Source organism: Zoogloea sp. 1C4 (assembly GCF_009469605.1).
Lineage (GTDB): Bacteria > Pseudomonadota > Gammaproteobacteria > Burkholderiales > Rhodocyclaceae > Zoogloea > Zoogloea oryzae.
The window spans coordinates 228,400-286,070 of sequence record NZ_SSXU01000001.1; the positions used below are offsets into that span (position 1 = coordinate 228,400).

41 protein-coding genes and 2 tRNA genes (1 of these 43 running past the window's edge) are annotated in these 57,671 nt (G+C 68.8%); 27 read left to right on the top strand and 16 right to left on the bottom strand.

The window, feature by feature from the left end; translation table 11 throughout:
• The 9 genes from GH681_RS00970 to GH681_RS01010 form a co-directional block, all read left to right on the top strand.
• Window positions 1-181, top strand: the end of a protein-coding gene (locus tag GH681_RS00970) for a hypothetical protein (protein ID WP_153159589.1). Its footprint begins 1,064 nt before the window's first position; the window shows 181 of its 1,245 coding nt (coding positions 1,065-1,245); its start codon lies beyond the left edge, outside the window; the stop codon is at window positions 179-181.
• 13 nt (window positions 182-194) lie between these two features.
• Window positions 195-3,044 carry a hypothetical protein gene (locus tag GH681_RS00975; RefSeq protein ID WP_153159590.1) on the top strand — a complete coding sequence of 950 codons (2,850 nt, stop codon included), beginning with the start codon at window positions 195-197 and terminating at the stop codon, window positions 3,042-3,044.
• Window positions 3,045-3,138: 94 nt separating this feature from the next.
• Window positions 3,139-4,677, top strand: coding sequence for a hypothetical protein (locus tag GH681_RS00980; RefSeq protein WP_153159591.1), 1,539 nt, complete (start codon window positions 3,139-3,141; stop codon window positions 4,675-4,677).
• The gene (locus GH681_RS00985) at window positions 4,674-6,584 is read left to right on the top strand and encodes an ATP-binding protein (protein WP_153159592.1); all 1,911 of its coding nucleotides are present in this window, start codon (window positions 4,674-4,676) and stop codon (window positions 6,582-6,584) included. Before GH681_RS00980 ends, GH681_RS00985 begins: the two co-directional genes overlap by 4 nt.
• On the top strand, window positions 6,581-7,474 hold the full coding sequence (locus tag GH681_RS00990; protein ID WP_153159593.1) for a hypothetical protein: 894 nt from the start codon (window positions 6,581-6,583) through the stop codon (window positions 7,472-7,474). The genes GH681_RS00985 and GH681_RS00990 overlap by 4 nt, the downstream gene beginning before the upstream one ends.
• A 75-nt stretch (window positions 7,475-7,549) precedes the next feature.
• Window positions 7,550-12,460 (top strand): polymorphic toxin type 4 domain-containing protein, encoded by a 4,911-nt coding sequence (locus tag GH681_RS00995; protein ID WP_153159594.1) that lies wholly within the window; start codon window positions 7,550-7,552, stop codon window positions 12,458-12,460.
• 23 nt (window positions 12,461-12,483) lie between these two features.
• Complete coding sequence (locus GH681_RS23500; RefSeq protein WP_228111728.1) at window positions 12,484-13,623, top strand: DUF4157 domain-containing protein; 1,140 nt, start codon at window positions 12,484-12,486, stop codon at window positions 13,621-13,623.
• A 3-nt stretch (window positions 13,624-13,626) separates the two neighbouring features.
• Window positions 13,627-19,284, top strand: coding sequence for a DUF4157 domain-containing protein (locus GH681_RS01005; RefSeq protein ID WP_153159595.1), 5,658 nt, complete (start codon window positions 13,627-13,629; stop codon window positions 19,282-19,284).
• A gap of 17 nt (window positions 19,285-19,301) precedes the next feature.
• A complete protein-coding gene (locus GH681_RS01010; protein ID WP_153159596.1) occupies window positions 19,302-20,456 on the top strand; it encodes a hypothetical protein in 1,155 nt (384 codons plus the stop codon).
• A gap of 76 nt (window positions 20,457-20,532) precedes the next feature.
• On the opposite strand, the gene GH681_RS01015 is transcribed toward GH681_RS01010, so the two are convergent.
• Window positions 20,533-20,609: transfer RNA gene (locus GH681_RS01015), tRNA-Pro, on the bottom strand.
• A 167-nt stretch (window positions 20,610-20,776) separates the two neighbouring features.
• A complete protein-coding gene (locus tag GH681_RS01020) occupies window positions 20,777-20,956 on the bottom strand; it encodes a hypothetical protein (RefSeq protein WP_153159597.1) in 180 nt (59 codons plus the stop codon).
• A 250-nt stretch (window positions 20,957-21,206) separates the two neighbouring features.
• On the opposite strand from GH681_RS01020, the gene GH681_RS01025 reads away from it, so the two are divergent.
• Window positions 21,207-24,065, top strand: a complete 2,859-nt coding sequence (locus GH681_RS01025) for a transporter substrate-binding domain-containing protein (protein ID WP_153159598.1) — start codon at window positions 21,207-21,209, stop codon at window positions 24,063-24,065.
• Between the two features lie 9 nt (window positions 24,066-24,074).
• On the opposite strand, the gene GH681_RS01030 is transcribed toward GH681_RS01025, so the two are convergent.
• The 4 genes from GH681_RS01030 to GH681_RS01045 all read right to left on the bottom strand — a co-directional run bounded on the left by GH681_RS01030 (window position 24,075) and on the right by GH681_RS01045 (window position 28,398).
• Window positions 24,075-24,650, bottom strand: a complete 576-nt coding sequence (locus GH681_RS01030; protein WP_153159599.1) for an NTP transferase domain-containing protein — start codon at window positions 24,648-24,650, stop codon at window positions 24,075-24,077.
• Window positions 24,651-24,653: 3 nt separating this feature from the next.
• Window positions 24,654-25,652, bottom strand: coding sequence for an XdhC family protein (locus tag GH681_RS01035; RefSeq protein WP_153159600.1), 999 nt, complete (start codon window positions 25,650-25,652; stop codon window positions 24,654-24,656).
• A gap of 72 nt (window positions 25,653-25,724) precedes the next feature.
• Window positions 25,725-27,929: a xanthine dehydrogenase family protein molybdopterin-binding subunit gene (locus GH681_RS01040; RefSeq protein ID WP_153159601.1), complete on the bottom strand. Its 2,205-nt coding sequence runs from the start codon at window positions 27,927-27,929 to the stop codon at window positions 25,725-25,727.
• Between the two features lie 10 nt (window positions 27,930-27,939).
• Entirely contained in the window at window positions 27,940-28,398 is a 459-nt protein-coding gene (locus GH681_RS01045; protein ID WP_153159602.1) for a (2Fe-2S)-binding protein, read from the bottom strand.
• Window positions 28,399-28,740: 342 nt separating this feature from the next.
• Here GH681_RS01045 and GH681_RS01050 point away from each other — a divergent pair, with 342 nt between their 5' ends.
• Window positions 28,741-29,661: an AraC family transcriptional regulator gene (locus tag GH681_RS01050; RefSeq protein WP_153159603.1), complete on the top strand. Its 921-nt coding sequence runs from the start codon at window positions 28,741-28,743 to the stop codon at window positions 29,659-29,661.
• 141 nt (window positions 29,662-29,802) lie between these two features.
• Here GH681_RS01050 and GH681_RS01055 read toward each other — a convergent pair.
• The 4 genes from GH681_RS01055 to GH681_RS01070 all read right to left on the bottom strand — a co-directional run bounded on the left by GH681_RS01055 (window position 29,803) and on the right by GH681_RS01070 (window position 33,087).
• Window positions 29,803-29,879: transfer RNA gene (locus GH681_RS01055), tRNA-Pro, on the bottom strand.
• A 91-nt stretch (window positions 29,880-29,970) separates the two neighbouring features.
• The gene (gene ispB, locus GH681_RS01060) at window positions 29,971-30,939 is read right to left on the bottom strand and encodes an octaprenyl diphosphate synthase (protein ID WP_153159604.1); all 969 of its coding nucleotides are present in this window, start codon (window positions 30,937-30,939) and stop codon (window positions 29,971-29,973) included.
• Between the two features lie 77 nt (window positions 30,940-31,016).
• Window positions 31,017-31,772: a glycerophosphodiester phosphodiesterase gene (gene ugpQ, locus GH681_RS01065; RefSeq protein WP_153159605.1), complete on the bottom strand. Its 756-nt coding sequence runs from the start codon at window positions 31,770-31,772 to the stop codon at window positions 31,017-31,019.
• 10 nt (window positions 31,773-31,782) lie between these two features.
• Complete coding sequence (locus GH681_RS01070; protein WP_153159606.1) at window positions 31,783-33,087, bottom strand: extracellular solute-binding protein; 1,305 nt, start codon at window positions 33,085-33,087, stop codon at window positions 31,783-31,785.
• 145 nt (window positions 33,088-33,232) lie between these two features.
• Between GH681_RS01070 and GH681_RS23280 the strand changes: the two genes are divergently transcribed.
• Entirely contained in the window at window positions 33,233-33,700 is a 468-nt protein-coding gene (locus tag GH681_RS23280; protein WP_194271096.1) for a hypothetical protein, read from the top strand.
• On the opposite strand, the gene GH681_RS01080 is transcribed toward GH681_RS23280, so the two are convergent.
• From GH681_RS01080 to GH681_RS01090, 3 genes are read right to left on the bottom strand one after another with little or no spacing between them, the layout of a single operon-like run.
• Entirely contained in the window at window positions 33,688-35,490 is a 1,803-nt protein-coding gene (locus GH681_RS01080; protein ID WP_153159607.1) for a bifunctional diguanylate cyclase/phosphodiesterase, read from the bottom strand. The two genes, GH681_RS23280 and GH681_RS01080, sit on opposite strands and share 13 nt — an antisense overlap.
• 5 nt (window positions 35,491-35,495) lie before the next feature.
• Window positions 35,496-37,025 (bottom strand): HD-GYP domain-containing protein, encoded by a 1,530-nt coding sequence (locus tag GH681_RS01085; RefSeq protein WP_228111729.1) that lies wholly within the window; start codon window positions 37,023-37,025, stop codon window positions 35,496-35,498.
• A gap of 48 nt (window positions 37,026-37,073) precedes the next feature.
• Window positions 37,074-38,111 (bottom strand): aldo/keto reductase, encoded by a 1,038-nt coding sequence (locus GH681_RS01090; RefSeq protein WP_153159609.1) that lies wholly within the window; start codon window positions 38,109-38,111, stop codon window positions 37,074-37,076.
• 190 nt (window positions 38,112-38,301) lie between these two features.
• Between GH681_RS01090 and rlmM the strand changes: the two genes are divergently transcribed.
• Both rlmM and GH681_RS01100 read left to right on the top strand, forming a co-directional pair.
• Window positions 38,302-39,399, top strand: coding sequence for a 23S rRNA (cytidine(2498)-2'-O)-methyltransferase RlmM (gene rlmM / locus GH681_RS01095; protein ID WP_153159610.1), 1,098 nt, complete (start codon window positions 38,302-38,304; stop codon window positions 39,397-39,399).
• An 80-nt stretch (window positions 39,400-39,479) separates the two neighbouring features.
• Window positions 39,480-40,988: a DEAD/DEAH box helicase gene (locus GH681_RS01100; protein ID WP_153159611.1), complete on the top strand. Its 1,509-nt coding sequence runs from the start codon at window positions 39,480-39,482 to the stop codon at window positions 40,986-40,988.
• 102 nt (window positions 40,989-41,090) lie between these two features.
• Here GH681_RS01100 and GH681_RS01105 read toward each other — a convergent pair whose 3' ends face one another.
• Window positions 41,091-42,398 carry a magnesium and cobalt transport protein CorA gene (locus GH681_RS01105; protein WP_153159612.1) on the bottom strand — a complete coding sequence of 436 codons (1,308 nt, stop codon included), beginning with the start codon at window positions 42,396-42,398 and terminating at the stop codon, window positions 41,091-41,093.
• 136 nt (window positions 42,399-42,534) lie between these two features.
• Between GH681_RS01105 and GH681_RS01110 the strand changes: the two genes are divergently transcribed.
• The 5 genes from GH681_RS01110 (at window position 42,535) to GH681_RS01130 (ending at window position 46,199) form a co-directional block, all read left to right on the top strand.
• Window positions 42,535-43,371, top strand: coding sequence for a UDP-2,3-diacylglucosamine diphosphatase (locus tag GH681_RS01110; protein WP_153159613.1), 837 nt, complete (start codon window positions 42,535-42,537; stop codon window positions 43,369-43,371).
• On the top strand, window positions 43,368-44,570 hold the full coding sequence (locus tag GH681_RS01115) for a glycosyltransferase (RefSeq protein ID WP_153159614.1): 1,203 nt from the start codon (window positions 43,368-43,370) through the stop codon (window positions 44,568-44,570). Before GH681_RS01110 ends, GH681_RS01115 begins: the two co-directional genes overlap by 4 nt.
• Window positions 44,571-44,619: 49 nt before the next feature.
• Entirely contained in the window at window positions 44,620-44,877 is a 258-nt protein-coding gene (locus tag GH681_RS01120; protein WP_153159615.1) for a hypothetical protein, read from the top strand.
• A 52-nt stretch (window positions 44,878-44,929) separates the two neighbouring features.
• The gene (locus tag GH681_RS01125; protein ID WP_153159616.1) at window positions 44,930-45,088 is read left to right on the top strand and encodes a hypothetical protein; all 159 of its coding nucleotides are present in this window, start codon (window positions 44,930-44,932) and stop codon (window positions 45,086-45,088) included.
• Window positions 45,089-45,431: 343 nt separating this feature from the next.
• Entirely contained in the window at window positions 45,432-46,199 is a 768-nt protein-coding gene (locus GH681_RS01130) for a hypothetical protein (protein WP_153159617.1), read from the top strand.
• A gap of 19 nt (window positions 46,200-46,218) precedes the next feature.
• On the opposite strand, the gene GH681_RS01135 is transcribed toward GH681_RS01130, so the two are convergent.
• Together GH681_RS01135 and GH681_RS01140 are read right to left on the bottom strand one after the other, a co-directional pair.
• Window positions 46,219-47,286 carry an ATP-binding protein gene (locus tag GH681_RS01135; RefSeq protein ID WP_153159618.1) on the bottom strand — a complete coding sequence of 356 codons (1,068 nt, stop codon included), beginning with the start codon at window positions 47,284-47,286 and terminating at the stop codon, window positions 46,219-46,221.
• Entirely contained in the window at window positions 47,286-48,020 is a 735-nt protein-coding gene (locus GH681_RS01140; RefSeq protein WP_153159619.1) for a response regulator, read from the bottom strand. Before GH681_RS01140 ends, GH681_RS01135 begins: the two co-directional genes overlap by 1 nt.
• A 138-nt stretch (window positions 48,021-48,158) precedes the next feature.
• Between GH681_RS01140 and GH681_RS01145 the strand changes: the two genes are divergently transcribed.
• The 8 genes from GH681_RS01145 to GH681_RS01180 all read left to right on the top strand — a co-directional run bounded on the left by GH681_RS01145 (window position 48,159) and on the right by GH681_RS01180 (window position 57,640).
• Entirely contained in the window at window positions 48,159-49,310 is a 1,152-nt protein-coding gene (locus tag GH681_RS01145) for an efflux RND transporter periplasmic adaptor subunit (protein ID WP_153159620.1), read from the top strand.
• Between the two features lie 13 nt (window positions 49,311-49,323).
• The gene (locus GH681_RS01150) at window positions 49,324-52,449 is read left to right on the top strand and encodes a multidrug efflux RND transporter permease subunit (RefSeq protein ID WP_153159621.1); all 3,126 of its coding nucleotides are present in this window, start codon (window positions 49,324-49,326) and stop codon (window positions 52,447-52,449) included.
• Window positions 52,450-52,452: 3 nt separating this feature from the next.
• Window positions 52,453-53,889 carry an efflux transporter outer membrane subunit gene (locus GH681_RS01155; RefSeq protein ID WP_153159622.1) on the top strand — a complete coding sequence of 479 codons (1,437 nt, stop codon included), beginning with the start codon at window positions 52,453-52,455 and terminating at the stop codon, window positions 53,887-53,889.
• A 475-nt stretch (window positions 53,890-54,364) separates the two neighbouring features.
• Window positions 54,365-55,762 carry an integrase family protein gene (locus tag GH681_RS01160; RefSeq protein WP_153159623.1) on the top strand — a complete coding sequence of 466 codons (1,398 nt, stop codon included), beginning with the start codon at window positions 54,365-54,367 and terminating at the stop codon, window positions 55,760-55,762.
• A gap of 31 nt (window positions 55,763-55,793) precedes the next feature.
• Complete coding sequence (locus tag GH681_RS01165) at window positions 55,794-56,072, top strand: type II toxin-antitoxin system RelE/ParE family toxin (RefSeq protein WP_153159624.1); 279 nt, start codon at window positions 55,794-55,796, stop codon at window positions 56,070-56,072.
• A gap of 16 nt (window positions 56,073-56,088) precedes the next feature.
• Window positions 56,089-56,367, top strand: a complete 279-nt coding sequence (locus GH681_RS01170; RefSeq protein WP_228111730.1) for a HigA family addiction module antitoxin — start codon at window positions 56,089-56,091, stop codon at window positions 56,365-56,367.
• A 104-nt stretch (window positions 56,368-56,471) separates the two neighbouring features.
• On the top strand, window positions 56,472-57,188 hold the full coding sequence (locus tag GH681_RS01175; protein ID WP_153159626.1) for a hypothetical protein: 717 nt from the start codon (window positions 56,472-56,474) through the stop codon (window positions 57,186-57,188).
• Between the two features lie 221 nt (window positions 57,189-57,409).
• A complete protein-coding gene (locus GH681_RS01180) occupies window positions 57,410-57,640 on the top strand; it encodes a hypothetical protein (protein ID WP_153159627.1) in 231 nt (76 codons plus the stop codon).
• The last annotated feature ends 31 nt before the right edge of the window (window positions 57,641-57,671 follow it).

Below are 57,671 nucleotides of genomic sequence, written 5' to 3' on the forward strand. Positions count from 1 at the left end.
CACCGTCGATGGCGGCGAGTGGGCCGCCGGCACGATCTATCAGGTCTGCCTGGCGGGCACCGGCCCGAACGCCCTCCTCGACATCGATGGCAAACCCCTGGCGGGCGCCGTTGGCGAAGTGGTGCCCCCGGGCACCGGGCGCGACGCCAGCCTGTTTGCCACCCACCCCACCACCGCCTGAGCCGGAGGCCGAGATGAGCACGAAAAAGTGGAAGAACATGGACGCCGGCCTCTTGACGATGATCGCCAAGGTCGCCCGTAACGAGGCCCTCAGCGCCGCCGACGAAGCCTCCATCGCCGATTTCCTCAAGGGCTACGCCGGCACGAGCAGCGACAACGGCTTTGCCACCGGCCCCACCGGCGATGTACGGGGCAACAACACCCTGCGCCGCACCAACTGGTTCAACGGCCGCTACCTCACCGCCGAAGCCCTGTCGCGGCAGGACGTCTACTTTGACGCCCGCGCCCGCCTCAACGCCCAGGCCATGATGCCCGGCATCGCCTGGGGCCTGGGCCTGAGCGCCGACGGCCTCAACCAGACCGGCATCGATTCCGAATCCCGCGTCGGCGGCGTCTCGCCGACGGCCGAGATCGTGCTCGCCCCGGGCCTCGCCTTCGACGCCATCGGACGCCCCATCGTCGTCTCGCAGCCCTTCTTCGTCTTCACCATCGAGCAGCTTCTGGGGGCCTACCGCAAGACGCCCCAGAAGGTGATCGGCGGCGGCAACGACTTCACCCCCTGCGTCTGCCTCGCGCCCGACCCTGCCGGCCCCACTGGCGGCAGCGCCGGCCTGCCCTCCGGCCCCTACCTGCTGATCATCCAGGCCAGCGAGAGCGAATCCGGCGGCGCCAAGGTGATGGGCGAAATCTGCGGCGGCGCGGCCGCAGCCAACTGCAAGGCCGACACCTGGCGCTGTGGTTTCGGCCTGTCGCTGGTGCGCTTCCCGGTGGATACGCCTTTCCGGCAGGATCTGCAGTCCGCCTGGGATCTGCGCGGCACCCTTTCGGCCTACTACTTCGACGTCTTCGAGCACCCGCTCTGGAAGCGCTGGGACCCGCGCTTCGGCACCGACGCCACCTTCAACGCCGATACCGGCGTGGGCCGCCACGACACCAGCGCCGTGCCCCTGGCAATGGTCTACCTGGGTGAGGATGGCAGCATCCTGTTCCTCGACCAGTGGATCCCCCGCCGCACCATCAGCAACAGCCAGGCCGACAACTGGCACCGCACCCGCTTCGGCGCCCCGCCCCGGGCCGCCGCCTGGGCGCGCATCCACCAGTTCCAGTGCATGCTGGCCGAAAGCATCGCCCAGCGCCCGGTGGACCCGGACGGCAACAACCTCTTTACCCGCGGCTTCCGCCACATCCCGCCGATCGGCTTCCTGCCGATCCAGCCACGGGCTGCCGACGGCGAGTTCGACACCGGCTTCGACACCATCGACAAGATGCTCGCGGCCGCCCAGGGCAGCCGCTGGCTGGTCTCGCCGCTGGTCAAGAGCGCCATCAAGCAGGGCGAGAGCTACTTCCGCACCACCCGGGTGATCCCCTACGCGGTCGTCGCCCTCCACGATGACGACATCCTCGAAGACCTCAACAACGTCTTCGACAAGGACCCGATCCAGCTCTCCCGCCGCCTTGACGACACCACAGGCGGCACCACCGTACCCGGCGGCGGCACGGGTGGAGGCACCGGCGGCACCGGCGCCAACACCCACTACAGCACCCACCAGGCGACCCTGTTCCAAGGAGGCCTCAAGCAGCAGACCGAAGCCGTGGCGCTGCCCGGCTACTTCCGCATCCTCGGCAACCTCTTCGAGATGATGGGACTCGACGATCTGGTCAATCGCCGCACCGAGATCGTCAAGCTGGTCGTGCCCCTCCAGGGCCTCACCCGCCAGCACCCGCTGGTCGGCCGGCTGCCGGAAGACGCGCTCAATCAGGCAGAGCGCTGGGGCGTCAATCCCCTCCTCACCGCGGGCAACGCCCTCGGTCAGCTCGGCACCATCAACGAGAGCGCCGAGGCCATGGCCGGGCTCATCTCGCGCATCGGCCTCGACATGCTGCCCCGGCACTTCGTGGTGTACGTCAAGCAACGGCTGGTGCTCCTCGACGCCCTGTTCTACCTGCTCGAAGTGCTGCAGTTCCTGATCACCTTCCTGCAGGAAGTCCGGGGCTTCACCCGAAGCGGCCAGCAGAAGGCCCTCACCACCGAAGAGCTGCGCGCCCAGTATCTGCGCCAGCCCGCCGAGAAGCGCGCCATCGTCGAAGCCCTGATGGCCCAGCCCGACGTGCAGGCCAATCTGGTCCAGGCCGCCGACATGAGCAGCTCGGGCCTTGCCGTCACCACCCGCAACCAAGCCTTCCTGGCCCAGGTGCAGACGACCGAGGCGGCCCTCGAGAACACCGTCGCCGACCCCGCCGAACGCAAGCGCATCGCCGTCGGTCAGGTGGCTGACACCTACGCCGCCGAATACCCGGATTACCAGCTCGTCCAGGTGCTCGCCGCCGTGCAGCCCACCCAGACGCTCGCGGTGGTCAACAAGCTCTCGGTAAAGCGCACCACCGAGGTCACCCGCACCCTCGCCGACGATCTGGTGCAGGACGGCCCCGCCCACTTTGCCGACACCGGTGCCCGGCCCATCTACGCCGACCTGCGCGCCGGCCTCGAAAGCCGCAAGGTGGCCGACTACGTGCGCGGCAGCGACACCCAGCTCACCGTCAAGGAAGTGCTCGCCAAGACCCCGGAAGAAGCCCAGCAGCTCCTCGGCGCCGAGAGCTACGAGAAGTTCCGCAGTGCCTTCCAGGCCGACCGGGCCGCCGCGGTGGCCGGGGCCGAAGCCCTCGCCAAGGGCGTGCCCGCCGATCTGGCGGTCAAGGTGGAAGCCGAGATCCAGGCCGGCAAGCCCGCCGAGGCGGTGATCGAAAAGCTCCAGACCGAAACCGCCGCTTCCAGCGCCAACCGCCCGGTGCTCGACCAGACCGCCAACCTCCTGCGCATCACCGGCGGCCAGGCCAGCTTCCTCAAACTGGTGAAGCGCACCTGATGGCACGGCCAATGTGCGCACTAACCCGGCCGCCCGAAGGGGGCGCGCATCCTCCCCCGGGGAGGTGGTCGCGCAGTGACCGGAGGCTTGTTTGATGACCGACGACCTCGACATCGGCCTGCTGTCCACCCGCATCCGCAGCGGTGATGCGGAGCACGCCCAGGCGCTCGCCGGGCAGGTGCGCCAGCTCGCCGACCGGCAACTCGCCCGCGCCCTCGACGGGGCCGGCGAGCGGGCCCTGGCTCGTGCCCGGCTGCCTGCCGGGGCCGTCGTCGCCGTTCACAAGCTCGACCTGCAGCTCAAGGTGTCGGCCGACGTGCCCGCCAGCGAACTCGCCGCCGGCTGGGCCGCCGCCTTCGAGGCCGGCCTCGCCCGACTCCTCGCCACCATCCCCCCCGGCGACACCGATGACGACGCCCCCGCCGCGTGGTTCGCCGACGCCTGGGCCGCCGAACACCGCCACCTGGAACGCCGCGCCGCCGGCCAGCCCGACGCCTGGTGGGCGCTTGATCTGGCCGGTGACGACGACAACCCCGACCCCCTCGCGCCAGCCGCCATCCTGTTCCGCTGGCTTGCCCGCAACCCGGCCCGGGCGCTGCCCGCCATGGCCGCCCTGGCCCGCAGCGATGCCCCCGTGGCCAGCCTGCTCTCGGCCGACGAAGCCACGGGCCTCGTCCGCGCCCTCCTCGGTCACTTCGCCCGCCCCGACACGCCCCAGGCAACTCGCACTGGCCCCGGCGCCGACTCACCCGCCACGCCGCCGACGCCCACGCCGGAAGCCGGCACCCTGCCGCATCTCCAGGCCCGGCTAGACCGCCTCGCCAGCCACCACCTGCGCCTTTCCATTACCGGCAACCCGGCCCAGCGCGCCCCGTGGCTGCTCGCCCTGCTGCTCACCGAACACCCATCCGCCAGCCGCCAGCCCGCGGCCGTGCTGCTGCAGACGATCACCCGCGCCGCCGCGCAGCCCGCCACGCCACCCACGGGCGATCCCGGCGCGCTGGCGCCAGCCGCCCCGCAGCCAGCCCCCGCATCCTCACAATCCGGCAGCCCGGCAGACGAGCCCGCCCCCCTCACCCACCCGGTCTGCGCCGCCGGCCTGCTGCTGCTCATGCGCCCGCTGGTGCGCCTGGGCCTGCTGCCTGCGGCCGAGAACCTCGGCCCGGCCCTGGGCGATCTGGCCCTCACCGCCCTGCGCCGGGTGCTGGCGCCGCTGCCCCCGGGCGAGCGGGCCGTGGCCCAGGAACGCGAGCGCGTACTCCTCGCGGTGTTCGCCCCGGAATGCGACTGGCGCGAGCGCATCGCGCTGATCCCCGTGGGCGATCCCGCCGCCGCCGAGCGCCTCCTGGACGCCCTCATCGACGCCATTCCCGCCGACATCACCCCGGCGCCCGGTGGCCTGCGTCAGGTGTTCGGCACAACGCCCGCCGCCTTCCCCACCGCCGCCGACAGCCGCCTCGCCAGCCTGCTGCTACGCCCCGGCCAGCTGCGCGTCAGCCCCTGGGAGGCCGAACTCGCCTGGCCGCTGGCCGGCATCGACCTGGCCCTGCGCCGCGCCGGCTGGGATCAGGACCCGGGCTGGCTGCCCTGGCTCGGCCGCACGATCCGCTTCCGCTTCGGAGACCCCGCATGACCGGCCCCCGCAGCCCCGACCTCACCGACCTCTGGCTGGCCCTCGCCGCCGGCCGCATGTTGCTGCGCCGGCCTGACGACGCCGGCCTCATCCGGATCGCCTCGGCGCATCTCGCCACCGACACGCCCCAGCAGCTGGCCGACAGCATCGCCAGCGGCAACGACATCCTCTTCGCCACCCTCGAGGCCGCGCCCGACGCCACGCCCCTGGCCCGCATCGCCACCGGCTGCCAGCTCTCCGGCTTCGATCTGGATCTGCTCGCCTTCGCCGTGCTGTCCTGCTTCGACGAAGACGCCGCCACCACCATCGCCAGCCTCGCCGGCGGCCAGCGCCGGCTTACGGTGGGCCTCGCCCTCAAGCTGCTCTTCGGCGACAACGTGGACCCCGCCGAGGTACGCCACGCCCTGCGCGCCTCGCCCCTCTGGACCAGCGGGCTGATCCGCCCGGACGAAACCCCGCGCCCGCTGCTCGAGCGCCGCCTCGACCCCACCGAGACCCTCCTCGCCGGCCTCGATGGCCTGCCCCCCGCCGAAGCCGGCGCCGGCTGGCAGGTGCGCCTGCTCACCGCGCCCCCCCGCCCTGCCGCCAGCATCGACCGGGCCGCCCTGCAGATCACCGAGACCCCGGGCGTGTGCCTGCATCTCACCGGCCAGCCCGACCGGGCCGAGGAAGCCCTCGCCGTGGCGGCCATGCCCCAGGCCGCGCTGGTGCTCGACGCCCCCGACGAAGCCGCCCCGCCGCCCTGGGCCGAGGCCCACCTGCTGCGCCTCGCCACCGGCGCCCGGGTTGCCCTGCGCACCGACGCCGGCCAGCTCACCGCCCCCGTGCGCGTGCCGCCGGTGCCGGTGATCGCCCCGGCCAGCTTCTGCCTGCGCGGTCCCGGCGCCCACCTGCGGCGCGTGGACGTAGGCGGCAGCGACCCCCTCGAACTCTCCGAATGCTGGCAGCGCGCCCTCGGCTGCAGCCGCGCCGACGCCGACGAGCTCGCCGGTCGCAACTGGATCGACGACGAAGCCCCGGCCCTCGTCGCCGCCGCACTGCCGCCGGGCGCCAGCGTGCCCGACGCCCTCGCCGAACTCGCCCGGATGACGCCGCCCCGGGCCCTGCGCCTCGCCACCCGCTCGACGCCCGCCGTGCCCTGGCACCGGGTCGTGCTGCCGCCCCAGACCCGCGACCGCCTCGAAGACCTGATCCGCCGGGTGCGCCGCCGGGTGGGCGTGCAGCTGCGCTGGCAGATGGCCCGTGGCGAGCGCGGCCGCTCGGTGATCGGCCTGCTGTACGGAGAATCCGGCACCGGCAAGACCCTCGCCGCCGAAGCCATCGCCACGCGGCTGCACCTGCCCATGCTGTCGGTGGATCTGTCGCTGGTGGTCTCCAAATACATCGGCGAGACCGAGAAGAACCTCTCCGAGCTGTTCGCCGCCGCCGAGGGCTACGCCGCGCTGCTGTTCTTCGACGAGGCCGACGCCCTCTTCGGCCGCCGCACCAACGTGCAGGACGCCCACGACCGCTACGCCAACATCGAGGTCAACTACCTCCTGCAGCGGCTGGAATCCTTCGAGGGCTGCGCCATCCTCGCCACCAACCTGATGCAGGGCGTGGACGACGCCTTCCTGCGCCGCTTCGACCAGGTGGTGCATTTTCCCCGCCCCGGCGTGGCCGAGCGCATGGCCATCTGGCGCGGGCAGCTTCCCCTGGCGCACCTAGCGCCCGAGATTTCGATCGAGCAGCTGGCCGAGCGTTTCGAGCTCACCGGCGGCGAGATTCGCAATGCTGCCCTGTCGGCAGCCTTCATGGCCGCCGACGGCGGCACGGTGGTCACGGACGGCATGATCGATGCCGCCGTGGCCGAAGAGTTCAGCAAACTGGGCCGGCCGTTCCCGCGCCGGCAGGGAGCCTTTTCATGACCGACATCGCCACCACCCTGAGCCAGGCCAGGGCCAAGCTCTCCACCTGGCAGGCCGAAGCCGCCACCGCCGCCGCCAGCGGCGCCTCCCAGGCCCAGTCCGCGGACGCCGCCTGGGACGCGGTAGCCGCCATCGAGGCCGCCACCGCCCAGGCCGAGGGCCTGCGCGGGCAGATCCTCGCCCGCGACGACACCCTCGCCGCCGCCCTCGCGGCCCGGTCGGCCACCCTCGCCGAAGCCGAATTGGCCCGCAGCGACGGTGCCACGCCGCCCCTGGCCGATGCCACCGCCACAGCCCTGCGCGCCGCGGTGGCCACCGCAGCCGGCGTCACCCCGGCGACCAAGCTCGACGGGGCCGACTACAAGACCGCCGTAAGCACGGTGGACACCGCCATCGCCGCGCTGGACGACACCGCCATCAGTGATCTGGCCGCCGCCCTCGTCACCCTCGAAGCCAAGCTGCAGGCTTACGAAGACAAGGAAGCCCTGGCCGAAGCCGCCCTCGCGGCCGCCGAATCGTCCTCGGCGATCATCGCCGACGATCTCTCCAAGGCCCTCATCCAGCGCGAAGCCGCAGCTAGGCTGGCCGCCGCCGGCAACAAACCCGGCGCAATCCTCGCGTATGTGGATTACCAGGCTGCCCGGGCCCGGCTCACCGCCGCAGCCGCTGGCGCCGCCGCCACCAAGCTGCAGACCGACTGGAACACCGCCCGTGACGCCCAGCTCTCGGCCGCCGCCGATCTCCTCGCCGCCCAGGTGGCGGTGATCCAGGGCCAGCTCGCCCTGGCCCGCAAGCGCGCCGAGATGACCGCCAAGCTCGCCACCCGGGATGCCGTGGTCACCGCCGCCGTGGATGCCGTGCTCAACCCGCCGCCCGCCCCGGGCCCCTGACGCCCGCCGCGGCACCGCCACCACCGTCCGGCGCCACCACGCCGGACGCCGTCGCGCCCGCGCCGACGCATCGCCATGAGCCGCGCCCTCGCACCCGCGCCCCCAGCCCGCCCGGCCTCCGCCCGGCAGGAAAAGCACGCCACGCCGCCCAACCCGGCCACGCCCGCTGCGGTCGACCGGGCGCCAGCTGCGGCGCCTGCCCGCGCACCTGCCGCCGCCCAGCCCCCACCACCCACCACCTCGCCCGCCTACTTCCAGCGCCGCCTGGGTGCCGGCGCGCCCCTGCCCCGGCGCAGCGAGCTCGAAAGCCTCGTCGGCGCGGATCTAGGCCATCTTGACGTGGCGCTGGGCGTCCCCGCGCCTGGCGGACGACCGGACGCGCTGGCCGCCACCCGCGGGTCGCGCCTCGAGTTTGCCGACACCCGCCCCTCCAGGCGCCTGCTCGCCCACGAGACCATCCACGCCCTGCAGGCCCGGCGTGGCGCCAGCGGCGCAGTGGACGGGCGCGCCCAGCTCGAAGCCGAAGCCCACGGCCTCGCCGCCCGCGCCCAACTCGGGCAACCCATCCGTCCCCTCGGCCGCGCTCCCCAGACTTGGCTCTACGACGCCCCGCCGCCCGACGCCACGGCCCTGCGCGCAGCGCTCCACCCCGAGGGCGACAACGGCGTCTCCACCACCCGGGTGCTGGCCATCCTGCGGGCCAACGCCGCTCCCGCCGACATGGCCCAGCTGCGCGCCAGCTACGGCCCCGACTTCTTCCGCGATCTCGACCGCTGCTTCGGCGACACCAGCTGGGGCGAAGCGCGCGGCTACCTGGGCAACCAGCTCACCCTGGCCGAGAACCTGCAAACCCGCACCGGCATCCTCGTGCGCGACCAGGCAGGCATCCTCGACACCCTGCGGCGCTGGCCCGACGACGACGTGCTGCGCATGATCGAAGAGGCCAACGGAACCCCAGCCGCCGCCGCGCCCGCCCCCCTCTCCACCCCGGCCAGCCCGCCCGCGCCCCGCCCGGCCTCCGCCACCTGGGCCGACGTACAGCGGGCCTTGAACGATGCCCTCGCCGCGGAAGACGCCTTTCGGGCCACCCAGCTGCTGCTCGACAAGGCCGAGCGCGCCCGGGCCACGCGCCCGGCGCCGCCCCCGGGCACCGCCGCAGCCCGTCCGGACGCCGTCTCCGCGCAGCGGGTGGCGGTGGCCTATTCGCGCATCGCCGCCGCCGAATCGGCCGACCGTCCCGGCGACGCCTTCCTCGCCATCGCCGACCTCAACGGCCCCCAGCGGGCCGCCCTCGCGCCCCGGCTGGCCGGCGGCAGCTGGCCCAACATGGGCGCCGACATGGCCCAGCTGCGTGCCATCGCCGCCGACAGCGACGACGCCCGCGCCCTGGAACGCGCCATGCGCGAAGCCGGCAACCGCACGAGCGATGTCTCGCCGGCCATGCTCGAGAACGCCGCCACCCGCGCCAGCGAACTCATCAACCGCGCCCGCGAACGCCTCGCCGCCCTGCCCCCTGCGTCCAGCGAGGAGCGCACCCGGCGTGAAGCCGAGCTGGCCGCCCTGCAGGCCCGCTTCCACGAGCGCACGCTGGTGCAGGCGATGTACTTCGCATCCCACGAAACCGGCGCCGCCACCCTCGAAGCCCTCGGCGTTCCGCCGGAACGCTCGGCCGAGTTCCTCATCAATCAGGTCAGCACCTTCGACGAACTCATCACCTTCATCCGTCGCGTGCCGGTGCGGGCCCGGCTCGAGCTCACCCACTCGCCCTGGTACCAGGCCAAGCTCACCCAGATCCTCGGCATCAACCCCAGCCCCGCCCGCGAGGCGCTACTGCTGGCGGCGCTCTACGAGGGGCATCCCGACCTGGCCGGCAGCGCGTTCCTGATCAGCCAGCAGGCCCTCCTCGACGCCAACGACATCGAAAGCGCGTGGCGGGCCGGCAACCAGAGCCGCGTCTGGATCGCCCTGTCGCGGATGGCCGAGCCACGCCGCGCGGCCCTGGCCCAGCTCGTCGAACATCCGCCGGCACCGCCCGCCGACGCCCATCCCCGCCCGCCAACGCCGCCGCTGGTCGAGCTGCTGCGCAGCCTGGAGCGGGGCACCATGCGCGAGCGCCTCGACGCCTCGCGCCTGCGGCGCGGGCTGGCCGGCGAAGCCGAAGCCCTGATGCGCGGCGACGCGGTGGAGCTGGTGGTGCGCGGCGGACGGATCACCCAGCGCATCGAAGACCCGCGCGCCTTCATCGAGCTGGTGATGCGCACACCGGCCGCCCAGGCCGAGCTGCGCCGGGGCATGGTGATCCGCCGCCAGCTGCAGGCCAACCCCAACCAGTCCGTCAGCGAAACCGAACGCGCGCTGGCCGAACGCTACGATGCCGCAGTGGTCGCCGCCGAGCAGATCGGCGAGCGCGACCACGACCTGCGCCTCGCCTTCGAGACCGTGGCCTTTGGCGAACCGGACCTCAGCGGCGCCACGGGGCAGGACCCGGCGGTCGAAGCCGACTTCATGCACTACCGGCTGGAAGAACGGCTCGCGGCCATTCGCACCACCGGCTCCCGGGCGACCACCGACACCCTCAGCTGGGCCGGACCCAACGTGGACGAGAACGCCGCGCGCTTCCGGGTGTATTTCGACCAGGTGCGCCTGCGCGGCATCGGCCGGGCCGAGCTGGCCCAGCTGGCCGATCTGTACTACCGCACGATGGCCGCGCTGGACGCCTTCGCCCCGGCCAATCGCGCCTTCGCCTCGACCGCCGCGCAGCTGGTGGCCGCCGTCGCCGCAACGGTGGTGGTGTCGGCGGCGAGCGGCGGCAGCATGGGGCCGGCGGCGGTCGTCGCGCTGGCCGCCTTCGCCGGTGGCGCAACGGCCGGCCTCACCGGCGCGGTGATCCGTGGCCGCTCCACCGACGCCGAGATCCTCACCGATGTGTCCACCGGCGCGGTGGAAGGCGCCGTCTCGGTGGTCGGCTCGGCCCTCGCCGCGCGGGCCGTGCATGGCGCCACCGCCGGCCACGCGGCGGGCGAAGCGGCGCGGCTGGCGGGTGGCACCGCCGTCCGCCGGGCCACCGGCGGGGCCGGCGCAGCGATCGCCGAGAGCATCATCGACGGGGCCATCGGCGGCGCGGCGGGCGAGCTCTTCCAGACCGCAGTGGACGAAGCCACCTGGGACCGGGGCGTGGCCGCCGCCATCGCCGCGCTGATGGCCGCACTCACCCGCGGTGCCGCTTTCGGTGCAGTGGGCGGCCTGGTCGGCGGGGCGCTCTTCCAGGGCGCCAGCGCCGCCTGGCAACGGATCACCCGCCTCCACGGCCAGGATGCGGTGCGGGAGGTGATCGGCGCCTTCGACTCCATCGCGCTGGGGCATGCCCACACGATGGAGGGCTGGTCCGAGGCGCAGCTGGAGGGGCTCTTCCACGCCCGGCGGCTGGCCCTGGCCGGCGAGGACGAATCCGCCGCTGCGCTGCTCCGCCAGTTCGACGTGGTGCCCGAGGGCCGCGCGGGCGACCTGATCGCCGCCTTCCGAGCCCGGCGCGAACTGGTGGTACGCACCGCCGCCGAGATGGGCGTGCCGGTGGACGATCCGGGCATCGCCCAGCGGCTCGGGCTCGACAACGTGATGGTGGGTGGCGGGCTGGCCCCGGGCACCGCCGAGGTCCGCTACGCGATGGGGCTCGACGGCGTGCAGCGGCTCGAGCTGTGGGTCGGGCCGGGCACCCGCCTGGGCGACGTGAGCATCCACCAGGAAACCGTGCAGGCCCTGCGCCGCTGGGGCGACGAGACCGGCAACCTGCGCGGCATGCTGGAGCGGGTGCGAGCGTGGGCACGGGGTGGCACCCTGTCCAACGAGGAAGAGGTGATCCTCGAACTCCAGAAGCACGCCCGGATGATCGAGGCCCGCGAGCACGCCATGTCGGGCCTGGCGCCGGGCAGCGACACCGCCAACCGGCTGCGGCAGGAGATCGCCAACCTGCAGACCGCCGCCGACGCCATCCAGGCGCGGCTCACCGGCTGGGGCGTGCCCGAGGGTGTGATCGCCGGCGAGGGTGGCCGCGGCGGCAGGGTCGAGCCGGAGGTGAGCTTCCGGGGGTCCACCCGCGTGTCGTCCGAGCCGCCTTTCGATTACCGGGTGCAGCGCTTCAACGACATCTCCGAGCTGCCCCGCAACCTGGACGGCACCATCGCCCCGCTGCCCGAGGGCGTTGTGTACACCTTCCCGGACGGTACCCGGGTGTGGCGCGAGAACGGCTTCACCCGCCACGACACGGTGGTCCGCCGGGGCGTTGGCCGGCGCGAAACCGAGCTGGAATTCCTCAGCGCCGGCGAGCACGGCCGGCCGGAAGTGGCCGGCATGGAGCGCGCCCACACCCTCGGCCAGGGCACCGGCTTCGAGAGCCCCTTCGGCATCCTGATGGCGCCGGCCGAGGTGAACCAGATCATCCAGAACAACGGGATCGAGGAGCTGTTGCGCGGTTTCCGGGATGCCGCCCGCGGGGGCGAACGCTTCCACCTGTCCACCCTCACCCAGGCCCACTGGGGCACTTCGCGGCTCGCCGAGGTGCGCTACCGCGTATCGGTGTCGCGGGGCGGCGGCTCGCCCGAGTTCCTCTTCGAATACCGCATCACGGTGGGCCGCAACGCCCCCTTTGCGGTGGAGCACGGGCTCGCCAACATCACCGAGAGCCCCGACCTGTCGAACTACTTCGACCTGGTGGACGTGCCTGCACGGCTGCGCACCCGCTTTGCCATGCGGGCCGGGGGCGGCACGGCGCCCATCGTGCACGCCGAAAACTGGGCCAGCGTCGAACCGCTCATCGACACGCCGGTGGCGACCGCCGTGCTCCCGCCGGGCTACACCCGCGTCAGAAGCAGCGACGGCGGCTGGATCATCCGTCGGCGCGACCCCAACGACCTGCGCTTCCAGCGCCTCACCGTTCGCCCCGGCCCGGGCGGCGAGCCGGTGATCGCCGTCTGGCGGCCCTTTGAATGACCTACCGTGGCGGAGACTTGACCATGGAAAACCCCACAAAACGGCAAAAAATGCCGCTCATCACCCGAGACAAACCCGCCGAGCATCGGGCCGACCGGGTTGCCCGGGGCGAGCGCCCCGCCCCCGCGAGCCGCGCCGCCCGCGATCCCGCCCCCGCCAGCCTGGGCCTCGGCCCGGGCCAGCCGCTGCCGCGGGCCGAACGCCGCTACTTCGAGAACCGCCTGGGGGCGAGGCTCGCCGACGTGCGCGTACATCCCGATGCCTCCGCCGCCGTCGAGCTGGGCGCCAACGCCTTTGCCGCCGGCCGTGACATCGGCTTCGCCCCCGGCCGCTGGCAGCCCGGCACCCACGAGGGCCGTCGCCTGCTGGGCCACGAGCTGGGCCATGTGCTGGAACAAGGCGCGCGCCGCCAGCCGGCCATCCAGCTTGAGGAAGCCGCCAAGCCCGAAGACGGCGACAAGGCCGCCGAGGTGCTCACCGAAGGCGTCAAGACGGTCGTCGAACAGGCGAAGGAGAACGAAGGCGTCAAGCAGACCTTGCTCGACCCGGCCAAGCGTTACGCCCTCGGTCAGTGGAACCAGCTTGGCACCGGCGAGAAGGTCGGCGTGGCCGGCTTCGGTGCCGGCACCTATGGCCTCGCCCTGGGCGCCGGGCTGGCCGACCCTGCGGGGCGCAAGCTGCTGTCGGATGTGAACCTCGTCGCCCCGCTGGGGTTGATCCCCTATTCGACCCTCACCGACTTCCGTTACATCCTGCCGGCTACGCCGGGCGGGCCCACGCAGCTCAAGGCCTCGTTCTCGGGCGACGACCTGCTGGGCCTCGCCCACCAGAAGCTCTCGTGGATGCCGCCGATGACCCTCAGCCTCGACCTGGGCTGGAGCCTCGACCCGTCCGGCGGCGTCAGCCTCAGCTCGGCCAAGGCCACCTGGGGCGTGATGCCGGGGGTGTCGCTGCAGGCTGGCAGCGGCGTCGGGCTCGACTGGAAGCCCACCGTCACCGGCCTCGACGGCCAGACCTCGACGGTCATGAAATCCCTGCCGGCCCCCGCCAGCGCGGGTGCCACGCCCGCCGGCGTCGGGGTGTTCGTGACCATCGACCTGCTCAAGGCGCCCTTCGTGCCCGCCCCGATCCGCGCTGCGCTGGGTGGAGACGTGAAGAAGTAGGCCATGCCGGCAACCCACGCCGCGGTTGAGCCGAAGCACGGTAAAGACGCCAATTCGCGGGTGGGCGCGGCCCATGCGCCCGAAGAAGCAGCGGCAGACCACCTCGCCGAAACCCTGGTGGGCACATCGGCGCCGGTAAAACTCGACTGCCCCGCCTGCGCAGCCGGCCCGAAGCCTTGCCCCGCCTGCGCGGCAGCGGCAAACCAGATCCGCCGCAGCGCCACCGGCCCCGGCCCGACGGCAGCGCCGGGCTCGGTGGGCAAGGCCCTCGCCCAGCCCGGCGTGCCGCTGCCGGCCGGCCTGCGCGACCGCTTCGAACGCCGGCTGGGCACCGATCTCGCGCCGGTGCGGCTGCACACCGGCCAACCCGCCGCAACCGCCGCCCGGGACATCCAGGCCCGCGCCTTTGCCGCCGGCCCGTCCATCGTCCTCGGCGCCAGGGCCCCGGCGCCCGACACCCCGGCGGGCGAACGCCTCCTCGCCCACGAGGTGAGCCACATCGTGCTGGGCCACGGCGGTGTACGCCGCAATCCGGACGACGCCACCAGCGGCCCGGTGTGCGAGCCCCGCGTGGGCACCTTCGTCCTCGACCCGGCCCTGGCCAACGTCGAGGCGCCGTCGAACATGAGCATCTCGGTGAAGGTCGAGGGCCCCAACCTCACCGGCGCGCCGACGGTGCACCACGTGACGCTCGACCGGCACGTGCTGTCCACCCAGCGGCTGCAGGTGTTCCTCACGCCCGCAAGCGCCGTGTTCGAAACCTGGGTGGAGGCCCAGTCCCAGCCACCGATGACCTCAGCCGGGCCGGTGGCGCCGCGGGTCATCGACCCGCTGGCCCCGGCCTTCACGGCCAGCGGGCCGATCCAGGTGATCGAGCAACGCGGCGAGCACGTGCTGACCGCCACCGCCAACACCGAGACGGCCGCCGCCGGCACGGTGGTGCTGATCAACACCAGTGGCGGCACGGTGCTGCTCGACGCGGGCATGCAGTGCCTGTCGCCTGCCGACGCTCCCGCCCTCGGCGAGGCCATGGCCGACCGGCTGGTGGGCCTGGTGGGCAGCACGCCGATCTCCGAGGCGGTGCTCGCCCCGGGCGCCCCGTCGGGCCACCTGCTGCCCCATCTGGCCGGCAGCGTCGGGATCCTCTCGATCCGCGGCACGGCCGGCCAGGAGACCGACGGCAGCATCAACGCGGTGCTGGCCGCCCAGCAGGGCTACCGCAGCTGGTACGCAGGCGCGCTGCGGGACCAGCTGCAGACCCAGCGCAGCGACTGGGAGCGCACCCAGCCCCTGGCGCCAACCCAGGACGTGCGCGACCAGCGCTGGGCCGCCTACATGCAATCGGTACTGGCGACCGACCCGGTGCTCGCCGGCACCGCGGTGGGCATCGCCCGCAACAGCGGTAGCGCCGCCAGCGCCGTGCTCGACGAGGCCACCGAAACCCGCCGCCCACCTGCCGCTGACGCCAGCGGCGCGCTGGACCTCACCGATTCGGCCTGGGAGCCCGACCCGACACCGGGCCAGATGATCGTCTATGGCGGCAGGCGGATCACCACCTTCCCCGCCGCCGGCTTCGTGCTGCGGCCAGCCGCCGCGCCGCTGCACGACCCGGTTCCGGGGCTTCACGCCTCTGGCCCCCAGGGGCTCGCCCCCGCCAGCCCGCGGGCCGTCACGCCCTGGCTGGCCCTGCCGGCGGTGGGCAAGGAAGGGCTCACCCAGGCGCGGCTGGGCACCGGCCTGTCGATCCTCATCGACGCCGGCGGGCCGCGGGCCATCACCATGGCCGCCGTGGCCCAGATGCAGACCCAGCTGGGCGTCACCAACATCCAGCAGATCCTGCTCACCCATGTCCACGATGACCACACCCGCCAGCTGGTCGAGCTCATCAAGGCCCACAACATCCAGGCTGCCGATCTGGTCACCTCCAGCGGCTGGCGCCAGGCCGGCACGCTGCGGGAACTCACCACCACCACCGACCCGGTGCTGGTGGGGCTGGGCTACGGCTCAGGCTGGAACCCGACCATCGCCGTGGGCGGCAGCGGGGTCCAGCACACCCGGGTCGGCACCGGCGCGGGCCAGATCGACGTGTATGCCCGGGCCTCGGCCCACCAGGATCTCGACGCCGCCTACACCGCCCGGGCGACCGGCGCCCGCCGCTCGGTGCCCTCACCGATGGAGGACAGCGCGGGCTTCCTGTACGTGCATGGCAACGAGAGCTCGCCCACCCGCCACGCGGTGTTCGCCGACTTCCGGGGCGAGGACATCACCGGCCTGCGCGACGGCATGGGCGCCACTGCCTTTGCCGACGCGATGCGCAATGTGCGGGTCGTGTCGGGGCTCGGCCATCACCTGAGCAGCGCCGCCGGGCGCACGCCGGGCGACATCGAGGGCATGAACCTGCTGCTGGAGCAGACCCTCCAGCGTAACGGCGAGCTCACCCTGCTGATCCAGAGCCGCGAGGGCTTCGCCTTCGACGGCCCGTCCACCCGCACGGGCTCGGAGGGCGCGCTGCTCGACTACCTCCAGCGCCAGGGCGTGCGGGTCGTCTTTGCCGGTGCGCCGACCGGCACCACCAGCACCGACACCGCCACCCTCGACAGCAACCGCGGCCTCAACGCCCCGGCGCCCGGGGCCAGCGGCACCGGCATCCAGGTCTTCAACGCCGATCCCCAGCTGCAGGCCGCCTATCGCCGGCTCAACCTGTTGCGCGAAGCCCTGCGCACCGTCGGCGAGAGCCCGGAGTTTGCCGCCCAGGCGCTGGAGCAACCGGGCCAGACATCCGCCCAGCTCCAGACGGCCCTGCAGGCCGACATCACCCGCATCGAAACCCTGCTGGCCGAGCTGCGCGGCGTGGCGGCCGCCGACCTGCTGGATGCCCGCGCGCCCAACCCCGGCGGCCGCGACCACACCTCCGCCACCAACCGGGCCGCATTCCGCAGCCGCATGTCGCCCGGCGGACGCAGCGCCACCGATATCCTGACCGATCTGGCCCAGGTGCAGCCGGCCGAGGCGGCCCTCAATCCCGCGGTCCAGGCGCGGCTGCAACTGGCCCTCGACCACGGCCGGGCCATCAGCCTGCCCACCGCCTTCGCCGCCATGCCGCGGGATCTGGCCACCGCCGCCGAAGCCCTGCCGCCGGCCCAGCGGGACGCCCTCGGCCGCCAGTACCGCGAACTGGCCGACCTGACCCGGGCGCTGGAATCCGGCCAGGTGCCGGCCGACCGGCGGGTGGACGTGCTCGCCCGGGCGATGGCCCTGCGCGACCAGCTGCAGCAATGGCAGGGCAGCGCCGCCGAGGGCCAGCGGGCCACGATCGGCGGCGAGCTGGCCCGCGTGGAAGGCATCGTCAATACCCTCAAGGCCCAGGCCCACACCGACGTGATGACCGACCGCGACGCCCAGGGCCGCATCACCCGCACCGAGTTCATCCGCATGGGCGGCACTGCGCCGGCCGGCGCCGATGCGGCGGTGCGCGGCTTCCACGCCGTCGGCCAGGCCATGGGCGCGATGATGGTGATCCATTCGGTGCAGGAGGCGGTCACTGCCGTCGCCGGTGGCCCGGACGGCAACGCCAGCGTGCCCGAGCGCCTGCTGCACACCGCCCACGCCGCCTACGGCATGCACATCGGCGTGCGCATGGCCACCGCCAGCCTGCGCCAGGCGGCCGCCGGCAGCGGCGGCGTGGCCACCTGGGAGTTCGCAATCCTGGCGGTGTTCGAAGTCGGCGCCGCCGCCACGGCCGACTACCAGAGCGCCGAAGAACGCAACGCCGCGGTGGCGAGCTCCGCCATCCACGCCTCGGTGAACATGCTGTGCATGATGGCCGGCCAGAGCATCATGGTGGCCGGCGCCGAGATGCCCAGCCATCCGCTGATCAAGGCGGGGGTGATGGGCCTCGGCCTTGCGGTGACCATGGCCGGCGAGAAGATCCTCAGCCTGTTCGGGCTGGACGAGCGCGTCGAGCGCTGGGCATCCTACCCGCCGGGCTCGGTGACCGAGGTCAATCAGAACATCAACCGCACCCTGGGCGATTACCGCACCCTCATCGGCAACCGTCGCCTGCAGGCACGCACCGACGAAGAGCTGCGCCAGCTCGGCGTGACCGACGTGAGCGCCTTCCGCGCCGCGGCCCAGCGCGACGCCGCCAAGCTGCGCGCCGATCTCAGCGCCAAGGAATCCGAACTCACCGGCCTGTTCGAATCGGCCTACGGCGACGCCAGGGGCGCCTGGGTCGGCCTGCCCGTGCTCGACCAGCAGGCCGCCGAATTCACCCGCCTGCGCGCCGAGGCCCGGGGCAACGACCCCGACCCGAACCGCGAAAACCTCGACGCCCGCTGGCGGGCCATCGACGCAAAGCTCGACATGAGCAAGGCCGGCACCGGCGAGATCGACCGGCTCTCCCAGTGGGCCACCCTGGACGAAGAGCTGGACACCGTGGAGTCGCTCCTCAACACCACCCCGGTCGACCACGCCAAGCTGTTCACCCACCTCGAACGCGTCCACCTGACGCTTGAGAACGCCCGCTACCGCCTCGCCCCTCACGGCGGCCCGCGCAGCACCGCGATGCTCCCGGAAGGCAGCCCGGGCCGGGCCCGTTACGTGAATCTGCTGGAAAAGCGGGAGCGGCGCGACCTGAATCTCCAGGTGGCGCTCGCCAGCGCCTCGGGCCACGAGCTACCCGTCCAGGCCACCCTGTCGGACATCTCGCCACCCGCCGCCCTCGCCCGCCTGCGGGCTGTGCGCGCCGCCTACGACGCCGAGATCAACGAAGCGGCCAGTCAGCTCCCCAATCTTGGCAAGCGCGCGCTGTGGAACGACCTCGCCGCGCTCACCCGGGCGGCGGAAGACGCCAACAACGCCCATCCCGACCTGTTCAACCAGCTGCGCATGGCCGAAGCCGCGCTCCAGGCCGCGGCAACCCAGGCCCGCAGCGCGCCGTCCCAGGTCCAGCCCCCGCCCGCGCCCGACATCGGCCCGCCGGCACCGGCCTTCGTACCCGCCAATCTGCGTTTCGAGATCGACACCGAGGTGAACGCGGCCTTCCTGGCCATGGAGCAACGCCGGACCCACCATGGCCTGATCTTCCGCACCGAAATCGATGCGTTGGTCGTGCAGCAGAGTGCCCGGCAAGACACCCTCCTCGCCGCCCGCATCGACGCCGGTAACGCCGCGCCGGGCACCCTTCAGGCCCGCCCGTTCTCCGAAGAGGAAATCAACGCGCTGCGCCAGGGCGACCTGGCCGATCAGGGCAGCAGGCTCACCTCCACCGCGCACCAGCTCGGCGAACAACGCCGCCTGCTGATGCAACTTCGCAGCGACGAGGCGCGGACGATGGATTACACGCGCATGAACCGCTCGATGGAGCGCCAGTTCGCGGGCGTATCCAACCCCTACCGCTACCTGAGCACGGGCCTGTTCGACACCTACCCCGAGGCCAGCTACGACGCCAGCCTCAATCCTGTGGTGACGGGGGCCGGCAAATCCACCTGGGGCGCCAACGGCACCTTCGGCGGCCCGGCCATGTACACCGTCGTGATGCCCATCAACGCCGACGCGGTCAAAGCCTTCGGCCCGAAGCCCATCGCCATCCGCCACTCCGACTTCAAGCGCCTGCGCCCCGAAGACGAGGCGCGCTACAACGCGCCCGTCCGCCAACCCTGAACCCACCTCGTCGCCCCATGAACCCAGCCGCCACGCCCCACCCCGCCATCACTGCCGCCTGGAAGATGCTCGAACTGGCCCGGGCCGGGTTCGCGCTGCCCGTGATCGACGTGGAAACCGCAGCCTGGGTGCTCGGCCTGCACGGCGAGGTGACGCCCCCGCTGCCGGAGCCGGCCCACACCCACGCCCGGCTGGCGGCAGCCCTGGCCGCCGACGACGCCGCAAAAGCCACGGCGCTCCTCCACGACCGGCTGCCCCGCCCGGGCATGGAACGGCTGCTCATCCACGCCTGCCACCTGGGCGGCCACCGGCATGCCGACGCCCTGCTCGACGTGGCGCTGGCCCATCCCGCCGCGTGGTTCAACGGCGCGATGCTGGCTGGCACCAGCCGACCGGCCGAACTGCTGGCGCGCCTGGATGTTTCCCGCGGGCAGCCCCTGTCGATGCCCGACATCGTCACCATCGCCGAACTCGTCCTGCGCGGCCTGGACGCCGGCCAGCCCTGCCCCGCGGCCGAAGCCCTGTGGCAGCCGCTGGCAGATGCCCCCGACGCCCTGGCCCGTCACCCGCAGTTCCGCACGGCCCACCTGCGCTTTCTCGCCCGACGCGATCCGGCATCCGCCCGCACCCAGCTGCTGCGCTACGCCGAAACCTACCCCCGGAGCGATCTGTATGTCGGCGCCGTGGCCGTGCTGGCCCGGCTGCTCGCCACCGATCCGGCAGCCGCGGTGGCGCTGGTGGCCGCGTCCGACGAAGAAGCCGATGTGTCCGTGTGGCTGCCCGCCCTGTGCTGGCGATTCGAACTGCCCGCCGCCGCCCACCCGCTCGTCACCCGCCTGCTCGACTCCACCGATCCGGAAACCGGCCTCGATCTGGTGACAGCGCTGGCCCGCACGCCCAACGTGGCGTGGCTGCAGCGCGCATGGAAGAACACGGAAGGTCTGGCGGATCGGGACGAGCGCATCGTGAGGGCCATCGCCCCGGCCCTGATGCAGCTCCACGCGGCCGGGCTCACCGCTCAGGCCGATACATTGACCAGCCTCGCAGACGAATGGCTGGGGGACGCCCGGGTCATCGACGGCCAGCTGCCGGCCACCGGGCTGCTGCGCGTGCTGGGTGCGCCCGGCCTGCCGCCCCTCGTGCCCTGGGGCAAGGGATTCGCGCTGCCCTGAGCCCGCCGGGCCGGCACAAACCGGACGCACAAAATGAAAAAGCCACTCGTTTGAGTGGCTTTTTCACGGGAATTTATGGTCGGGGAAAGAGGATTCGAACCTCCGGCCCCTGCGTCCCGAACGCAGTGCTCTACCAGGCTGAGCTATTCCCCGACTCGACCCTGACTGCCATGCATCTGCAAGGCTTCAAGGTATTTCGCGTAACGCCGTTATTACTTGTGGCGCCCTGGAAAGACCGCGATTATGTACGAACTCTGCAGAAGGTGCAAGAAGATCGACACATTTCTTCAAGCCGGAGCCTTGCTCAGCCCGGCCGGCAATCAGGCCAGCGTGGTGCCCGGGTGGGTTGCCGCGACTTCCTCGTGTTCCCATTCCTTCACGGTTTCGGACAGGAGACGGGCTTTTTCGTGGGCGTCCGGGGCGTGGTGATGTTCGCGCTCGAAAGCCTCCAGCGCATCGTGGCAGGCCTCGGCCTTCGAATGGGCATGGGTATGGGGCATGATGAACCTTCCTTCTGAATGACTGAAACACGGCAATGCAAACTGTATGCTGCACCGCACAACGCGATTCTAGCCACCATTCCAAGACAATCGCAAGCTCGTTTTGCACCGCAACAACCTGCGCAAGCGCCGCCAGCGTGACAAACTCGGCACCCGACCCTTCCTAGTGGAATACCATCCCCAGCAACACTGACTCATCGAACCCGGTCGCCAGCCTCGGCACCGTCCTTCTCCGACCGACGAGGGAAAAATGTCCGTCTCTTTACTCAGCCGGATCATCGTCACGTTTATCGCTGTCGTTCTGGCGTGGCTGGCCAGCAATGCGCTGGCGGCCGATGCCGCGCCGCGCTCGCTCCATGTGGTGAGCGACGACAACTATCCGCCTTACCTCTTCCGCAACGCCGACGGCAAGGTCGAGGGCTATCTGGTGGATCTGTGGCAGCTTTGGCAGTCGCGCACCGGCATCGAGGTGAACCTCACCACCACCAACTGGGCCGAGGCCCAGCGGATGATCGCCGACGGGCGCGCCGACGTGATCGACATGATCTACCGCACGCCCCAGCGGGAAGCCCTCTACGAGTTCTCCGCGCCCTACGCCGATCTGCCGGTGGCGATCTACACCCACACCACCATCGGCGGCATCAGCGGCGTGAGCACCCTCAAGGGTTTCGAGATCGGCGTTCAGTCGGGCGACGCGTGCATCCACCGGCTCAACGCAAGCGGCATCACCACCCTCGTCGAGTACCCCAACTACACCGAACTGATCGCCGCCGCCCAGCGCCAGGAGATCAAGCTGTTCTGCCTCGACGAGATTCCGGCCAACTTCTACCTCTACAAGGCCCAAGCCCAGGCCGACTTCCGCAAGGCCTTCGACCTGTACCAGTGCCAGTTCCGGCGGGCCACCCGCAAGGGCAACGTCGCCACCCTGCAGCTCGTCGAGAAGGGCATGGCCGCCATCACCCCGGCCGAAGACGCGGCCCTGCGCAAGAAGTGGTTCGGCACACCGCTGGATCTCGGCAGCTACGGCCGTTACATCATCTGGGGGCTGATCGCGGCGGGTGGCATCGGCCTGCTCCTGATCGTCTGGAACTTGACCCTGCGGCGTCAGGTTGCCAGCAAGACGCAGACCCTCAACGCCACACTGAACCAACTGCGCCAGGCCCACGCCGCCGCCAGCGAAGCCGAGCAGAGTCTCGCCGCCACCCTGCAGGCGATCCCCGACCTGCTCTTCGAGTTCGACACGGGCGGGCATTACCTCAACGTGTTCAGCAACCAGGACGAGCTGCTGGCGGCCTCGCGCAGCAACCTCATCGGCCTGCACGTCTCGACCGTACTGCCGGCCTCGGCGGCCTGCACGGTGGTCGAGGCGATCCAGGCTGCAGCCGCCAACGGCCAGGACTACGGTCGCACCATCCGGCTCGACCTGGGTGGCAGCGACCACTGGTTCGAGCTTTCCGCCGCCCGCAAGCGCACCGAAGGCGGTGAGCCGCGGGTGCTGATCCTGTCTCGGGACATCACCGAGCGCCGCGAAGCCGAGCGCGCCCTCCTTGCCGCCAAGGAGTCGGTGCTCATCGCCGAGAGCACCCGCCACTTCCAGGCCCTGTTCAACGCGGCGCCGGTCGCCCTGGCCTACTGCAAGGGCGAGCACATCGAGTCGATCAATCAGCGCTTCATCGAGCTGTTCGGCTACCAGCCGTCCGACATTCCCACCCTTGCCGACTGGTGGCAGCGCGCATACCCCAACCCGGCCTACCGCAGGCAGGTTCAGGAGACCTGGAACGCCGCCCTCGACCGGGCCGCCGCTGCCGGCGGCATGCTGGACAGCATCGAATATCAGGTCACCAGCAAGGATGCCCAGGTGCGCAACCTGCTGATCGGCGGCCAGCTGCTGGACGGCGGCTTCATCGCCACCTTCACCGACATCACCCTGATCCGCGAAGCCGAGGCGGCCCTCAAAGCGGCCAAGGACGCCGCCGACGCCGCCAACGTGGCCAAGAGCTCCTTCTTGGCCAACATGAGCCACGAGATCCGCACGCCGATGAACGCCATCCTTGGCTACACCCATGCCCTGCGGCGCGGCCAGCTGTTGCCCGAACAGGCCGACCGGCTCGACAAGATCGAGGACGCCGGCCACCACCTGCTGGCGATCATCAACGACATCCTCGACATCTCGAAGATCGAGGCCGGCAAGCTGGTGCTGGAACACACGCCCTTCCACCTGGGCTCGATCGTCGATTACGTGCGCTCCCTGATCGCCGAATCGGCCGATGCCAAGGGCCTGCAACTGCGGGTGGATTACGACGACGTGCCACCCCAGCTGGTGGGCGACCCGACCCGCCTGCGCCAGGGCCTGCTCAACTTTGCCAGCAACGCGGTCAAGTTCACCACCGGCGGCACCATCACCCTGCGCAGCCGGCTCGAAGCCCGCGACGGCGACCGCCTGCACGTGCGCTTCGAGGTGGAAGACACGGGCATCGGCATCCCCGCCGACAAGCTGCCCGACCTCTTCCAGCCCTTCCGGCAGGTGGACGCCTCCACCACCCGCAAGTACGGCGGCACCGGGCTCGGCCTTGCCATCACCCAGCGCCTGGCCCGGCTGATGGGCGGCGACGCCGGGGTCGAAAGCACCCCGGGCGTTGGCAGCCTGTTCTGGTTCTCCGCCAATCTCGAGGTCGGCACCGGGCATGTCGAACATCTGGCCCTCGCGCCCTCCGGCGCCGAGGCCGGGCTCCGCAGCCGCCACGCCGGCGCGCGCATCCTGCTGGTGGAAGACGATCTGGTGAATCAGGAAGTCGCGTTGGAGCTGCTGAGCGAAACCGGGCTGGTGGTGGATCTCGCCGAAAACGGCCGGATTGCCCTCGAGAAAGCGTCTGAATCGGGCTACGCCGCCATCCTGATGGACATGCAGATGCCCGAAATGGGCGGCCTCGAGGCCACTACCCGCATCCGCGCCCTGCCCGCCCACCGCCTCACGCCCATCATCGCGATGACCGCCAACGCCTTCGACGAAGACCGGGAGCGCTGCAGCAAGGCCGGCATGAACGACTTCATCGCCAAGCCGGTGGAGCCGGAAATCCTCTTCGAAACGCTGTTGCGCTGGCTGGGCTGACCCGGCGCCTCAGCCCAGCTCCGCCAGATCGGCCGGCGTATCCACGTCCTGCAGCACACCGGGGTCGTCCGTCCCGATGGCGATTAGTAAGCCGGCGTTGCGCCGGATGATCGAACGGGCGCCTTCGTCGCCCTCAAGCGCCATCAGCGCATCACGCCAGCGGGCCGCAAAGCCCACCGGATGCCCGCGCTGGCCTGCGTAGGTCGGCGCTGCCAGAGCGGCACCACTGGCGATGGCATCCGCGACTGAACGCAGCGTGTCCACGTGGATGCGCGGCATGTCGGCCAGCGCTACCAGCCAGCCGTCTGCATCCGGGCTTGCCGCCACACCAGCGGCCAGGCTGTAGCCCATGCCGTCATGGGCGGCGGCAGAGCGGATCACCGTCAGCCCCTCGGCTTCGATCAGCCCGGCGAGTTCATCCTGCTCCGGGCGCAGCACCACGATGCTCTCGGGGCACGCGGCATTCAGCGCGCGGGCGGCGGCCACCGCCACCGGCGTGCCGTCGGCCAGCGGCTGGCGCAGCTTGTCGGCCCCGAAGCGCCGCCCCTGACCGGCCGCCAGCAGCAGGCCGACGATCCGCGCCACCGGTTAGCCCAGCCCGCAGCCAGCGCTGGCCGGCGTGGCGGGTTCGGGGCGGATCACCGCCGCGCCGTTCTTCACCGCGGTCATCTCGGCGAGGATGGACACCGCGATCTCCGGCGGCGTGCGGCTGCCGATGGGCAGGCCGATGGGGCCGTGGAGCCGCCCGACCTCGCCTTCCGACAGGTCGAAATATTCCAGCAACCGCGCCCGCCGAGTCGCGTTATTGACCCGCGAGCCCAGCGCCCCCACGTAGAAAGCCGGCGACTTGAGCGCTTCGAGGAGCGCCATATCGTCCAGCTTGGGGTCGTGGGTGAGTGCGACGATGGCGGTGTGGGGATCGGGAAGCATCGCCGTCACCACGTCGTCGGGCATGCCGGGCACCAGCGGCGCGCCGGGCACGTCCCACTCGGCGGAGTACTCCTCCCGCGGGTCGCACACGCTCACCGCGTAATCCAGCGCCTGAGCCATCGGCGCCAGATAACGGCCGATCTGCCCGGCGCCGATGATGAGCAGCCGCCAGCGCGGGCCGTGGATCGTCGACAGGCGCCGCCCGTCCCAGACGAGCGCCTCGCCCCGGCAGGCATCGGCAACACTGACCGCGCCGGTGTCGATGTCCACGTCGCGCCGCACCAGCTGGCCGGCCTCGATGCGGGCCGCCAGATCGGCGAGCCGGGCCATCTCCAGCGCCGGCTCCACCACCAGCTCCAGCGTGCCGCCGCAGGGCAGGCCAAAGCGCGCCGCCTCGTCGCGGGTCACGCCGTAGGTGAGCACGAAAGGCTGGCTGCCGGCGATGCGGCCATCGAGCATTCGGGCGACGAGGTCGTCCTCGATGCAGCCGCCAGACACCGAGCCCTGCACCCGGCCATCATCCCGCAGGGCCATCCAGGCCCCCGCCGGGCGCGGCGCCGAGCCCCAGGTGCGGGCCACGGTGACGAGCGCCGCCCGGTGGCCGCCCGCCGACCAGCGTCGCAGGGCCGCGAGCACCTGCAGATCCTGGCTATCCATGATTTGCCTCCTTCCGGCAAAGCGCGTGTCGCGGGCAACCGAAGCCGCCCACAGCACGCGGGGCGATTGTCATCAGACTTTCAGCGCGTCGGCCTGGAAAGGCAGCCGGGTAAGCCACCGCCCGGTGGCCGCGGCGATCGCGTTGGCCACGGCCGGCGCCACCGGCGGCACGCCGGGCTCGCCGATGCCGGTGGGGTTCTCGGCAGACTGAACGATGTGCACCTCCACCTTCGGCATCTCGTTGATGCGGATCGGCGCGTACTCGCCAAAGTTGCCCTGCTCCACCACGCCGTCCTTCAGGGTGATCTCGCCGTGCAGCGCGGCCGACAGGGCAAAGCCCACCGAGCCTTCCACCTGGGCGCGCACGTTGTCCGGGTTGATCGCCATGCCGCAATCCACGGCCGAGACGACGCGATCCACCTTCACGCTGCCGTCGGCAGCCACCGTCACCTCGGCCACCTGGGCAACAAAGGAGTGGAAGGATTCATGCACCGCCACGCCGCGGCCTCGGCGCTCGCCGGGCTTGCCGGCTGCAAGCGGGGTTCCCCAGCCGGCCTTGTCGGCAGCGAGCTTGAGCACCGCCGAATGGCGCGGATGCTTGGCCAGCAGCTTGAGGCGCATCGCAACCGGGTCCTGCTTCGATTCAGCAGCGAGCCGGTCGAGGAAGGTTTCGGTGGAATAGGCGGTGTGGGTCGAGCCCACCGAGCGCCACCACAGCACCGGCACGCCGATGTCCTTGGGGGTGTGCAGCTCCACCTGCAGGTTGGGGATGGCGTAGGGCAGGTTCGCCGCGCCCTCCACCGACACCGCGTCGATGCCGTCTTTCACCATCACCGACTCGAAGGCGGAGCCGGTGATGATCGACTGGCCCACCAGCCGGTGGCGCCACGCGCGGATGCTGCCTTCGGCATCCAGCGCGGCCTCGATGCGATGGTGGAACATCGGGCGGTAGTAGCCCGCCTTCATGTCGTCCTCGCGCATCCACACCAGCTTGACCGGGGCCTTGGTGCCGCTGGCCTTGACGATGGACGCGGCCTCGCGCAGGTAGTCGGACTGGGTGCACGCCCGCCGGCCGAAGCTGCCGCCGGCGTAGAGCATGTGGATCGTCACCTTCTCGGGGGGCAGGTCGAACATCGCCGCCAGCGTAGCCTGATCGACGGTCTGGAACTGCTCGCCGTTCCACACGTCCAGCCCGTCGGCGGTGCGCTGCACGACGCAGTTCATCGGCTCCATCGCCGCGTGGGCCAGATACGGGAAGTCGTAGCTGGCGGTGACGACCTTGGCTGCGCCAGTGATGGAGCCAGGGGCGTCGCCCTGGGTGCGCGCCACGAGGCCCGGCTTGCCGGCCAGCTCGTGGTAGCGGGCGAGGATCTCGTCGGAGCCCAGCTTGAAGGCGGCGCTGTCGTCCCATTCGACTACCAGCGCATCGCGGCCCTTCTTGGCGCTCCAGGTGTCGCGGGCCAGCACGGCCACGCCGGCGGGCACCGTCACCACATCCACCACGCCCTTGATGGCCTTGGTCTTGCTGGCATCCACCGACTTCGCCTTGCCGCCAAAGCGCGGCGGATGGGCGACCACCGCCACCAGCATGCCGGGGAGGTGCAGATCCTGGGTGAACTGGGCCGAGCCGTCGGTCTTGGCAGCGCTGTCCTTGCGGGGCGCGCGCTTGCCGATCAGGCGGAAATCCTTCGGGTCCTTCAGCGCAACCTGGGCCGGCACGGCCTCGAGGGCGGCGGCTTCGGCCAGCTCGCCAAAGCTCGCCTTGCGACCGCTGGCGGCGTGGCGGACCACACCTTCGGTCACGCTGATCTCGGCGTCCGGCACGTTCCACTTCTTGGCTGCGGCGGAGACCAGCATCGCCCGGGCGGTGGCGCCGGTCTGGCGCATCTGGCCCCAGGAGTTGGCCATCGCGGTGCTGCCGCCGGTGCCCTGGGCAGCGCCGAAGAACAGGTTGTTGTAGCGCTTGGCGTCGGCCGGTGCGCCCTCCACCTTCACCTGCGCCCAATTGGCGTCGAGCTCTTCGGCGACGATGGTGGCGAGGCCGGTGTAGGTGCCCTGCCCCATTTCCAGGTGCTTGGAGATCACGGTGACGGAGTTGTCGGCGCCGATGCGCAGGAAGGGCGTCGGCGCAAAGCTGGCCGCCGCGGCACCGGTAGCCGCAGTTTTGGCGGCGTGGCCGATGCCCGGCACGGCGAGGCCGAGGGTGAGGCCGGCAGCGCCCTGCAGGAAGCCACGGCGGGAAAGGTTTTCGATGGGGTTGTGGCGTTCGGTCGTCATGCTGGGCTCCTTACGCCAGGGCCTTGGCGGCTTCGTGGATGGCAGCGCGGATGCGCACGTAGGTGCCGCAGCGGCACAGGTTGCCCGCCATCGCTGCGTCGATGTCGGCGTCGGTGGGCTTGCGGTTGGTCGAGAGCAGGCTCACGGCGCTCATGATCTGGCCCGACTGGCAGTAGCCGCACTGGACCACGTCCAGCTTGCGCCACGCCTCCTGTACCGCCTTGCCGACGCGGGAGCCATCCACCGCCTCGATGGTGGTGACCTTCTTGCCCGCCACGTCCGACACCGGGGTGACGCACGAGCGCACCGGCTGGCCATTCACATGCACGGTGCAGGCGCCGCACAGGCCGGCGCCGCAGCCAAACTTGGTGCCGGTGAGGAGCAGGGAATCCCGCAGCGTCCATAGCAGTGGGGTGTCGGCGTCGACGTCAGCCTTGCGGGGCTTGCCGTTCACGGTGAGCTGGATCATTTTCAATCTCCGAAGGGGGCGAGTGGTTCTTGTCTGGGTCTGGTTGCCGGGCAGCAGGACGGGGATGAGTGAGGAGTAAGCAGGGAGGGGCCTTGACCGATCCCGTTGCGCTCGCATGCGCCAGCGCACTGGGTTTCAGCCCGGTCTCCTCACGCCTTACTCCTCACGCCTCTCCGCCGGATAATTCCCGACCGTCACCCTCAGGAATTTAGCCCACAGCAAGCTGGATGGCATTGCAGAATCCTGTGAGATTCTTGCCTGATTCTCCAGACTTGTTTTCGACACGTGACCTCCAACCCCGCGCGGGGTTAATCTCCCATGCGCTCCCCGCAAGGAAAAACCATGATCACATCAGGCTTTCCGCCACCCGCCGAGGCGGCCGCGCTCGACGCCGCGCGCCAGGCGCTGGCTGACATCATTGAACGATATTGCACCGAAGACGGCCCCACCGTGACGCCCGTGCCGGGCCTCAGCCTGTTCCGCGCCTCCAGCACCAGCACGCCGATCTGCGCGGTGTACCGGTCGGTGCTGGCGGTGGCCGTGCAGGGCAGCAAGCGCCTCGTGCTGGCCGATGAGCAGTTCCAGTACGACAGCCGCCACTACCTGATCACCTCGGTGGACCTGCCGGTGATGGGCCAGATCACCGAGGCCACGCCCGACAAGCCCTACCTGTGCGCGGTGTTCGACATGGACGCCCACAAGATCGCCGAGCTGGCGAGCACCCTGCAACTTGCCCCACCCACGCCGGGCAACGGTCAGCTCGGGCTGGGAGTGAGCGCGCTCACCCTGCCGGTGATGGACGCACTGCTGCGCCTCGCCCGGCTGCTGGATGCACCCCGCGACATCCCGGTGCTGGCACCGCTGCACGAGCGCGAGTTGCTGTACCGCCTGCTCACCGGCGAACAAGGCCTGCGCCTGCGGGCCATTGCCGCAGCCGACAGCCAGAGTCATCGCACCGCCCGGGCGGTGGCGTGGATCAAGGAGAATTTCGACCAGCCCCTGTCGATCGAGGCCCTGGCCGATGCGGCCAACATGAGCAAATCGACGCTGCACCAGCACTTCAAGGCGCTCACCGCCATGAGCCCGCTGCAATACCAGAAGCAGATCCGCCTGCAGGAAGCCCGCAAGTTGATGCTGCTCGAATCCCTCGACGCCGCCTCGGTGGCGCGCCGGGTGGGCTACGAGAGCCCGTCGCAGTTCAGCCGGGAATACCGCCGCCTGTTCGGCGCCCCGCCCCTGCGGGATGTGGCGCGCATGCGCTGAAGGCAGCGCCAGGAAGAACGGGGGAAGAGATCGGCCTGTATCGGCCCACGAAACCCGGGCGACACAAACAAAAATGGAGCATGGCCAGAACGGCGATGCTCCATTTTGCTGCCAGACCCCGGCGGGCCCAGCGGGAATGAGTGGTCGGGGAAAGAGGATTCGAACCTCCGGCCCCTGCGTCCCGAACGCAGTGCTCTACCAGGCTGAGCTATTCCCCGACGCTTTTACTGCTCACGCTGGCAACAATCACCAGCGCTAAAACAAAACAGCCACACTTGACATCGAAATCCGGCGTACAGCTGCCGAACATCAATATTTCCGTGCGACTGCGAACTTTGACAATTCTACCAAGGAGTCCTTGAAAACGGAAGGGGGCAGCGCTTCAAGGGCATCCAGGGCCAGCTGGGCTTCGGCTTCGGCCACCTTGCGGGTCGCCTCGATCGCGCCGCTCGCACGGATGGCGGCGAGCACCGCGGCGAAATCGTCACGGCCACCGTTTTCGATGGCGCTGCGCACACAGGCCGCGTGTTCCGGGCTGCCGTGCTTCATCACGTGGATGAGCGGCAGCGTGGGCTTGCCTTCGGCGAGGTCATCGCCGATGTGCTTGCCGGTGTCGGCCTCGTCGCCGGAATAATCGAGCACGTCGTCGATCAGCTGGAACGCCGTGCCGATGTGCATGCCGAAGGCCGCGACCTGCTCTTCCTTCTCGGCGGGCAGGCCACCGAGGATCGCGCCGAGACGCGCGGCGGCTTCAAAGAGCTTGGCGGTCTTGTAGCGGATCACGCGCAGGTAGTCTTCCACCTCGACATCGGCGTTGTGGCAGTTGAGCAGCTGCAGCACTTCGCCTTCGGCGATCACGTTGGTGGCGTCGGCCAGAACCTGCATCACGCGCATGTTCTGAACGCCGACCATCATCTGGAAGGCACGGGAATAGAGGAAATCGCCCACCAGCACCGAGGCGGCGTTGCCAAACATGGCATTGGCCGTCTTGTTGCCGCGGCGCAGGTCGGATTCATCGACCACGTCGTCGTGGAGCAGCGTGGCGGTGTGGATGAACTCGACAACCGCCGCGAGTTCGCGGTGGTTGCTACCCTGATATCCGGCGGCGCCAGCGGTGAACAACACCATGGCCGGACGCAGGCGCTTGCCTCCGCTGCCGATGATGTACTCGGCGACCTGGCGGATGAGAACGACGTCGGAGTAGAGACGATCCCGGATGACGGCATCGAGCGCCTTCATGTCTTCGGCGATCGGCGCGTAGAGCTGCGAGAGAGACAAGGCACTGCCCGGAATAGGAAAAACGCGATGTTAGGGGGGATGCTGCCATCGAGTCAAGCCGACCGGATCAAGGCCGATCAGGCAGGATTCTGGCTGGCTGAAACCGGAAGCAATAAATCGGGACGGTCGGAAAACACGCCATCCACGCCCCACGCAGCGAGCCGGCGGGCTTCATCTGGCTGATTGACGGTGTACACAAGGCAGCGCAGACCAGCCTTCTTCACGGCCGCCACATGCGCGGCCGAAAGCCCTTGCCGGGAGAGGTTGAGCGACTGGCAGCCAAAGGCCAGCGCAGTGTCGATGACCGCGTCGTCAAGGGCTTCGACGAGGAAGGCACGGGGAATCTCCGGCACGCAGCCGGCCGCAATCCGGAGCGCATCCGCCGAGAAGGACGAGAGCAGCAGCACGGGGCGCTCTTCCGGCGCCATCGACGCCAGCAACATGCCCACCGCCCGGCCCGTCTCGATCTCGACGCCGGTCGCGGGCTTGATCTCGAGGTTGGCCGCCAGGCCCAGCGCCCGGCAGCGTGCCAGGGCGTCGATCAGGCGGGGAATGGTCTCGCCGCGAAACGCGGGATGAAACACGCAGCCCACGTCGGTGGCGAGCAGCGCGTCGGCGGGCATTTCGGCCACCCTGCCCGGCACGCCGGCGGTGCGGTCGAGGGTTTCGTCGTGGATCAGGAGCGGCACGCCGTCGGCCGAGAGCATCGCGTCGAACTCGACCGCGACGCAGCCCAGCCGGGCGGCGATGCCAAGCCCGGCCAGGGCGTTTTCCGGCGCGAGCGCCCCGCCGCAGCGGTGGGCGATCACGCCGGGCCAACCCCAGTCGGACATGCCGGACAGCTCAGTCGACAGTACGCGAACGGGCCACCGCGGTGTCGAGGGCGAGCTTGGAAGGCTTGCGGTCTTCCCACACGGATTCCAGTTCTTCCTCGATGATGCGGCGCACGGCGGCGCGCTGCGGGTAGGAACTCGCCTTGGAGGCGGCCGTCACCGGCTTGTTGGTGAGCTGCTTCACGCCAACGTGGATGTTGACCAGATCGGCAGCCAGCAGGCGGCTCTCGGAAGCCAGCAGGCCCGCGCGGTTGAGGGGCAGGTAACCGGCGTTGCGTTGCCATTCGACCTGGCTTTCACCGGTCAGCCAGAAATTGACGAAGCGGGCGACAGCCTTGTACTCGGCGGGCTTCTTGCCGGCGGCAACCCACATGGCCGGGCCATCGGCGAGGGTGTTCTGGGGCGCGCCGTAGTATTCCTCGTGGTAAGGCAGCGTCGCGACGCCGACCTTGAAGCTGGCCTCACGCTGCAGGGTCGGCCACACGCCGGAGGCGGCGGTCAGCACCGCGCACTCGCCGTTCGAGAAGTGCTCGATGGCCTCTTCGTCACGACCGAAGAGCTGCAGGTAGCGGGCCTTGTACCAGGACGAGAGCATCGCCACGTGCTTGACTTCGAGCATGCCGTTGATGGCGAGGGAGGTCTTCTTGCCTTCGGTCACGACCGGCTCGTTGTGCCAGGCGCTCATGTTCTCGACAAGGATCCAGGCCGGCTGGGTGGTGGTGTAGGGGCAGGCCTGGCCGTTGGCGACAACCTTGCCGAGGGCGGCCTGGAGTTCCTGCCAGGTCTTGGGCGGGACCTCCGGATCGAGACCGGCGGCCTTGAAGGCGTCCTTGTTGTAGAACATGACCGGGGTGGACAGACCCACCGGCAGCGCGATCAGGCGCTTCTGGGCGTCGAACGGGGTCGGGGTCATCATCGCCGGGGCGCGCAGGGTTTCCATCGCCACGCCGGCTTCCTTCATGACCTGATGGAGCGGACGATAGCGCTGCGGGCCGGACAGGAAGGCGGGCAGATCGCGCTCGCCGAGGATCATCAGGTGCGGCGTGGCGCCGGCGTTCCAGGCGCGATCGTGGATGACGATCTTCGGGCCGTTCGGGTTGCCGGCGTTGTAGCGGTCGACCAGCTTCTGAAGCTGCGCGCCCTTGTCGGCGCCGAGGCTATGAACCAGCTCGATCTCGGTTGCCGCGACGTCGGCAACGGCCGCGGCCTTGGGCGCCTCGGCCTTGGCGGCGGGCTTCTTGGGGGCGGCGACGGCGGCATTGACGCACAGACCGGCGATGGCTGCGCACAGGGCGGTACGGCTGAATTTGATCATGGGAGTCGTGTCAGGGGATAAATCGGAACAACAGCGGATTATAAAGCCCGACCCGGGCATCTCGATGGCAACTTGCAAGCGAATGTTCAAGTCCTCACCACGGGCGCCGTTGACCTTGCAGCGCCTATTGATCGCCTTTTCCGCCATGACCCGACCCGCCCTGCCCCTCGTTTTCGGACTCATGATCGCCACCGCCGCCCTAGCCGGCTGCGATCGCCTCGGCATACCCGATCCGGCCAAGACCGAGGCCCAGTCGGAGGCGGATGGCAAAGCCGTGGGCAGCGCCTGCCGGCATGCCGGGCGCGCCATCGAGGATTGCTTCACCCTCAACCCCACCGCCCAGCGGGCGGCAGTTTTTGCCGGCTGGAAGGAAATGAACGACTACATGGCCGAGAACAAGATCGCCGAGGTCGCGCCGCAGCTTCCCCCGCCTCCGCCGCCGGGCGCCGCCAAACCGGCCAAGGCAAAGCACGCCAAGGGCGAAGGGGGCGACGAAGGGGAAAAGAAATCCGGCGCCGAGGGCGAATCCGCCGACGGGAGCCACGCCAAGGCCGATGAAGCGCCGGCCGCCGAGCCGGAAACGCCCCGCAAGCGCCGCCGTCAGGCGGAGTGAGCGACGCCCTCCCCGGACGTCTTCCACCACGCCACGAAGTCATCCACCGACATCGCCGGCGCGTAGTGATAGCCCTGGGCGCAGTTGCAGCCCATCTCCAGCAGCACCGCCTCGGTCTCGGCCGTCTCGACGCCTTCGGCCACCACCTCCAGCCCGAAGGTGTGGGCGATGCGCACCATCAGCTCGACGATCGCCCGGTCGTTGTCGGACGCGGTGATGCGCTCGACGAAGGATTTGTCGAGCTTGACCTCGCTCACCGGCAGGCGCCGCAAGTAGTCCATCGACGAGTAGCCGGTGCCGAAATCATCCAGGGCCAGCCGGCCGCCGCCCTGGCGCAGGGCCTCGAGGGTACGCACCGACATGCCCTCGCCCGACACCAGCCCGCCTTCGGTGATCTCGAAGCACAGCCGTGACGGCGCCACGCGCCAGGTGTCGCAGGTCTGGCGGATGAAAATCGGCAGTTCGGAATCCCGCAGATCTTCGGCCACGATGTTCACCGACACCCGCACGCCACAGCCGGCGGTGGCCAGCGCGGCGAGGATCTGTGCCGCCTGCTGGATCGCCCAGCGGGACAGCACCGGCATCAGGCCGATGCGCTCGACCACCCGCAGGATCTCGGGCGGCGGCACGGCGCGGCCATCCGCCCGCGACCAGCGCAGCAGCGCCTCGGCGCCCACCACCCGGCGGGACGGGAGTTCGACCTGGGGTTGCAGGTAGAGCTGGAAATGCTGGGCTTCGAGGGCCCGGGCGACTTCCATCTCGAAATTGGCGTCGTCCTCGGCGCGCACCACCACTTCGCCGCCGTAGACGTCGAAGGGCTGGCCGGTGGAGCGGGCCACCACCAGCGCGGCGCGGGCAGCCTGCTCGAGGCCGAGGGGGTCGCCGGCGTGTTCGGGCGCCCAGGCGCCGCCGGAATAAAAGCGCCCACGCAGGGCCGGGAAGTTGTTGGAGCGCAACACCTCGCAGGCGTCCACCAGCTTGTGGCCGGCCAGGGAAACCTGGGCCGGGTGATGCAGATCGGGCAGGATCGCCGCCCAGGCGTCATCGCCCAGGGCGCACAGGATGTCGCTGGGGCGCAGCATCGAGCGCATCACCTCAGACAGGGCGAGGCGCAGCTGGTCGCGCTCGTCGAGGGCCAGCACGTCGGCCGAGCGGCCCCACTCCACCTGCACGATCACCAGCCCGAGCTGCCGCCCGGCGCCGATCCTGTCGAGGCGATCGGAGAGCAGCATCAGGAAACGCCGACGGTTGGGAATCCCCAGCACCGGGTCGCCGTCTTCGGCCGACAGGCGGAAGGACTGCTCGTGCTCGATGGCCACGTCGGACAGCAGTCCGCCCAGACACCAGCCGAGGCGCACCAGCGCGTTGAGGATGTCGAGCTCGAGCCGATAGACCATCGCCCGCTCGCCAAACAGGCGCTGCTGGCACAGGGCGATGAGCGCCTCGATGGCGACGAACGGGAACTCCGCCACCGCGCCCGCCAGATAGCACTCGGCCCAGCGGGCGGCGAGGCCCGCCGGCCAGCCCGGAGTGAAATCCCATTCGGAGATGCGCGCCAGATCCCTGCAGAAATCCCGCAGGGCCGGCTCGACCGTGCCGTCGGAAATGCCCGCATCGGCCAGATGGAGCCGCTCCAGCAGCGCCTGAGCCATGTCGGATGCGTCGACGATGCGACCGAAGGCCCGGACCGCCGCCTGCTCGCCCTGGCCGAGGCCGTAGCGGAGGAGCAGACGCTTCAGCACGTCATCATCGACGACGTAACTGTAATGGCGGTCAAAGGGCGAAACCATGCGTGCTACGCCAGGTAGAACTCGGAAGGCTCGACGCCATAGGCGCCGGGCGGCAGGGCCCGGATGATGGCGTAGGGTTCGCCGGTTGCGGAAGGCAGATCGTAGAGCAGGTCGAGGGTGTGGGGGTAAGGGTTGGGTTTCTTGTCGGGGCCGAGCAGGATCATCACCCGCGGCTTGAGGCGCCGGATACGGTTCTGGGCGACCACCACCGCCACCTCGCCGGAGTTGAGTTCGACCAGCGTACCCACCGGATAAAGGCCGATGCACTGGACGAACTGATCCACGGTGCTCTCGGAAAAGCACGTACCCCGCTGGGCGCGCACCGCGTCGAGGGCCGACTGGGAGCTCGCCGCCTCGCCATAGGGCCGCTCGCGGGTCATCGCGCAGTAGATGTCGCAGATGCCGGCGATCTCGCCCATCAGCCCGACCTCGTTGCCCTTCAGGCCATGGGGATAGCCGCTGCCGTCGCAGCGTTCGTGGTGGCGGGCGACGATCTCGAGCACCTGGGGCGTGGCGTGGGGCGAATCCGCCAGAACCTGCAGGGAATACTCCACGTGGGTCTTGAAGATCTCGTATTCCCGCGGCGACACCGGCCCGGCCTTCTGCAGCAGGCGCACCGGCAGGCGCAGCTTGCCCACGTCCTGCAGCATGCCGGCCATGCCGAGGGCGGCGATGGATTCTTCACCGAGACCCAGGTAGCGACCGAAGATCATCACGTGGGCCGACACATCAAGGGAATGGTCGTAGCTGTACTGGTCGGTCTGCCGGAGCCGCGAGAGCCACACCAGCGCGTCCGGGTTGCGGGCGACGCTCAGCACCAGCTCGGACACCACGCCGCGCAGCCGTTCGAGATCCGGATTGAGGCTGCGCTGGACATCCTGGGCCACCTGCTCCAGCAGCATGTGAGCCTCGTCGACCAGCGGCAAGGCGGCCACGATTTCCTCTTCGACCGGCACGGTGGGTGCGGTGTGGACCATGCCGACTCCACCGACGCCCGGACCACGACCGTCGTCCTCGACCGTCAGGCGGGCGCTGCCACGCCGGCCCGGCCCACTGCTGCCGGTGATGAAGGGGCGGCCGGAAGCACCGGCGAGATAATCGTCGGGCCGGGATTCGGCCACGCCCTGGGGACGCGCCGCCGGGGCATCGGGATAGATGTGACACCAGGGCGCCGACGAGGTACCGCCTTCGTCGGCCGCCTGCTCACGGTTCGCGGCCCGCAGGGAACGCAGCAACGCGAAGAAGTCGGTCGGACGGCGACGCACTTCCGACGGCACCTGAAAGGAGGCCAGCGAGGGATTGCGCTCGGGCTTATCGGCATCCGCCTCGGGCGCAGGCGCACGCCAGGCATCGCCGGCCGACCGGGCCCGATCCACATAGACAAAGCGGCAGACACTGCGCAACTGGTCCAGCGTCGCCTGATCCTCGACCAGGAAGCCCTGGAGCAGGAACGGCGACTCCAGCCACGGACGATCCAGCTCGGAAACGAACATGCCAATCCGCACGTCCTGAGCCGCCACAATTTCCTTCAACACACCCTCCCCAAAATGGGCGCCCACACACACACGCGGGCGACCCGGCATTTACGGCGCTGGATTCGTAAACTTGAGATGCAGAGCATCAATTTCGGCAACCACCTCGGGATCAAGCTTGCGGGCGCAGGCTTTCAGGTTGGCCTCCAGCTGGGCAAGCGTGGTCGCGCCGACGATGGTGCTGCCCACGAACGGCCGGCTCGCCACGAAGGCCACCGCCAGTTCGGCGGGCGTCATCCCGTATCGATGAGCCAGCGCGGCGTAGGCGGCTACCGCCGGCGCCACGCCGGGTTTGTCGTAGCGCTGGCCGAAGCCCGGAAAGAGCGTCATCCGGCCATCGGACGGCGGATTGTCGAGATATTTGCCCGACAGCAACCCGAAGGCCAGCACCGAATACGGCAGCAGGCTCACGTTCTCGCGGAAGCACACTTCCGCCAGGGTCTGCTCGAAGACCCGGTTCATCAGGTTGTAGGCGTTCTGCACCGACACCACGCGGGCGAGACCCTGCTCGTCGGCAGCGCGGAGGAATTCCATCACCCCCCACGGATGCTCGTTGGAGAGCCCGACGTGGCGGATCTTGCCCTCCTTCACCAACTCGCCGAGGGTCGCCATCTGCTCGCGGATCGGCGTGCACTCGCGCTCGGTACCCTGATCGAAGCGCCACTGGCCGAACATCGGCTGGTTACGGTCGGGCCAGTGGATCTGGTATAGATCGATGTAATCGGTGCCCAGGCGGCGCAGACTGCCCTCCACCGCGTCGCGGATGGTCTCGCGGCCGTTGGACAGCGGGCCGCCGCGGATCCATCCAAGGGCGCGGCCGGCGGAAGTGAACTTGGTGGCCAGCACCACGGAGTCGCGGGCGCGGCCCTTGAGCCAGCTACCGACGATCTTCTCGGTCGCACCGCTGGTCTCGGCCTTCGGCGGCACCGGATACATCTCGGCGGTATCGATGAAATTGACGCCCGCGGCAAAGGCAGCATCCAGCTGGGCATGGGCCTCGGCTTCGGAATTCTGCTGCCCGAAGGTCATCGTGCCGAGGCACACGGACGACACCAGCAGATCACTGGCGCCAAGCTTGCGGTACTCCATCAGACAAATCTCCACAAAAACGGCGGCAAAGGCGGGGCGCACGGGAGGGTACGCGATGATCGGTTATCATCCGGGCCAAGCGCCGTCCGGCGCACGAACAGTCCGGATGCCGGGTGGGTCTGCATGTTCCGGATCGCCCACCCCTGATATTACACCTGACACCGCCGCCATCCGCCCCGGTTACAAATCCATGACGTCCGCCCCCTCGCCCTGCGCCGCCCTCGGCATCCTGGTGCAATGCCGCCCCGGTTTCGAAGCCGACGCCAGCGCCGAACTCACCGTCGCAGCCCGTGCCGCGCGGCTCGGTGGCGACGCCGACACCCAGCCGGGGAGCGGCTTCGTGGTGTTCGAGCTCACCACGCCCGAGGCCCACGACGTGATCCGCCGCCGTCTCGACCTGGCCCGGCTGATCTTCAGCCGCCAGGCCTTCCAGGTGCTGGCGGTGGTTGATGACCTGCCCGACCGCGACCGCCTCACGCCGCTCCGCGAAGCCATCGCCGCCACCGGCGAGCGCTTCTCGGCGCTGCTGCCCGAAACCCCGGACACCAACGACGGCAAGGAGCAATCCGGCTTCCTGCGCCGCTTCGGCCCGCTGCTCGAAGACGCCCTCGCCAAGGACGGCCTGCTGCGTCCGGATTCGCCCCACCTGCCGCGCCTGCCGCGCCTGCACGTGTTCTTCGAAGGCCCCCGGCGCGCCTGGCTGGGCGTCAGCCTCGCCAGCGAGGGCTCCGCCTGGCCGATGGGCATCCCGCGCCTGCGCATGCCCAAGGAGGCGCCGAGCCGCTCGACCCTCAAGCTGGCCGAAGCCTTCCTCACGCTGCTTACCGCCGAAGAACAGAAATCCACCCTGCGCCCCGGCCTCACCGCGGTCGACCTGGGCGCGGCGCCCGGCGGCTGGAGCTGGCAGCTCGCCAGCCGCGGCATCCGTGTCACCGCCATCGACAACGGCCCGCTCGCCCCCTCCGCCATCGCCACCGGCCTGATCGAACACCTGCGCGCCGACGGCTTCACCTGGAAGCCCAAGAAGGCCGTGGACTGGCTGGTCTGCGACATGGTCGAGCAGCCCTCCCGGATCGCCCCGCTGATCGCCGACTGGTTCGCCACCGGGCGTTGCCGGCGCAGCATCTTCAACCTCAAGCTGCCCATGAAGCGCCGCCACGAGGAAGTGGAACGCTGCCGCGCCCTGATCGACGCCCGCCTGTCCGCCGCCGGGATCAAATACATTATGCGAATCAAGCACCTTTACCATGATCGCGAAGAGGTCACGTGCTATCTCACGCGGCGCTAGGGCGTGCGCGATGTATAATGTCTGACTGTTTTTATGGTGCACCGCAGTAAAGTGGCGGCACCCACAACGTGACCACACCCATGTCGTTCTCCGAACTCGGCCTCATTCCCGAAATCCTGCAAGCCGTCACCGATGCCGGCTACACCACGCCGACGCCCATCCAGCGTCAGGCGATCCCGGTCGTCCTCGCCGGCCACGACGTCATGGGCGGCGCCCAGACGGGCACCGGCAAGACCGCAGGTTTCACCCTGCCGCTGCTCAACCGTCTTGCCCGCCACGCCAGCACCTCGACCAGCCCCGCCCGCCACCCGGTGCGCGCCCTGATCCTGGCCCCGACGCGCGAGCTCGCGATGCAGGTCTACGAGTCGGTCAAGATGTATTCAAAGCATGTCCCCCTGCGCAGCACCTGCATCTACGGTGGCGTGGACATGAACCCCCAGATCCAGGAACTGCGCCGCGGCATCGAGATCGTGGTGGCCACCCCCGGCCGCCTGCTCGACCACGTGCAGCAGAAGACCATTGCCCTCGGGCAGGTCGAGTTCCTGATCCTCGACGAAGCCGACCGCATGCTCGACATGGGCTTCATCCCGGACATCCGCCGCATCCTCGCGCTGCTGCCGGCCAACCGCCAGAGCCTGCTGTTCTCCGCCACCTTCTCGGACGAGATCAAGAAGCTCGCCGACCAGATGCTGAAGAACCCGCAGCTCATCGAAGTCGCCCGCCGCAACATGGTCAGCGAGACCATCGACCACGTGGTGCACCCGGTGTCCAGCGGCCTCAAGCGCAACCTGCTGGCCCACATCGTCCGCCACGAAGACGAAACCAACCAGGTGCTGGTCTTCGTCGATACCAAGTTCGCCTGCAGCCGCCTTGCCCACTTCCTCGAACGCCACGGCATCTCGGCCGATTCGATCCACGGCGACAAGAGCCAGCAGGCCCGCACCGAAACCCTCGAAAACTTCAAGAGCGGCAAGGTGCGCGTGCTTGTCGCCACCGACGTGGCCGCCCGTGGCCTCGACATCGAAGACCTGCCCTCGGTCATCAACTTCGAATTGCCCCACACCGCCGAAGACTACGTCCACCGCATCGGCCGCACCGGCCGGGCCGGCAAGAAGGGCAAGGCCGTGTCGCTGGTGAGCTCCGAAGAGCGTCACCGCCTCGCCGACATCCAGAAGCTCATCAAACTGGAGATCCGCCAGGAAGTGGTCCCCGGCTACGATCCCGAGCCCGACTTCTTCGACGCCGAAGGCGGCAAGCGCCGTCGCAGCAGCGGCAGTAGCAGTAGCGCCCCGTCGTCGTCCGCCGCACCGCGCGCCGCCGAAGGCAGCAGCGAGCGCCGCAAGCGCTCCGAGCGCGAGCCGCGGGAAGCCCGTGAAACCCGCGAGCCCCGTGAGCGCAGCCCGCGTTCGCGCCAGCCCTCGCACATCGCCCCGGACGGCTTCGACTTCAGCAAGCCCTACGAGCAGCGCAACCCCGCCGGTGAAGCCGGCAGCACCGAAGGCGATTCCGCCATCGCCGAGCTGCGCAGCGGCCAGAAGCCCCAGCGGCCGATCGCCTTCCTCCTCGGCGGCCTGGGCCGCAAGCACTAAGCATCACCCTCCCCGCCCGGCCCCGCCGGGCGGTGTCCGCCAGAAATCCCTCTTCGCATCAAAAGCATTGCCACCGAGCACTACCTGGCGGCAAGCGCACCCTTACGCCTTCCGCCCGGCGTCCTTCGCTTTCCGCACCTCCAGGTACTGAAGCAGCCGGTAGGTGCCCCAGCCGATCAGCCCCGCCCCCATCACGAACCCCCCGTAGGCGATCGGCCACGGAATGCCCTCGGTCATCATCGAGAACTCCGACATCCCGCCAATCCCCGCCAGGATGTTGATCGGCATGAACACCATGCCCAGCACCGTCAGCTGGGACACCCGCTGGTTCTGGTTGATGTTGATGAAGCCGATCGTCGCGTCCATCAGAAAGTTGATCTTGTCGAACAGGAAGGCCGTGTGGCTGTTGAGGGATTCGATGTCCCGCAATATCTGCCGGGTGTCGTCCTGCTGGCCCGGCGACAGCACCCTGCCGCGCATCAGGAAGGACAGCGCCCGCTGGGTATCGAGGATGTTGCTGCGGATACGCCCGTTGATGTCCTCCTCCTCGGCGATCACCGCCAACGTTGTCGCCGCCTCGCCGTCGCTCATGGTCGCGCCCAGCACCTGCCGGCCCACCTCGCCGAGCTTGGCGTAGATGTTCTCCAGCGCGTCGGCGCAGTACTCCACGTCGGCCCCGTAGAGGTCGATCAGCAGATCGAGACAGTCCGTCACGTAGCCCGGCTGGGCGTGGGTGCGCCGGCGCTGCAGGCGGAAGACGGGTAGTTCCTCATTGCGCACCGTGAACAGCACGCCAGCGTGGAGGATGAACAGCACCGGCACGCTGCGCGCGTCGCCGTCCCTATCGAGCAGGAAATTGGAATGCAGGTGGATGTCGCCATCCTCCTCCACCTGAAAGCGTGAGCTCACCTCCAGGTCGGTCGCCTCGCCCGGATCGGGCAGGCGCACGCCGAAGCGTTCGCCCACGTAGGCGCGCTCGGCCGGCGTCGGATTGACCAGATCCACCCACATGGGCGTGATCCCGTCCATGTCCTGCCGGCCGGTGATCGGCCGCTGGCGCAGGCGGCCCTCCACCAGCTCGAAGGCATTGAGCTGACTGTCCGACACCGCCGCCTCGGGGCTGCCGGCCAGCCGGGCCCGCAGCGGTTCGGCCACCTCCCACAGCACCTCCTGCCGGCGGCTCGCCGCGAGCTGCTTCCACAGCAGCTCCGCATCGTCCGGCGCAAGCGCGTCGAACAACCGCCCGATCTCGCCCGCCGGCAAGCGCGCCAGCAGGGTCTGGATCTCGGCGAGGTGCTTGCGGTGGACCATCACCTCCACCAGCTGGCGGCGAGGCATGTTCTGGTTATGCACCACATCCTCCACCAGCCGATGTTTTCGCAGCAGCTCCTCGATGTTGTTGGCGGACATGTCTTCCTTTGCTGTTGGCCGGGCCCGGCAGCCAGCTTAAGGCCTGCCTGTAACGCCCGCGTGACAGCCGCCTCAGCCATCAAAGCTCAACATATCCATCACGGCGCGTTCATCTTGCGCCGCTACGGTTGCGGGCATGCAGCAAGTGCGCACCCTCTTCCTCTCCGACATCCACCTCGGCACGCGGGCCTGCCAGGCGGACCATCTGCTGGAATTCCTGCGTGACTACCAGGCCGAGCAGACCTACCTCATCGGCGACATCGTCGACTTCTGGGCCATGCACCGCAGCATCTGCTGGCTGCCCAGCCACAACACCGTCGTCCAGAAGCTCCTGCGCCGGGCCCGCCACGGGGAGCGCATCGTGTTCATCCCCGGCAACCACGACGAGGTGCTGCGCGACTACGTGGGCAACGCCTTCGGCGGCGTCGAGGTGCTGCCCGAGGTGATCCACGAGACCGCCGACGGCAAGCGCCTGCTGCTGATCCACGGCGACATCTTCGACCAGGTGACGCGCCACCACCGCTGGGTCGCGGTGCTCGGCGACGTGGCCTACAACCAGCTGGTGCGCCTCAACCTGTGGCTGTCGTGGGTGCGCCGCAAGCTCGGCTGCTCGGGTTACTGGTCGCTGGCCGGCTACGCCAAGCGACGCATCAAGACGGCCCTCAACTTCATCTTCGATTTCGAGGATTCAGCCATCCGCCACGCCCGCGAGCGCGGCCTCGACGGCGTGGTCTGCGGCCATATCCACTGGGCAACGATCAAGGAGATCGGCGGCCTGCTCTACGTAAATTGCGGCGACTGGGTCGATTCGTGCACCGCCATCGTCGAACACTTCGACGGCCGGCTGGAGCTGGTGGTGTGGGGTGCCGGCCGGCCCCTCGCGCTTCCGGCCGCGGTCGAAGACGACGCGCCCCAGGCCATCCCATCCCCCGCCGCCGAAGCTGCCGGCGTTGCCATGAAAGCCTCCCGATGATGCGTGTGCTGATGGTTTCGGACGTGTATTTCCCGCGCATCAACGGCGTGTCCACCTCGATGGAAACCTTCCGCCGGGCGCTGGCCGGCGAAGGCGTCGAGGTGCGCCTGGTGGTGCCCCGCTACGGCGACGAGCCCGACGAGCCGGGCATCGTCCGCGTGCCCGGCCGGCGCCTGCCCAACGACCCGGAAGACCGGCTGGTATCCTGGCACGGCATGCACCGCCGGGCGCTGGAAGCCGCCGCCGACTGCGACCTGATCCACATCCAGACACCCTTCATCGCCCACTACGCGGGCCTCGCCGCCGCGCGCCATCTGGGCATGCCGGTGGTCGTCACCTACCACACGCTGTTCGAGGAATACCTCCAGCACTACGTGCCTTTCCTCCCCGCCAGCTGGCTGCGCGGGCTGGCCCGGCGCTTCTCGCGGCGGCAGTGCAACGGGGTGGATGCGGTGGTCGTGCCCTCGTCGGCCATGGCCGGTCGGCTTGGCGGCTATGGCGTGACGACGCCGATGGAGATCCTGCCCACCGGCATCCCGCTGGCGCGTTTCTCGAAGGGCGACGGCAGCGCCTTCCGCCAGCGCCACGGCATCAGCGCCGACCGCCCGCTGGCGCTTTACGTGGGCCGCGTCGCCCACGAGAAGAACATCGGTTTCCTGATCGAGGCTTTTGCCGAGGCGATTCGCCACAGCCCGGACGCCCTCCTCCTCGTTACCGGCGAAGGCCCGGCAATGGACGACCTGCGCCGTCAGGCCGCGCGGCTCGGGCTGGAGGCCTCGGTGCGCTTTCTAGGCTATCTCGACCGGGAGCGCGACCTGCCAGACTGCTACGCGGCCGCCACCCTGTTCGTCTTCGCGTCCCGCACCGAAACCCAGGGGCTGGTGCTGATCGAAGCCCTGGCTGCCGGCACGCCGGTGGTGGCGCTGGCGGCGATGGGCACCGCCGACATCCTGGCCGATGCGCCGGGCTGTATCGCCGCACCGGATGAGCCCGGCGCCTTCGGCCGGATCGTCGGCACCCTGCTGGCCGATCCGCCGGCCTGCCAGGCGCTGGCCGAGCAGGCACCGGTCACGGCCGCGGGATGGTCCGATATGGCGATGGCCGGTCGCCTGGCCGACTTCTACCGCAAGACCCTGGCACGCCATCCGGCCCACCGCCGTGTCGTCCCGTCCCCGGAGAGCCCGGAAGCCGTGTCCTGAGCATCCGCCCAAGCCCGAATCACCGTCGAAACCCGGAGGAGCCCCTGCGATGAACAGCGTCTATTGCTACCACTGCATGACCTACCATCAACCGGAAGCGATGCAGAAGATCGTCAGCGGGGGCCGTACCCGCTGGCGCTGCATCCGCTCCATCGAGGCCAGCCGGCGCCCGGTGAGCGAGCGCGACGCCTTCGGCCAGCAACAATCCCAGCGCAACCTCGCCCAGTCCCAATCCCTGCGGACGCAAGCCTTCCGCGTCACCGGAAGCAGAAAACCGCTTCCATCCAGCATGACGTCATCAAACTGAAGCCCGGCGCGTGAATACTGCAGCGCTTCGCCACTCGAACCGGAGCGCCCTCATGCATGAAATCGATGGCCTGCCCGCCTGGCTGTGCCACGTGCTCCGCTGGATCACGGAAACCACCCGTGCGTCGCGGCTCGCCCGCCTGTCCACCCTCGGCCTGCAGATTCCCCGCGACAGCGCACCTCAGGCCGAGCGCTGGCTCCACGAACGCTGAACCAGCCAGTCAGGCCCCCGCCCTCGTCGGATCACCCGCATCTGAGCGGGCCGGGGCCTCAGGTGCGCGTCGACATCACCTGTCGATGGAAAGACCCGCGCCCCACGCGCGTCGAGTGTCAGCCCATGTTGGCGCCAGCCATCGCGCATTTCAGCCCGATTCCTTCAGCCCACCCCGCTCGCAGATTCACGATGGGCGACATGCGGCTCCAGGTCGGCGGCGCTGCCCGGTTAGCGTCGCCGGCATTCCTGCGACATGGGCTCGGGCACGCTTTCTGCTGCTTGCCACGGGTATTCCCCCAACCCCAACCCAGCGGCAATTCTTGCCGCAAAGGAGGCAAGCAATGGCCATTCGAGAAGTCGGCACGCCGATGACGGCAAGCCAGCGCCGCAGTTACCGCGAAGCCCCGGACAGCAGCTTCCAGGAGACCTATCGGGCAGCCTTCCAAGCCCGGATGGCGGCGGGCAGCGATGGGCAGGCGAGCGCGGACGTGGGCACACTCGAGCGCCTGCTCGGCACGACGCATACTGAGTTGTCGGCGCTGCGTGGCGTCAGCGACGCAAGCCAGGCTGCTTACGCGGCGATCCTGAACAAGGCCTACGACGCAGGCGATCTGGGTGATGCCCGCCAGTTTCTGGCGACGCTGTCAGCCCTTGAGCTGGACGCCGTGCGCCAGAATCATGGCCTCGCAGACCCCATCGATACCGCCACGCTCAGCGAAGAAGGCGCGGCCAACCTGCTCCTGCCCGAGGGCTATAGCGTTGATCTGAACCACGACGGAATCGACGAAGTGGGCGCCGCGCGCACCGCCCACTTCCCACCCCGGGACGCCCCCGCCGAATTCCGCGAAGCGTGGTTCCAGGCCACGGCGGGCATGGACGAGGGCAGCATGATGACCTACGGCCTGATGATGCACGGCGCCATCTATGGCATGCAGATCGACGGCCAAAGCCAGGGACCGCGATACGCACCAGACAGCATGGACAGCTATCGCCGGATCGTCAGCGACTACCTGGCTTCGCTGGAGGCTCAGAAGGCCTTTCTGGCCGACGGGCAGTATGAACGCGACAAACGTTTCTTTACGCAGCTGGACGCGTTGCTGAACACCTGAAGCCCTGGCCGTTCATCGACTATCGATGACAGGGGATCGAGAACGTGAAGCGGGTGCCCCCGCGCTTGCCGGCGGCACATCCGACGCTCCCACCGTGGGCTTGGACGATGGCGCGGACGATGGCCAGACCCAATCCGCTGCCACTACGGTTGCGCGCTCGGGAGTCGTCACCGCGGACGAAGGCCTCGAAGATGTGGGCCGCCACCGCTTCGGGTATCCCCGGCCCCTCGTCCTCGATGCCGAGCGTGAACGCCTCGCCATCGCATTCGCCTTCAATGCACAACACCCCGGGCTTTGCATAACGCCGCGCGTTTTCCAGCAACGCAATCACGACCTGCCGGATACGCGCCACATCGCACTCGACCTGGCAGGACGGCAGGCGTACGTCGAGGGCAAGCTGGGCGGCCCGCAGATCCGGTTCGACAAGCTCGACGGTGGCGCGGATCTCCGCCGCCAGATCGACGACATCGGTACGCAGGCTCAGATGGCCGCTATCGGCCAGGCTCAACACGCGCAGATCCTCGATCAGGCGGGACAAGCCCTCGACCTGCGCGAGCAGACTGCGGAACAAAGCCTCGTCGGGCGGGAACACGCCTTCGGCCAATCCCTGCAGACGCCCACGCAGAATGGTGACCGGCGTTCTGAGTTCGTGAGCAATGGCCGCATTCCAGATGACAAGCTCGCCGGTCATGCGCTGCAGGCGCTCGGCCATGGAGTTGAAGTCCTCCACCAGCGCAGAGGCTTCGCCAGGCGAGTGATCCTCGGCATGGGCCCGGGCGTCGAGGTCACCGTGGGCAAGCCGCCGCACGCTCTCCGTCACCGAGTTGAGGGGCTGGATGATGCGCCGGGAAAAGCGGGTCGCCGTGTGCACCGCGAGCGCGAGGCCCAGGAGCGTGATCGCTGCGATCAGGATCCACTCCGAGGTGGTCGGCGGCCAGCTATCCGCGGTCGGAGAGACCAGGGACGGATTGAGCCGCATTGCGATGGCGTAGAACACGTAGAAGCTGACATGCAGCAGCAACATCACGCTCAGGGCCATCGCCGACATGGACAGCACAAGCTGGCGACTCAGGCCAGACTTGCTCATCAGGCGGTCTCCTCGAGGCGGTAGCCGACACCCCGCAGACTCACGGGCACGCCCTCGACGCCCACATCCTCCAGCTTTCGGCGCAGCTTGCTGATGTGGCTATCGACCGTCCGCTCCAGCACCTCCCCCTCCGGCAGGCAGGCGGCGATCAGCTCGGCCCGGCTGAAAACCCGACGCGGAGCCCGGGCCAGGTGGGCCAGAAGACGGAACTCGGTCAAGGTCAGGTTCAGGACGTGACGCGAGGCATCGTCACGCACCACGGCCACCCTGAACGCCTCGAGATCGATCTCCAGCGAGCCCACACGCAGCACCTCGCGACTTTCAAAGTCGACGCGACGCGTCCGTCTCAGCACGGCACGCACCCGGGCAGCCACCTCGGCCGGATTGAAGGGCTTCACCACGTAGTCGTCCGCGCCGATCCTGAGGGCCATCAGCTTGTCGATGTCCTGATCGTGGGCGGTCACCATGATGACGGGCGTCTGCCCCCGCGCCCGGACCTCGGACAGAACCTGCCAGCCATCCACGCAGGGCATCCGCACGTCCAGCAACATCAGATCAGGCTTCAGGGCGAGGTGCATGTCGAGCGCAGCCCGACCATCCGCGGCCCACACGGCACGTATTCCCTCCCGCGCCAGATAGGCCTTGAGGATGTCCACGATCTCCGGTTCGTCCTCTGCGATCAGCACCAGCGCCTGGGCGTCGCCACCGGCAGGTCGCTCAAAACCATGATTCATCCGCATCCTCACTGGAGATTGATGCCCGTCTCCATCGTTTCTCCATCCTTCTCCCGCTGAAGCCCAACACTGCGCGCCTAAGCTCGCGGTTTGATGTTCGGCCCACGTCGCGTCAAGCCCGGCCAGCCCCGATCTTCCATGAGACATACAACGCTTCTTCGCAGCATTTCGCTGCTTGGGCTCTCCGTGGCACTTTCGGCCTGCACTTCCGGGGAGCCGCCGGCGCAAGCTCCCGAGCCGCCGCTCGTCTCCACCATGCAGGTCGCGCGCACTTCCGTCCGCCTGCAGGACGAACTGCCGGGGCGAGTTGCCGCCGTGCGAAGCGCAGAGATCCGCCCCCAGGTTGGCGGCATCGTACTACGCCGTCTTTTCGAGCAGGGCGCAGAGGTGCGCGAGGGGCAGGCATTGTTTCAGATCAACCCGGCCCCCTTCAAGGCAGAGGTCGAGAGTTCGGAGGCGGCCCTCAAGCGTGCCGTGGCGGCACTCGAACGCGTCAGGTTGCAGGTCGAACGCCTCGAACCCCTGGTCGAGGCCGACGCGGTGAGCCGTCAGCTCTACGATGACGCGGTATCCCAGCGCAATCAGGCTGCGGCCGATGTCGCCCAGGCCCGCGCAACGCAGGCACGCAAGCAGCTGGATCTCGGCTTCGCCACCATCCGGGCACCGATCTCGGGACGTATCGGCGAGGAGATGGTGACCGAAGGCGCCCTGGTGGGTACCACCGATACGGCACCGATGGCGCGCATCCAGCAGATTGACCAGGTGTATGTGGATGTCCGTCAGCCGGCGTCGCGGCTCGAAGTCCTGCGTCGATCGGCGGGCCGGCCTCACGGGCCCGACGACCAGGCCACGATCCTCGACGCCCAGGGCAATCCCTATCCGGTCAAGGGTCAAATCCTGTTCTCGGGCATCAACGTGGACGCGGGAACCGGCGACGTGGTGCTGCGGATTCGCGTCGAGAACACCGAGCGCCAGCTGCTCCCGGGCATGTACGTCCGCGCCCGGGTTCCCCAGGGTGGGGCGACCGAGGGGATGCTGGTTCCGCAGCAGTCGATACTCCGGGCCGGCGACGGGCTGGCCCGCGTCTGGGTCATCGACGGATCGGGCAAGGCACACCAGAAGGCTGTCCAGCTCGGCCAGCTGGTGGATGGGCACTACCTTGTTTCCGGTGGCCTGAAGACAGGCGACAAGCTCGTCGTGGAGGGGCTGGATCGCCTCAAGGAGGGCGACGCCGTGACCGAGCAACCGTGGAAGGGCGCGCCGCCCTCGCCCGACATGGCGAAGCACTGAGAAAGGATCGAGCATGCCCGCCTTTTTCATCAGCCGACCCGTCTTTGCATGGGTCGTGGCGCTCTTCATCATCCTGCTCGGTCTCATCGCGATCCCGAAACTCCCGATCGCCCGCTATCCCAGCGTCGCACCGCCCGCGGTCAGCATCTACGCGGCGTATCCCGGCGCCACACCCCAGACCATGAACGACGCGGTTGTCGGTCTCATCGAGCGGGAGCTGTCCAGCGTCAAGAACCTGCTCTACTTCGAATCGTCCACCGACACCTCCGGCTCGGCGGAGATCCGGATCACCTTCAAACCCGGTACCCATCCCGAGCTCGCGCAGGTGGACGTGCAGAACCGCATCAAGACCGTCGAACCGAGGCTTCCGGCCGTGGTCCGCCAGAACGGACTCAAGTTTGAATCCGCGGCCTCGTCCTTCCTGATGATCGTGGGGCTGAAGGCCACCGACGGGCAGTACGACGAAGTCGCGCTGAGCGACTATCTGGCGCGCAACGTGGTTGAAGAACTGCGGCGCGTCGAAGGCGTCGGGCGGGTCCAGCTGTTCGGCTCGGAGCGGGCCATGCGGATCTGGGTTGATCCGGCGCGGCTGCAGTCTTACCAGCTCTCGATGGGCGACCTCAGCGACGCGATCACCCGCCAGAACGCCCAGATCGCCCCGGGCCGCGTGGGCGGCGCACCGACGGTGACCGGACAGCGGGTGACCATTCCGGTAACGGTTCAGGGGCAACTGCAGACCCCCGAGCAGTTCGCCGCGATCGTGCTGAAAGCCAGCCCGGACGGCGCCAAGGTGGTCCTCGGCGACGTCGCGCGGATCGAGCTTGGTGCGCAGACCTACGCCGAGTCCATCCGCGAGAACGGCCAGCCCGGTTCGGCGCTGGCGGTGCAGCTGGCCCCCGGGGCGAATGCGGTTCGTACCGCCGCAGCGGTCCGCGCGCGCCTGGCGGAACTCTCCGCTTCGATGCCGGCCGGAATCAGCTACTCCGTGCCCTTCGACACCGCCCCGTTCGTGCAGATCTCGATCGAGCAGGTCGTCCAGACGCTGCTCGAGGCAATGGTGCTGGTGTTCCTGGTGATGTACCTGTTCCTCCAGAACATCCGCTACACCCTGATCCCTGCCATCGTTGCGCCCATCGCCCTCCTCGGCACGTTTGCCGTGATGCTGGTGGCGGGCTTTTCAATCAACGTGCTGACGATGTTCGGGATGGTGCTGGCGATCGGCATCATCGTGGATGACGCGATCGTGGTCGTGGAAAACGTCGAGCGACTCATGGCGCATGAAGGCCTGTCGCCACGGGACGCAACGCAGAAGGCCATGAAGGAGATCAGCGGCGCCATCGTCGGCATCACCCTGGTGCTGATCGCGGTATTCATCCCGATGGCCTTCGCCAGTGGCTCGGTGGGGGTCATCTACCGCCAGTTCTCGCTGTCCATGGCCGTCGCCATCCTGTTCTCGGCGTTCCTCGCCCTCAGCCTGACACCGGCCCTGTGCGCCACCCTGCTCAAACCGGTGGCCGGACATCGGCCGGCGCGGGGTTTCTTCGGCTGGTTCAACCAGCGCTTCAGCCGGCTGACCGAGCTCTACGAGCACGGTGTGCTGGGCCTCGTCAAGCGGAGCGGCCGGGTCATGGTGCTGTTCGCCGCCCTGGTCGCGGCGCTGGGCGTGAGTCTGGATCGGCTGCCCTCCGCCTTCCTGCCGGAGGAGGATCAGGGCTACTTCATGACGTCCATCCAGCTCCCATCGGATGCCACCACGGAACGCACCCTCGAAATCGTCAAGACGTTCGAGGCGCACGCGGCCACCCGTCCCGGCATTGCGTCCACCCAGTCGGTACTCGGCTTCAGCTTCTCGGGGGCCGGCCCCAACGCAGCCGTCATCTTCTCGAACATGAAGGAATGGGAACACCGCGAAGGCGCCACGGCCCAGGAAGAGGTCGGCCTCGCCCAGGCGGCGATGGCGCATACGGCGGAGGGCATGGTCATGAACCTGATGCCGCCAGCCATTGAGGAACTGGGCACGTCGTCCGGTTTCAGCATGCGCCTCCAGGATAGAGCCAACCAGGGCTTCAGCGCCCTCATGAAAGCGCAGGACGCCCTACTCGCGATGGCTGCGCAGAACCCGGCCATTGCAATGGCCTACCCGGAGGGGCTCGCCCCGGGAAGCAATGTCCGCCTGGACATCGACCGCCAGAAAGCCGAGGCGCTGGGCGTTTCCTTTGCCAGCATCAGCGACACCCTGTCCACGGCCATGGGCTCGCTGTACGTCAACGACTTTCCCAATGCGGGACGGATGCAGCAGGTCATCATCCAGGCCGACGCCCGGGCACGCATGCAGGTGGAGGACATCCTGAAACTCTACGTCCGCAACAACGCCGGCGGCATGGTGCCGCTGGGCGAAGTGGTGACGCCGGTGTGGACCGATGCACCGCTACAGCTCATCCGCTACAAGGGCTATCCCGCGGTGCGTATCGCGGGGAGCGCCGCACCGGGCGTTTCAAGCGGTGAGGCGATGGCGGCCATGGAAGCCATGGTGGCGCAGCTGCCCGCCGGATTTGCGGTCGAATGGACGGGTCAATCATTGCAGGAGCGCGAGTCGGCCGCCCAGGCGCCCATGCTGATCGCCCTGTCGATGCTGGTCGTCTTCCTTGTGCTGGCCGCGCTTTACGAGAGCTGGGCGATCCCCCTCTCAGTCATGCTGGTCATCCCGCTCGGCTTGATCGGGGCGGTCCTGGCGGTCAGCCTGCGCGGCATGCCCAACGACGTGTTCTTCAAGGTCGGAATGATCACGGTCATCGGTCTTTCCGCCAAGAACGCCATCCTGATCATCGAGTTCGCCAGACAACTGCGCGAGCAGGGCATGACCCTGATCGACGCCGCCGTGGAAGCCTCCCGGCTGCGCTTGCGCCCGATCCTGATGACCTCGCTGGCCTTCGCACTGGGCGTCGTGCCCTTGATGCTGGCCAGTGGCGCCGGCGCGGAAACACAGCACGCAATCGGCACCGGCGTGTTTGGCGGAATGATCACGGCGACGCTGCTGGCCGTGTTCTTCGTTCCAGTCTTCTTCGTCTTTGTCCTGGGATTTCAGGCGCGGCTGCCACGACGCGCGGGCAAGGCCCGGACGATCCCGCACGAGAACTGAACCATGCACCACCTCTACACCTCGCTGGCCCTGCTGCTGGGCGGCTGTGCACTGACCCCGCCACTTGAGCGTCCGGCGCTACCGATTGCCGCCGTGTATGCCGATGGCACCGACACCGCCGGCAACGCCGCCGATCTGGGCTGGCGACAGATGTTCGGCGACCCGCGTCTGCAAGCACTGATCGCCACGGCGCTCGACAACAACCGGGATCTGCGCATCGCCGTCCTGAACATGGATGCCGTACGCGCCCAGTACGGCATCGAGCGAAGCGCCCTGCTTCCGCAGGTGGATGCCAACCTGCGCAGCGGGCGGGAGCGTACGCCGGCAAACCGGAGCATACCCACCATCGCGCAAGGCACCCATGCGGCAGGCGTCGCCATCAGCGCGTTCGAAATCGATCTTTTCGGCCGCGTGCGGGCGCTGTCCGAGGCGGCGCTGGCGCGCTATCTGGCAAGTGCCGAGGCGGCCCGCTCTGCCCGTATCAGCCTGGTTGCCGCCGTCGCAGATGCCTACATCGAAGAGCGTATGGCGATGGAACAGCTGCGCCTTACGGAGACCACTCTGGCGGACTGGCGCCAATCCCTGAATCTGGCGCGCCTGCTGAAGGACGCAAAGCAGAACAGCGGCCTCGATGTTGCCCAGGCGGAAGGTCAGGTTGCTTCTGCCGAGGCCGATCTCGAAGGCCGACGACGAGACCTCAAGCAGGCTCGCAACGCGCTCACCGTCCTCCTTGGAACGGCCATACCCGGCGATTTACCCGCCGGCATGCCGCTGGACGATCAACCCGTAGTACCTACTGCGCTACCTCCCGGCCTGCCCTCGGACCTCCTGCTGCGCCGCCCGGACATCCTGCAGGCAGAACAAAACCTGCGTGCGGCCAATGCCGACATAGGCGCCGCCCGAGCCGCGTTTTTTCCGCGCCTCTCGCTCACCGCAACGCTGGGCTACGCCAGCCCGGCTCTCGGCAGCCTATTCCAGGGCAGCCAGCTCGCCTGGGGCTTCACTCCACAATTGAGTCAGCCGCTGTTCAACCACGGCCGCCTCGAGGCGGCACTGGATCTCGCCCAGGCCCGGCGCTCCACTGCGGTTGCGGAATACGAAAAATCGATTCAGACAGCCTTTCGGGAAGTCGCCGACGGCCTCGCCGCCCAGGCCACACTGACCCGGCAGATCGAAGCCCAGCAACGGGTAGTCGCCAGCGCGGAGCGCCGGCGCGAGCTGTCCAGCCTGCGCTACCGCGCCGGACAGGACAGCCGCCTCGAACTACTGGACGCACAGCGCCAGGCGTACGCGGCCCGACAGAGCCTGCTGAGCCTGCAGCGCCTCGCCTTCAAGAGCACCCTTTCGCTCTACAAAGCCCTCGGTGGTGGCCTGCAGGAAACCACTGCTGATGCGACATTGGCCGAGCAGGCTGCGCCCATCAAGTCGCCCAGACTTTAGACAGCGCACTGGGCAGGCTGCGGCGGCCGGGATGGACTCAGGGATATGGAAGTTGTGTTCGAGCAGTCGCCCCAGCAGCAACGTCGTGATGCAGGCGCCGCGTGCCGTCACGCCAGCCCCATCGCTACACCGCATGCCCCAGACGTTTTCGTAGAAACAACGCCCGGCAGATACCCCGACGACAGCCGGAAAGAAACCGGTCAGTAACGCGCAAAACAAAACGGGCTAGGCCGAAGCCTAACCCGTTGTTTTCTTTGGTGCTGCTGACCGGAATCGAACTGGTGACCTACTGATTACGAATCAGAAGGTAAGCACATTTATTGACGTTGATGGGGATGCTCAAAAAATCAACAAATCATTGTAATAGTTGATTTTTTGTTCCAATGACGTTGATTCGAGTTGATGGACATTGCTAAAATCTGGCTACACAGTGGCTACACGGACTGTCCATGTAGCCAGCTCAGGAGCCGACGCCATGCAACGCGAACGACTGACCCTCGACAGAATCCGCCGCTTCTCGTGCCCCGCCGATGCAAAGCAGGCCTTTCTTTGGGACACCGACGCGCCCAGGCTCGCCGTGCGTGCAACGTCTGGATCTAAGTCCTTCGTCTTCGAATCCAAACTGAACCGGCGGACGATTCGCGTCACCATCGGTGACGTTAAGACGTGGAACTTGGACGACGCCCGGGCCGAGGCGCGCCGCTTGCAGGCGCTAACTGATCAAGGCATCGACCCCCGCCAAGAGAAGGCCGAGCGCATCGCCGCCATCGAGGCCAAACGCGAAGAGGCCCACCGCGTGGAGGCCCCTGCCCTTGAGGCATGGGAGGCCTATCTCGAGTCCCGCCGGCCGCGATGGGGTGCGCGTCACCTCGCCGCTCATGAGGACATGAGCAAGGAAGGCGGCGAGAAACGCACCAGAGGCCGCAGGAAGGGCGAGAAGGACACCACACTGCCCGGCGCCCTCCGGCCGCTCCTGGTGCTGCCCTTGGCCCAGATTGATGCCACGCGCGTCCGCGCTTGGTTGGAAGACGAGACTGCAAAGCGTGCGACCTCTGCCGCCCTGGCCTTCCGGCTGCTGAGGGCATTCCTCAACTGGTGCAGCGACCGCCCGGAATATAGCGATCAAGTGCACGCCGACGCCTGCGCGCCGCGCCTGGCCAAGGAGACTTTACCGAAGGCGTCCGCACGGGATGACTGCTTGCAGAAGGAGCAGATCCGACCGTGGTTCGCAGAAGTGAGGAAGCTAAGCCCGATTCTGTCCGCTTACCTGCAGGTCGTGCTGCTGACCGGCCCGCGCCGCAACGAGATGACGGCACTGCGCTGGGACGAAGTGGACTTCAGATGGAATGCCATGACCGTGCGGGACAAGGACGAAAGCAAGGGCGGCCTCGATGGGACGCGAACCATTCCCCTCACGCCGTACGTCAAGAGCTTGTTGCTGAAGCTCAAGGCACTCAACGAAACCCCTCCGCCGCAGTACCGTATTCTTGACGGTAAGAAGGTCGAGAACGACCTGAAGTCGTGGAATCCTTCTGAGTTCGTCTTTTGGAGTCGGAAGTCAGAATCTGGACACATCGAAGAGCCGCGCAAGGCGCACGATAAGGCGGTCGACGCGGCCGGCATCCCCGGCTTGACGATTCAGGGACTCCGCCGCAGCTTCTCGACGCTCGCCGAATGGGTAGAAGCCCCGGAAGGCGTTGTTGCGCAGATTCAGGGGCACAAGCCCAGCGCAACACGGGAGAAGCACTACAAGAAGCGCCCCCTCGACTTGCTGCGCATGTGGCACACGAAAATCGAACGGTGGGTTCTCGACGAGGCCGGTATCGAGCAGCCGGCCGGGGAGCAGGTACCGGGGCTGCGGGTGGTGGGCTGAACGTGAATTGTAAAGCGAGGATTTACGGTCTATGATTCTATCGTTCCGCCACAAGGGGCTGGAAACCTTCTTCCTCACCGGAAAGCAAGCCGGCATTCAGCCGATTCACGCCAAGCGCCTGCGGGACATGCTGACCGCACTGAACGCCGCCGCCGGCCCGGAAGACCTCGCCCGCCCGTCCTGGCGCCTGCATGGCCTGTCTGGCGACCGCGCCGGCTTCCTTGCCATGACGGTGCAAGCCAACTGGCGGCTTGTGTTCCGCTTCGAGGGTGGAAACGTGGAACTGCTCGATTATCTGGATTACCACTGAGGCCCGACACATGGACATGCACGACCCTTCGACTCCTGGCGAAATCCTGGCCGGCTGGCTGGAAGACCTATCTATGAGCGTGACGGCCTTCGCCGCCCATGTCGGCATCAGCCGCGTCATGCTCTCCCGCATCCTGAACGGTCACGCCGCCGTTACTGCCGACATGGACCTGCGCCTGCATGAAGCCCTCGGCACCTCGCCCGGCTACTGGCTGCGCCTGCAAACCCAGCGCGACCTTTGGGCAGCCAGCCAACGCGCCAAGGATCGGGCGCCCGTGGCACGCATCGCCGCCTGACCGAGCACCACCGCCGCGCCTAGGTCGGCCAACCGAAAAGCGGGACACCTTTACCCGCCTGGCGCGGCACCCAACTTGAAGGGCGCCGGAAGGAGCGCAAAGCAATGGGACCGTATGCATGGAACACGCTTGATGAGGCTGCAAGCTGGCTATCGAACGAACTTGGCAACATTGCGCTAACTGCCCGACAAGTTCTTGAACTTGGTGTGCGTGGGAAGGCCGCGTTTCATGTTGTGGTGCCTGAAGGATCTATTCCCCGGCCTTCTGGCCGAGGGTTCGGAGTGCTGAAAAACTTTTACGAAGGGTTCGTTCAGTTATCGTCCAATGATTGCCATTTAATTGCAGGACGAGGCTCGGTACGATTTTCCTCAGTCGGCCACCCCAGCGATCCCAACGAGTGGATCAAGCTCAATCACACCGTTGAACTGAATCAGGCGATGCTGCGTATAAGCGGCGATGAACTCAGAAGGATTGCCAGTGAGATTCATTCGAGGGTAAAGAAACGAGCTGTCGCCGAGTCTGAACGTCGAGTTTTCGGTGGTAGCGGCATCCATGGCAAGCAGCGGGAGCCGGCTGCGGGTGATGCGAGTGCAGAAGCCTCCGGCAACTGGAAAGATCATGCCCGCGCCATTGCTGACGAACTTTTCGACCACGACACAAAGCAGCAAACCCGCGACTCGCTTGACGGATACGCCAGACGAGTGATGGAAAAAATGCAAGAGCGCGGGATTCACGGGCCAAGAGGACGCTTTGACAACCACAACACTATCAAGCGAGACGCCTTACAGGGCTCAAAATGGTGGAGGGAAAAACCAAAATAGGGCCTGTGAAACATGGGAATTGTGGGGTTCCCACAAACTATTTTCTCCCACCGCAAAAATAGAAGCCTGAAACCCAGCATTGACGCGGGCTTCGGGCTTTTTTGCATTCCGCTGGCGATCACCGTCTCTCCGCCTTCCCCACCTGTGAAGTGGCGTTCACCAACGTTGATTGGATCGCATCCGGCGACTCTCAGCGATGGCTTCAAGCAGGAGACCCGCGAATGCAAGCAGCAACGATCCCCACCACCCTGCGTACGGACTATGCGTCCATCCTGCGCACCTACTCCACCGAAGAAGCCGCCACGATCCTGAAGGTTCGCCCGCAGACGTTGCGCGCCGCCGTTTGCCGCGACGGGCATTACTTCGGCGTTCGCCCCCAAAAAGCCCGGAATCGTTTTTTGATTTGGGACGCAGCCGCCGTCGATGCACTCCTGAATGGCGAGGTGGCGTGATGACCGCCGTCAAAAACACAGGCAATCGGGA

Coding starts and splice junctions, on each gene's coding strand:
- GH681_RS00975 (WP_153159590.1), top strand. CDS start 195: ATGAGCACGAAAAAGTGGAAGAACATGGACGCCGGCCTCTTGACGATG.
- GH681_RS00980 (WP_153159591.1), top strand. CDS start 3,139: ATGACCGACGACCTCGACATCGGCCTGCTGTCCACCCGCATCCGCAGC.
- GH681_RS00985 (WP_153159592.1), top strand. CDS start 4,674: ATGACCGGCCCCCGCAGCCCCGACCTCACCGACCTCTGGCTGGCCCTC.
- GH681_RS00990 (WP_153159593.1), top strand. CDS start 6,581: ATGACCGACATCGCCACCACCCTGAGCCAGGCCAGGGCCAAGCTCTCC.
- GH681_RS00995 (WP_153159594.1), top strand. CDS start 7,550: ATGAGCCGCGCCCTCGCACCCGCGCCCCCAGCCCGCCCGGCCTCCGCC.
- GH681_RS23500 (WP_228111728.1), top strand. CDS start 12,484: ATGGAAAACCCCACAAAACGGCAAAAAATGCCGCTCATCACCCGAGAC.
- GH681_RS01005 (WP_153159595.1), top strand. CDS start 13,627: ATGCCGGCAACCCACGCCGCGGTTGAGCCGAAGCACGGTAAAGACGCC.
- GH681_RS01010 (WP_153159596.1), top strand. CDS start 19,302: ATGAACCCAGCCGCCACGCCCCACCCCGCCATCACTGCCGCCTGGAAG.
- GH681_RS01020 (WP_153159597.1), bottom strand. CDS start 20,956: ATGCCCCATACCCATGCCCATTCGAAGGCCGAGGCCTGCCACGATGCG.
- GH681_RS01025 (WP_153159598.1), top strand. CDS start 21,207: ATGTCCGTCTCTTTACTCAGCCGGATCATCGTCACGTTTATCGCTGTC.
- GH681_RS01035 (WP_153159600.1), bottom strand. CDS start 25,652: ATGGATAGCCAGGATCTGCAGGTGCTCGCGGCCCTGCGACGCTGGTCG.
- GH681_RS01040 (WP_153159601.1), bottom strand. CDS start 27,929: ATGACGACCGAACGCCACAACCCCATCGAAAACCTTTCCCGCCGTGGC.
- GH681_RS01045 (WP_153159602.1), bottom strand. CDS start 28,398: ATGATCCAGCTCACCGTGAACGGCAAGCCCCGCAAGGCTGACGTCGAC.
- GH681_RS01050 (WP_153159603.1), top strand. CDS start 28,741: ATGATCACATCAGGCTTTCCGCCACCCGCCGAGGCGGCCGCGCTCGAC.
- ugpQ (WP_153159605.1), bottom strand. CDS start 31,772: ATGTCCGACTGGGGTTGGCCCGGCGTGATCGCCCACCGCTGCGGCGGG.
- GH681_RS01070 (WP_153159606.1), bottom strand. CDS start 33,087: ATGATCAAATTCAGCCGTACCGCCCTGTGCGCAGCCATCGCCGGTCTG.
- GH681_RS23280 (WP_194271096.1), top strand. CDS start 33,233: ATGACCCGACCCGCCCTGCCCCTCGTTTTCGGACTCATGATCGCCACC.
- GH681_RS01080 (WP_153159607.1), bottom strand. CDS start 35,490: ATGGTTTCGCCCTTTGACCGCCATTACAGTTACGTCGTCGATGATGAC.
- GH681_RS01090 (WP_153159609.1), bottom strand. CDS start 38,111: ATGGAGTACCGCAAGCTTGGCGCCAGTGATCTGCTGGTGTCGTCCGTG.
- rlmM (WP_153159610.1), top strand. CDS start 38,302: ATGACGTCCGCCCCCTCGCCCTGCGCCGCCCTCGGCATCCTGGTGCAA.
- GH681_RS01100 (WP_153159611.1), top strand. CDS start 39,480: ATGTCGTTCTCCGAACTCGGCCTCATTCCCGAAATCCTGCAAGCCGTC.
- GH681_RS01105 (WP_153159612.1), bottom strand. CDS start 42,398: ATGTCCGCCAACAACATCGAGGAGCTGCTGCGAAAACATCGGCTGGTG.
- GH681_RS01110 (WP_153159613.1), top strand. CDS start 42,535: ATGCAGCAAGTGCGCACCCTCTTCCTCTCCGACATCCACCTCGGCACG.
- GH681_RS01115 (WP_153159614.1), top strand. CDS start 43,368: ATGATGCGTGTGCTGATGGTTTCGGACGTGTATTTCCCGCGCATCAAC.
- GH681_RS01120 (WP_153159615.1), top strand. CDS start 44,620: ATGAACAGCGTCTATTGCTACCACTGCATGACCTACCATCAACCGGAA.
- GH681_RS01125 (WP_153159616.1), top strand. CDS start 44,930: ATGCATGAAATCGATGGCCTGCCCGCCTGGCTGTGCCACGTGCTCCGC.
- GH681_RS01130 (WP_153159617.1), top strand. CDS start 45,432: ATGGCCATTCGAGAAGTCGGCACGCCGATGACGGCAAGCCAGCGCCGC.
- GH681_RS01135 (WP_153159618.1), bottom strand. CDS start 47,286: ATGAGCAAGTCTGGCCTGAGTCGCCAGCTTGTGCTGTCCATGTCGGCG.
- GH681_RS01140 (WP_153159619.1), bottom strand. CDS start 48,020: ATGAATCATGGTTTTGAGCGACCTGCCGGTGGCGACGCCCAGGCGCTG.
- GH681_RS01145 (WP_153159620.1), top strand. CDS start 48,159: ATGAGACATACAACGCTTCTTCGCAGCATTTCGCTGCTTGGGCTCTCC.
- GH681_RS01150 (WP_153159621.1), top strand. CDS start 49,324: ATGCCCGCCTTTTTCATCAGCCGACCCGTCTTTGCATGGGTCGTGGCG.
- GH681_RS01155 (WP_153159622.1), top strand. CDS start 52,453: ATGCACCACCTCTACACCTCGCTGGCCCTGCTGCTGGGCGGCTGTGCA.
- GH681_RS01160 (WP_153159623.1), top strand. CDS start 54,365: ATGCAACGCGAACGACTGACCCTCGACAGAATCCGCCGCTTCTCGTGC.
- GH681_RS01165 (WP_153159624.1), top strand. CDS start 55,794: ATGATTCTATCGTTCCGCCACAAGGGGCTGGAAACCTTCTTCCTCACC.
- GH681_RS01170 (WP_228111730.1), top strand. CDS start 56,089: ATGCACGACCCTTCGACTCCTGGCGAAATCCTGGCCGGCTGGCTGGAA.
- GH681_RS01175 (WP_153159626.1), top strand. CDS start 56,472: ATGGGACCGTATGCATGGAACACGCTTGATGAGGCTGCAAGCTGGCTA.
- GH681_RS01180 (WP_153159627.1), top strand. CDS start 57,410: ATGCAAGCAGCAACGATCCCCACCACCCTGCGTACGGACTATGCGTCC.